This window comes from Kluyvera chengduensis (genome assembly GCF_044197065.1).
Classification (GTDB): Bacteria; Pseudomonadota; Gammaproteobacteria; order Enterobacterales; family Enterobacteriaceae; genus Kluyvera; species Kluyvera ascorbata_C.
Map to the genome: position 1 here is coordinate 113,951 of NZ_JBIQOI010000005.1, position 57,026 is coordinate 170,976.

The 57,026-nt window shown below is 57.0% G+C and carries 53 protein-coding genes, 3 tRNA genes and 1 riboswitch (2 of these 57 running past the window's edge); of the genes, 39 read left to right on the top strand and 17 right to left on the bottom strand.

Annotated elements, in window-relative coordinates; translation table 11 throughout:
* On the top strand, positions 1-752 hold the 3' portion of the coding sequence (recD, locus tag ACH1XZ_RS14665) for an exodeoxyribonuclease V subunit alpha (protein WP_395596139.1). 1,087 nt of this gene lie to the left of the window's left edge; 752 of the gene's 1,839 nt are visible here — the last part of the coding sequence; its start codon lies beyond the left edge, outside the window; its stop codon occupies positions 750-752.
* 186 nt (positions 753-938) lie between these two features.
* Here the strand turns inward: recD and argA are convergent, their stop codons facing one another.
* Positions 939-2,270, bottom strand: a complete 1,332-nt coding sequence (gene argA, locus ACH1XZ_RS14670; RefSeq protein WP_395596140.1) for an amino-acid N-acetyltransferase — start codon at positions 2,268-2,270, stop codon at positions 939-941.
* Positions 2,271-2,498: 228 nt separating this feature from the next.
* Between argA and amiC the strand changes: the two genes are divergently transcribed.
* Together amiC and cobD are read left to right on the top strand one after the other, a co-directional pair.
* Entirely contained in the window at positions 2,499-3,749 is a 1,251-nt protein-coding gene (gene amiC / locus ACH1XZ_RS14675; protein WP_035895349.1) for an N-acetylmuramoyl-L-alanine amidase AmiC, read from the top strand.
* 6 nt (positions 3,750-3,755) lie between these two features.
* Positions 3,756-4,832 (top strand): threonine-phosphate decarboxylase CobD, encoded by a 1,077-nt coding sequence (gene cobD / locus ACH1XZ_RS14680; protein WP_395596141.1) that lies wholly within the window; start codon positions 3,756-3,758, stop codon positions 4,830-4,832.
* Here cobD and ACH1XZ_RS14685 read toward each other — a convergent pair.
* Positions 4,817-5,686: an L-threonine kinase gene (locus tag ACH1XZ_RS14685; protein ID WP_395596142.1), complete on the bottom strand. Its 870-nt coding sequence runs from the start codon at positions 5,684-5,686 to the stop codon at positions 4,817-4,819. The genes cobD and ACH1XZ_RS14685 overlap by 16 nt on opposite strands.
* Before the next feature lie 133 nt (positions 5,687-5,819).
* A riboswitch (cobalamin riboswitch) is annotated at positions 5,820-5,997 on the top strand.
* Between the two features lie 96 nt (positions 5,998-6,093).
* On the opposite strand from ACH1XZ_RS14685, the gene ACH1XZ_RS14690 reads away from it, so the two are divergent.
* The 17 genes from ACH1XZ_RS14690 to ACH1XZ_RS14770 are packed head-to-tail and all read left to right on the top strand — an operon-like array spanning position 6,094 to position 20,183.
* A complete protein-coding gene (locus ACH1XZ_RS14690) occupies positions 6,094-7,467 on the top strand; it encodes a cobyrinate a,c-diamide synthase (RefSeq protein WP_395596143.1) in 1,374 nt (457 codons plus the stop codon).
* Entirely contained in the window at positions 7,464-8,423 is a 960-nt protein-coding gene (gene cbiB / locus ACH1XZ_RS14695; RefSeq protein WP_395596144.1) for an adenosylcobinamide-phosphate synthase CbiB, read from the top strand. Before ACH1XZ_RS14690 ends, cbiB begins: the two co-directional genes overlap by 4 nt.
* A gap of 10 nt (positions 8,424-8,433) precedes the next feature.
* Entirely contained in the window at positions 8,434-9,069 is a 636-nt protein-coding gene (locus ACH1XZ_RS14700; protein WP_395596145.1) for a cobalt-precorrin-8 methylmutase, read from the top strand.
* Complete coding sequence (gene cbiD, locus ACH1XZ_RS14705; RefSeq protein WP_395596146.1) at positions 9,066-10,205, top strand: cobalt-precorrin-5B (C(1))-methyltransferase CbiD; 1,140 nt, start codon at positions 9,066-9,068, stop codon at positions 10,203-10,205. Before ACH1XZ_RS14700 ends, cbiD begins: the two co-directional genes overlap by 4 nt.
* Entirely contained in the window at positions 10,199-10,804 is a 606-nt protein-coding gene (locus ACH1XZ_RS14710; protein ID WP_395596147.1) for a cobalt-precorrin-7 (C(5))-methyltransferase, read from the top strand. The genes cbiD and ACH1XZ_RS14710 overlap by 7 nt, the downstream gene beginning before the upstream one ends.
* Positions 10,794-11,363, top strand: coding sequence for a decarboxylating cobalt-precorrin-6B (C(15))-methyltransferase (locus ACH1XZ_RS14715; protein ID WP_395596148.1), 570 nt, complete (start codon positions 10,794-10,796; stop codon positions 11,361-11,363). The genes ACH1XZ_RS14710 and ACH1XZ_RS14715 overlap by 11 nt, the downstream gene beginning before the upstream one ends.
* On the top strand, positions 11,356-12,129 hold the full coding sequence (locus ACH1XZ_RS14720; protein WP_395596149.1) for a cobalt-precorrin-4 methyltransferase: 774 nt from the start codon (positions 11,356-11,358) through the stop codon (positions 12,127-12,129). The genes ACH1XZ_RS14715 and ACH1XZ_RS14720 overlap by 8 nt, the downstream gene beginning before the upstream one ends.
* Entirely contained in the window at positions 12,110-13,171 is a 1,062-nt protein-coding gene (cbiG, locus tag ACH1XZ_RS14725; protein WP_395596150.1) for a cobalt-precorrin 5A hydrolase, read from the top strand. The genes ACH1XZ_RS14720 and cbiG overlap by 20 nt, the downstream gene beginning before the upstream one ends.
* Positions 13,165-13,890, top strand: a complete 726-nt coding sequence (locus ACH1XZ_RS14730) for a precorrin-3B C(17)-methyltransferase (RefSeq protein WP_065358106.1) — start codon at positions 13,165-13,167, stop codon at positions 13,888-13,890. Before cbiG ends, ACH1XZ_RS14730 begins: the two co-directional genes overlap by 7 nt.
* Positions 13,887-14,687 carry a cobalt-precorrin-6A reductase gene (locus ACH1XZ_RS14735; protein WP_395596151.1) on the top strand — a complete coding sequence of 267 codons (801 nt, stop codon included), beginning with the start codon at positions 13,887-13,889 and terminating at the stop codon, positions 14,685-14,687. Before ACH1XZ_RS14730 ends, ACH1XZ_RS14735 begins: the two co-directional genes overlap by 4 nt.
* On the top strand, positions 14,684-15,463 hold the full coding sequence (gene cbiK / locus ACH1XZ_RS14740) for a sirohydrochlorin cobaltochelatase (protein WP_395596152.1): 780 nt from the start codon (positions 14,684-14,686) through the stop codon (positions 15,461-15,463). Before ACH1XZ_RS14735 ends, cbiK begins: the two co-directional genes overlap by 4 nt.
* On the top strand, positions 15,460-16,173 hold the full coding sequence (locus ACH1XZ_RS14745) for a cobalt-factor II C(20)-methyltransferase (RefSeq protein ID WP_395596153.1): 714 nt from the start codon (positions 15,460-15,462) through the stop codon (positions 16,171-16,173). Before cbiK ends, ACH1XZ_RS14745 begins: the two co-directional genes overlap by 4 nt.
* Positions 16,170-16,907 (top strand): cobalt ECF transporter S component CbiM, encoded by a 738-nt coding sequence (gene cbiM / locus ACH1XZ_RS14750; protein WP_395596154.1) that lies wholly within the window; start codon positions 16,170-16,172, stop codon positions 16,905-16,907. Before ACH1XZ_RS14745 ends, cbiM begins: the two co-directional genes overlap by 4 nt.
* Before the next feature lies 1 nt (position 16,908).
* Entirely contained in the window at positions 16,909-17,190 is a 282-nt protein-coding gene (locus tag ACH1XZ_RS14755) for an energy-coupling factor ABC transporter substrate-binding protein (protein WP_395596155.1), read from the top strand.
* Positions 17,177-17,854, top strand: coding sequence for an energy-coupling factor ABC transporter transmembrane protein (locus ACH1XZ_RS14760; protein ID WP_395596284.1), 678 nt, complete (start codon positions 17,177-17,179; stop codon positions 17,852-17,854). The genes ACH1XZ_RS14755 and ACH1XZ_RS14760 overlap by 14 nt, the downstream gene beginning before the upstream one ends.
* Before the next feature lie 8 nt (positions 17,855-17,862).
* A complete protein-coding gene (locus tag ACH1XZ_RS14765; protein ID WP_395596156.1) occupies positions 17,863-18,669 on the top strand; it encodes an energy-coupling factor ABC transporter ATP-binding protein in 807 nt (268 codons plus the stop codon).
* Positions 18,666-20,183, top strand: a complete 1,518-nt coding sequence (locus ACH1XZ_RS14770; RefSeq protein WP_395596157.1) for a cobyric acid synthase — start codon at positions 18,666-18,668, stop codon at positions 20,181-20,183. The genes ACH1XZ_RS14765 and ACH1XZ_RS14770 overlap by 4 nt, the downstream gene beginning before the upstream one ends.
* Positions 20,184-20,279: 96 nt before the next feature.
* Here the strand turns inward: ACH1XZ_RS14770 and ACH1XZ_RS14775 are convergent.
* From ACH1XZ_RS14775 to ACH1XZ_RS14785, 3 genes are all read right to left on the bottom strand, one after another.
* Positions 20,280-20,356: transfer RNA gene (locus tag ACH1XZ_RS14775), tRNA-Met, on the bottom strand.
* A gap of 44 nt (positions 20,357-20,400) precedes the next feature.
* Positions 20,401-20,477: transfer RNA gene (locus tag ACH1XZ_RS14780), tRNA-Met, on the bottom strand.
* Positions 20,478-20,525: 48 nt separating this feature from the next.
* Positions 20,526-20,602, bottom strand: a tRNA-Met gene (locus ACH1XZ_RS14785).
* Positions 20,603-20,809: 207 nt separating this feature from the next.
* Here ACH1XZ_RS14785 and mltA point away from each other — a divergent pair.
* Positions 20,810-21,907 carry a murein transglycosylase A gene (gene mltA / locus ACH1XZ_RS14790; protein WP_395596158.1) on the top strand — a complete coding sequence of 366 codons (1,098 nt, stop codon included), beginning with the start codon at positions 20,810-20,812 and terminating at the stop codon, positions 21,905-21,907.
* 108 nt (positions 21,908-22,015) lie between these two features.
* On the top strand, positions 22,016-22,828 hold the full coding sequence (gene tcdA, locus ACH1XZ_RS14795) for a tRNA cyclic N6-threonylcarbamoyladenosine(37) synthase TcdA (protein WP_395596159.1): 813 nt from the start codon (positions 22,016-22,018) through the stop codon (positions 22,826-22,828).
* On the opposite strand, the gene csdE is transcribed toward tcdA, so the two are convergent.
* Positions 22,813-23,262: a cysteine desulfurase sulfur acceptor subunit CsdE gene (gene csdE / locus ACH1XZ_RS14800; protein ID WP_395596160.1), complete on the bottom strand. Its 450-nt coding sequence runs from the start codon at positions 23,260-23,262 to the stop codon at positions 22,813-22,815. The two genes, tcdA and csdE, sit on opposite strands and share 16 nt — an antisense overlap.
* Complete coding sequence (csdA, locus tag ACH1XZ_RS14805) at positions 23,262-24,467, bottom strand: cysteine desulfurase CsdA (RefSeq protein WP_395596161.1); 1,206 nt, start codon at positions 24,465-24,467, stop codon at positions 23,262-23,264. The genes csdE and csdA overlap by 1 nt, the downstream gene beginning before the upstream one ends.
* Before the next feature lie 192 nt (positions 24,468-24,659).
* Here csdA and ACH1XZ_RS14810 point away from each other — a divergent pair, with 192 nt between their 5' ends.
* The 4 genes from ACH1XZ_RS14810 (at position 24,660) to rlmM (ending at position 27,666) form a co-directional block, all read left to right on the top strand.
* Complete coding sequence (locus ACH1XZ_RS14810) at positions 24,660-24,887, top strand: YgdI/YgdR family lipoprotein (RefSeq protein ID WP_395596162.1); 228 nt, start codon at positions 24,660-24,662, stop codon at positions 24,885-24,887.
* Between the two features lie 353 nt (positions 24,888-25,240).
* Positions 25,241-26,158, top strand: a complete 918-nt coding sequence (gene gcvA, locus ACH1XZ_RS14815; RefSeq protein ID WP_395596163.1) for a glycine cleavage system transcriptional regulator GcvA — start codon at positions 25,241-25,243, stop codon at positions 26,156-26,158.
* Positions 26,159-26,177: 19 nt separating this feature from the next.
* Positions 26,178-26,573 carry a DUF423 domain-containing protein gene (locus tag ACH1XZ_RS14820; RefSeq protein ID WP_123650616.1) on the top strand — a complete coding sequence of 132 codons (396 nt, stop codon included), beginning with the start codon at positions 26,178-26,180 and terminating at the stop codon, positions 26,571-26,573.
* Entirely contained in the window at positions 26,566-27,666 is a 1,101-nt protein-coding gene (gene rlmM / locus ACH1XZ_RS14825) for a 23S rRNA (cytidine(2498)-2'-O)-methyltransferase RlmM (protein ID WP_395596164.1), read from the top strand. The genes ACH1XZ_RS14820 and rlmM overlap by 8 nt, the downstream gene beginning before the upstream one ends.
* A 72-nt stretch (positions 27,667-27,738) precedes the next feature.
* On the opposite strand, the gene xni is transcribed toward rlmM, so the two are convergent.
* The 5 genes from xni to queF all read right to left on the bottom strand — a co-directional run bounded on the left by xni (position 27,739) and on the right by queF (position 34,152).
* Entirely contained in the window at positions 27,739-28,494 is a 756-nt protein-coding gene (gene xni, locus ACH1XZ_RS14830) for a flap endonuclease Xni (protein ID WP_395596165.1), read from the bottom strand.
* Between the two features lie 120 nt (positions 28,495-28,614).
* Positions 28,615-29,982 carry an L-serine ammonia-lyase gene (locus ACH1XZ_RS14835; protein WP_395596166.1) on the bottom strand — a complete coding sequence of 456 codons (1,368 nt, stop codon included), beginning with the start codon at positions 29,980-29,982 and terminating at the stop codon, positions 28,615-28,617.
* A 53-nt stretch (positions 29,983-30,035) separates the two neighbouring features.
* The gene (locus ACH1XZ_RS14840; protein ID WP_035892829.1) at positions 30,036-31,325 is read right to left on the bottom strand and encodes an HAAAP family serine/threonine permease; all 1,290 of its coding nucleotides are present in this window, start codon (positions 31,323-31,325) and stop codon (positions 30,036-30,038) included.
* Between the two features lie 501 nt (positions 31,326-31,826).
* Positions 31,827-33,191, bottom strand: a complete 1,365-nt coding sequence (ppnN, locus tag ACH1XZ_RS14845) for a nucleotide 5'-monophosphate nucleosidase PpnN (protein WP_035892831.1) — start codon at positions 33,189-33,191, stop codon at positions 31,827-31,829.
* Between the two features lie 115 nt (positions 33,192-33,306).
* The gene (queF, locus tag ACH1XZ_RS14850; protein ID WP_395596167.1) at positions 33,307-34,152 is read right to left on the bottom strand and encodes an NADPH-dependent 7-cyano-7-deazaguanine reductase QueF; all 846 of its coding nucleotides are present in this window, start codon (positions 34,150-34,152) and stop codon (positions 33,307-33,309) included.
* A gap of 69 nt (positions 34,153-34,221) precedes the next feature.
* On the opposite strand from queF, the gene syd reads away from it, so the two are divergent.
* From syd to ACH1XZ_RS14880, 6 genes are all read left to right on the top strand, one after another.
* Complete coding sequence (gene syd, locus ACH1XZ_RS14855) at positions 34,222-34,767, top strand: SecY-interacting protein (RefSeq protein ID WP_202217270.1); 546 nt, start codon at positions 34,222-34,224, stop codon at positions 34,765-34,767.
* A 633-nt stretch (positions 34,768-35,400) separates the two neighbouring features.
* Positions 35,401-35,730 (top strand): YqcC family protein, encoded by a 330-nt coding sequence (locus ACH1XZ_RS14860; RefSeq protein WP_395596168.1) that lies wholly within the window; start codon positions 35,401-35,403, stop codon positions 35,728-35,730.
* On the top strand, positions 35,730-36,512 hold the full coding sequence (gene truC / locus ACH1XZ_RS14865) for a tRNA pseudouridine(65) synthase TruC (protein WP_395596169.1): 783 nt from the start codon (positions 35,730-35,732) through the stop codon (positions 36,510-36,512). The genes ACH1XZ_RS14860 and truC overlap by 1 nt, the downstream gene beginning before the upstream one ends.
* 15 nt (positions 36,513-36,527) lie before the next feature.
* Positions 36,528-36,971: a flavodoxin gene (locus ACH1XZ_RS14870; RefSeq protein WP_395596170.1), complete on the top strand. Its 444-nt coding sequence runs from the start codon at positions 36,528-36,530 to the stop codon at positions 36,969-36,971.
* 222 nt (positions 36,972-37,193) lie between these two features.
* Positions 37,194-38,534: a glucarate dehydratase gene (gudD, locus tag ACH1XZ_RS14875; protein WP_395596171.1), complete on the top strand. Its 1,341-nt coding sequence runs from the start codon at positions 37,194-37,196 to the stop codon at positions 38,532-38,534.
* Positions 38,535-38,620: 86 nt separating this feature from the next.
* A complete protein-coding gene (locus ACH1XZ_RS14880; protein WP_395596172.1) occupies positions 38,621-39,760 on the top strand; it encodes a glycerate kinase in 1,140 nt (379 codons plus the stop codon).
* 78 nt (positions 39,761-39,838) lie between these two features.
* On the opposite strand, the gene barA is transcribed toward ACH1XZ_RS14880, so the two are convergent.
* Entirely contained in the window at positions 39,839-42,592 is a 2,754-nt protein-coding gene (gene barA / locus ACH1XZ_RS14885) for a two-component sensor histidine kinase BarA (RefSeq protein ID WP_395596173.1), read from the bottom strand.
* A 56-nt stretch (positions 42,593-42,648) separates the two neighbouring features.
* Between barA and rlmD the strand changes: the two genes are divergently transcribed.
* The 5 genes from rlmD (at position 42,649) to eno (ending at position 50,336) form a co-directional block, all read left to right on the top strand.
* Entirely contained in the window at positions 42,649-43,947 is a 1,299-nt protein-coding gene (gene rlmD / locus ACH1XZ_RS14890; protein WP_395596174.1) for a 23S rRNA (uracil(1939)-C(5))-methyltransferase RlmD, read from the top strand.
* A gap of 50 nt (positions 43,948-43,997) precedes the next feature.
* A complete protein-coding gene (gene relA / locus ACH1XZ_RS14895) occupies positions 43,998-46,235 on the top strand; it encodes a GTP diphosphokinase (protein WP_395596175.1) in 2,238 nt (745 codons plus the stop codon).
* Positions 46,236-46,308: 73 nt separating this feature from the next.
* Entirely contained in the window at positions 46,309-47,100 is a 792-nt protein-coding gene (gene mazG, locus ACH1XZ_RS14900) for a nucleoside triphosphate pyrophosphohydrolase (RefSeq protein WP_395596176.1), read from the top strand.
* Between the two features lie 223 nt (positions 47,101-47,323).
* Positions 47,324-48,958 carry a glutamine hydrolyzing CTP synthase gene (gene pyrG / locus ACH1XZ_RS14905; RefSeq protein WP_035892851.1) on the top strand — a complete coding sequence of 545 codons (1,635 nt, stop codon included), beginning with the start codon at positions 47,324-47,326 and terminating at the stop codon, positions 48,956-48,958.
* A 79-nt stretch (positions 48,959-49,037) separates the two neighbouring features.
* Positions 49,038-50,336, top strand: a complete 1,299-nt coding sequence (gene eno, locus ACH1XZ_RS14910; RefSeq protein ID WP_035892853.1) for a phosphopyruvate hydratase — start codon at positions 49,038-49,040, stop codon at positions 50,334-50,336.
* Positions 50,337-50,386: 50 nt separating this feature from the next.
* Here eno and ACH1XZ_RS14915 read toward each other — a convergent pair whose 3' ends face one another.
* Positions 50,387-51,496, bottom strand: a complete 1,110-nt coding sequence (locus ACH1XZ_RS14915) for an SDR family oxidoreductase (RefSeq protein ID WP_395596177.1) — start codon at positions 51,494-51,496, stop codon at positions 50,387-50,389.
* A gap of 330 nt (positions 51,497-51,826) precedes the next feature.
* The gene (locus ACH1XZ_RS14920; RefSeq protein ID WP_395596178.1) at positions 51,827-53,164 is read right to left on the bottom strand and encodes a gluconate:H+ symporter; all 1,338 of its coding nucleotides are present in this window, start codon (positions 53,162-53,164) and stop codon (positions 51,827-51,829) included.
* Positions 53,165-53,456: 292 nt separating this feature from the next.
* Between ACH1XZ_RS14920 and queE the strand changes: the two genes are divergently transcribed.
* Entirely contained in the window at positions 53,457-54,128 is a 672-nt protein-coding gene (gene queE / locus ACH1XZ_RS14925; RefSeq protein ID WP_395596285.1) for a 7-carboxy-7-deazaguanine synthase QueE, read from the top strand.
* Between the two features lie 162 nt (positions 54,129-54,290).
* On the opposite strand, the gene agp is transcribed toward queE, so the two are convergent.
* Together agp and queD are read right to left on the bottom strand one after the other, a co-directional pair.
* On the bottom strand, positions 54,291-55,532 hold the full coding sequence (agp, locus tag ACH1XZ_RS14930; protein WP_395596179.1) for a bifunctional glucose-1-phosphatase/inositol phosphatase: 1,242 nt from the start codon (positions 55,530-55,532) through the stop codon (positions 54,291-54,293).
* A gap of 166 nt (positions 55,533-55,698) precedes the next feature.
* Positions 55,699-56,064 carry a 6-carboxytetrahydropterin synthase QueD gene (gene queD / locus ACH1XZ_RS14935; RefSeq protein ID WP_163446301.1) on the bottom strand — a complete coding sequence of 122 codons (366 nt, stop codon included), beginning with the start codon at positions 56,062-56,064 and terminating at the stop codon, positions 55,699-55,701.
* Positions 56,065-56,368: 304 nt separating this feature from the next.
* Between queD and cysJ the strand changes: the two genes are divergently transcribed.
* Positions 56,369-57,026, top strand: the beginning of a protein-coding gene (gene cysJ / locus ACH1XZ_RS14940) for an NADPH-dependent assimilatory sulfite reductase flavoprotein subunit (RefSeq protein WP_395596180.1). The gene runs 1,145 nt beyond the window's last position; the window shows 658 of its 1,803 coding nt (coding positions 1-658); the start codon lies at positions 56,369-56,371; its stop codon lies off the right edge, out of view.

The following is a 57,026-nucleotide window of genomic DNA, read 5'->3' on the forward strand; positions in this document are numbered from 1 at the left end:
ACCGCTTTGGTAGCGACTCCGGTATCGGCCAACTCGCCAGCGCGGTGAACCGAGGCGATAAAAAAGAGATCGACGCCGTATTTGCCCGCGGCTTTAGCGATATCGAACTGAAATCGCAGCACACGACGGACGACTACGCCGCCATGCTCGATGACGCGCGAGCGGGCTATGGCCCTTATCTGCAACTTTTACGTGAACAGGCTGAACCTGAAGTCGTGCTGGCGGCATTTGGTGAATATCAGCTGCTGTGCGCACTGCGCGAAGGGCCGTGGGGCGTGAGCGGGCTGAACCAACAGTTTGAACAGTTGCTCACGCGCCACCGACAGATTGTACCGCAGCGCCACTCGCGCTGGTATGAAGGCCGCCCGGTGATGATTGCTCGCAACGACAGCGCGCTGGGGCTGTTTAACGGTGATATTGGCGTCGCGCTGGATCGCGGCGAAGGGATGCGCGTCTGGTTCCCAATGCCGGACGGCACGATTAAATCCGTGCAGCCAAGCCGCTTGCCTGAGCACGATACCGCGTGGGCAATGACGGTGCATAAATCGCAGGGCTCCGAGTTCACCCACGCTGCGCTGGTGCTGCCAACGCAGATTGTCCCGGTGGTGAGCCGCGAATTGGTCTATACGGCGATAACCCGCGCCAAAGCGCGGCTGTCGATGTACGCCGATAAAAACCTGCTCGCACAGGCGATTTCCACGCGCACCGAACGACGCAGTGGGTTGTCGGCGATTTTTGCAGAGATGGAATAGGGTCTTAAAGATTTGCTCGAACTGCCCCCTCTCCCTTTTTAAGGGAGAGGGCTGGGGTGAGGGTTTAACGCCGAGCCCACAATCCCCTCACCCTAACCCTCTCCCCAGAGGGGCGAGGGGACCGATCGGCGCGAAGTTAGGCTTTTGTAGGCCTGATAAGCGCAGCGCCATCAGGCATTTTCTCTCTTACACCAAATCCGTCATCAACACCTTCGACCGGCGCTGATAGTTATAAAGCTGCTTCTTACTCTCCGGCAGCAGCTCCACGTCCACCGGCTTAAAGCCGCGCTCCTGGAACCAATGAATACTGCGCGTCGTCAGCACAAACAGATGATTAAGCCCCATCTGCTTCGCCTGAGAGGCAATCCGTTGCAACAGCATTTCACCGCGTGAGGAGCTTCGGTAATCCGGGTGCACTGCTACGCAGGCCATCTCACCAATTTTCTCCTCCGGGAAAGGATAAAGTGCGGCGCAGGCAATCGTGGTGTTATCACGCTGAATAATGGTGAATTTATCGATCTCCATCTCCAACTGTTCGCGGGAGCGGCGCACCAGAATACCCTGCTGCTCCAGCGGCGCGATCAGATCCAGAATGCCGCCGATATCGTTGATGGTGGCCCGGCGAATTTGCTCGGAGCTCTCCATCACAATCTGCGTACCGATACCGTCACGGGAGAACAGTTCCTGTAACAGTGTCCCGTCTTCCTGATAGCTGATCAGGTGGCAGCGGCGTACCCCGCTGCGGCAGGCTTTTACCGCGCCGCGCAGGAAACGCGCGGTGCCGGAAAGGTAGTCGCCTTCTTTTTCCAGCTCTTCAATGCGCGCCTGAGCTTCGTTCGGGAACAGCTCAGAGACAATATCGCCCGCTTCGTTAAACACCCCCTGTGAGGAGCAGAAGCCGATCATCTTCTCGGCCTTCAGCTTGATTGCCAGTTGGGTGGCAATCTCTTCCGAGGTCAGGTTAAAGCTCTCACCGGTCACCGAAACGGCGACCGGGCCCATCAGCACGATAGCGCCGCTGTCGAGCTGGCGGTGAATGGCTTCTTCATCGATACGGCGAATGCGTCCGCTGTGGCAGTAGTCGATACCGTCGTCCACACCGAGCGGCTGAGCGATGATAAAGTTACCGCTGACCACGTTGATGTGCGCACCCTGCAGCGGGGTATTGTTGAGGCTCATCGACAGGCGGGCGGTAATATCCAGCTGCAGCAGCCCCGCGGCCTGTTTCACCAGCTCAAGGGTTTTGGTATCGGTGACGCGGATATGTTTGTGATAGGTTGGCTCATGGTGATGCTCGGCCAGATTGGCGTCGATTTGCGGACGCGCGCCATAGACCAGCACCAGGCGAATGCCCAGGCTGTGCAGCAGGCCAATATCGTTGACGATGCTGGAAAAGTTTTCATGCTCAATGGCTTCGCCGCCAAGCATGATGACAAACGTCTTCCCCCGGTGGGCGTTAATATAGGGGACGGTATGACGAAACCCCTCTACCAGTTCGGTTCTACGTTCCTTCACCACGGCACAACCCTCAATGCATGATTATTCGTAATTAATGTATTTTTATTCTGTTTTTGCCGGAAACGCAAGCCACAATTTGCTTAAACATTGGAAAATCTCCGGCCAAATTTCGCTGATTCAACGAATGTTTACCCTTTTATAGATGACAGTTTATGCGGCTTTAGTTACAGTTTCCGGTCAATCGTATTATGCGAATTCTTTGATCACTTTTTTTGCCTGGGATGGAGCATGTCGGGAAGTCAGTCTTTGAGCCGTCGTCGCCTGCTACAAGGTGCCGGCGCCATGTGGTTGTTAAGCGTAAGTCAGGTCGGGTTAGCTGCCGTCAGTCAGGTGGTGGCGGTGCGCATATGGCCTGCGTCCAGCTACACGCGCGTAACGGTGGAGTCCAGCCGTGAGCTCAAGTATCGACAGTTTGCGTTGAGCAATCCTGACCGTCTGGTGGTCGACCTCGAAGGGGTTAACCTGAACTCGGTGCTGAAAGGCATGGGAGCGCAGATCCGCAGCGACGATCCGTTTATTAAATCTGCGCGCGTCGGGCAGTTTGATCCGCAAACGGTGCGCATGGTGTTTGAACTCAAGCAGGACGTGAAGCCGCAGCTCTTCGCCCTCGCGCCCGTGGCAGAATTTAAAGAACGTCTGGTGATGGATCTCTACCCGGCGAGCAGCAAAGAACAGCAGGACCCGCTGCTGGCGCTGCTGGAAGACTACAACAAGGGCGACCTTGAAAAGCAGGTGCCGCCATCGCAAAGCGGCCCTCAACCTGGCAAAGCCGGGCGCGACCGTCCGATTGTTATTATGCTTGACCCCGGCCACGGCGGCGAAGACTCCGGCGCGGTGGGTAAATACAAAACGCGGGAGAAAGACGTGGTGCTGCAAATTGCCCGTCGCCTGCGCGCGCTGATTGAAAAAGAAGGCAACATGAAAGCCTACATGACGCGCAACGAAGATATCTTTATTCCGCTGAAGGTGCGGGTGGCGAAAGCGCAGAAGCAGCGCGCCGACCTGTTCGTCTCCATTCATGCGGATGCGTTCACCAGCCGCCAGCCGAGCGGCTCATCGGTCTTTGCCCTGTCGACCAAAGGGGCCACCAGTACCGCGGCGAAATACCTCGCCCAAACCCAGAACGCCTCGGATTTAATCGGTGGTGTCAGCAAGAGCGGCGACCGCTACGTCGACCACACCATGTTCGATATGGTGCAGTCGCTGACCATCGCCGACAGCCTGAAGTTTGGTAAAGCGGTGCTGAAAAAGCTGGGGCAGGTGAACGACCTGCATAAAAACCAGGTGGAGCAGGCCGGCTTTGCGGTACTGAAAGCGCCGGATATTCCATCGATCCTCGTCGAAACGGCGTTTATCAGTAACGTTGAAGAGGAGCGTAAGCTCAAAACCGCCACCTTCCAGCAGGAAGTGGCCGAATCAATTCTCGCCGGGATTAAAGCCTACTTTGCCGACGGCGCGACGCTGGCACGGCGCGGGTAATCGGCCATGTCACGGCTGAAAAGCGCCCACGGCGGCAACACGCGCGAAGCGGCGGCGCTGATCGGCCTGACCGCCGAGCAGTTACTGGACTTCAGCGCCAACATCAATCCGCTGGGCATGCCCGAAAGCCTGAAGCAGGCGATCGTTGCCCAGCTCTCCTGCGCCGAACGCTACCCGGACGTTGACTACCAGCAGCTACATCAGGCGCTGGCGGCGCATCACGGCGTGCCTGCGGCGTGGTGCCTGGCGGGCAATGGCGAAACCGAGTCGATTTTCACCCTCGTCCACGGCCTGAAGCCACGGCGGGCAATGGTGGTCGCGCCGGGCTTTGCCGAATATCGCCGGGCGCTGGAAACCCTCGACTGCGAGATTGAAACCTTCGCACTGCGCGAAGCGGACGGCTGGCAGCTAACCTCTCGTCTGCTCGATGCGTTAACCTCCGAACTGGACTGCCTGTTTATCTGCACCCCGAATAACCCGACCGGGCTGCTGCCGGAGCGTGCGCTGCTGCTGGCGGTGGCCGAACGCTGCAACGCGCTGAATATTCAGCTTATCCTCGACGAAGCCTTTATCGATTTTATTCCCGGCGAGCAGGGTTTTATTCCGCTGCTGGCGCAAAACCCGCATATCTGGGTGCTGCGTTCGCTGACCAAGTTTTACGCCATTCCCGGCCTGCGTCTGGGCTATTTACTCAATAGCGACGAGCAGGCGGTAGCGCGGCTGCGTCGGCATCAGATGCCGTGGTCTATCAACGCCTTCGCGGCGCTGGCCGGGGAAATCGTGCTGAATGACCATGAGTACCAACAGCGCACATGGCGATGGCTTAATGAGGAAGGGGCGCGGTTTTATCGGGCGCTGGAGAAAATGTCGGGGCTGAAGGTCTATCCGGGCAGGGCTAACTACCTGTTTCTGCGCTGTGAACGCGCGGAGATTGAACTGCAATATGCACTATTGCAACGGCGAATTTTAATCCGCAGCTGCGCCAACTATCCGGGGCTGGACGCGCGTTATTTCCGAGTGGCAATTCGCAGCGAGGCGGAAAATCAGCAACTGCTGGACGCGCTGCATCAGGTGCTAGGCTGAACCCCGCCTGGCACCGCTTTTAGCAGGTGCTGCTGTGGCCAGACGTCGGCGAGCCCGCTTTGCGCCAGCGACCATTTCACATACTCCACATCATGACGACAGCGGTCGAGCAGCAGCCCGACCACGCTGCCGCTGTGTGCGACGTTCAGACCGTATAACCCGCAGGACTCAACCAGCGCCAGCAGCGTGTCAAAGCCCGGCTTGGGCAGCAGCGTCTGGCTGGCGATGGCGCTGAGCGTAGCGGCCTCTCCCAGCAGGCTGGCACAGTTACTTTCGCAGGCCGTCTGGATGTTTTCCCATGCCTGTGCCAACGTACTGGCGTGAGCCTTGAGCACGGCTTCGCGCGGCTGGCGATGATAGTCGGCGGTCCGCAGAACGCGCGGGCTTTCCAGCACCAGCAAATCAAACTCGGGGGCGGGCTTGCAGGCAATCTGCGTGCGGGCATGAAGGTGGTCGAACAGCGTCAGCGAGCGAAACAGGGTGCTGTCCGTTGGCTCAAGCGAGACGCAAAGCGCGGCGAGATCGGATTCACTGAGTGAATGGCCCAAATGCATCGCGGTGGCGACCGCCGTAGCGGCGAGGTCGGCGGTGCTGCTCGCCATCCCTTTGGCAATCGGCAGCGTAGAGTCCACTTCAATGCGCAGCGTCTGGCTCATGCTGAGGGGATAATCCCAGCGAGCCAGCAGCGTATTGACCATGCGGCGCGTGAGCGGGCGCTCATCAGGGCGCGGCGTTCCCCGGCAGACTTCCACCGTGCTGTACCAGTCTATTGGGCAGGAGATCAGCTTTTCACTGCCCAGAATCCAGCCCTGAATCAGCTCTCCGCAGGAGCCCGGACAGCGCGCAACGCTCATGATTTCCCTTGCCTTGTGGTTCTAAATATAACTACCGTAAATAAATATACCGGTATTGTCGCAGCGCAACGAAATCATTTTACCGGGGCGCTAGAGTAACCTGCTTTTATTTTATGTGGGCCATCGTGTCGGCATAAATCTGCAATCAACAGGTTTGGCATCGATAATATGCCAGGGAAGGAGGTGTAAATCCTCCGCAGCCCCCGCTGCTGTAATGCTGACGACCCCGTAATGACCACTGATCGACCGATCGGGAAGGCCGGGTGAGGATGACGCTGAGCCAGAAGACCTGCCTGTTGGTTTATTTCAACAGCTTCGGTGGGAAGCGGGTTGCTTTGCGTCGCACGGTCGTCAGGCCGGGCGCGCGCGCGGCTATACCCAAAATCCACCCTCAATAGGGTTAGGGTATGGCAGCCAGACAGCATGCATTCGTTCTCGCCGGCACCGGTAGCGGCTGTGGGAAAACCACGGTGACGCTCGGCCTGCTGACGCTGCTCCAGCAGCGCGGCCTGCGGGTACAGCCCTATAAAGTGGGGCCGGACTACCTCGATACCGGTTGGCATACCGCGCTGTGCGGCGTTGCCTCGCGCAACCTCGACGCGTTCATGCTACCCACCTCCATCCTCAATGCGCTGTTCAGCGAACATATGCAGCAGGCCGATATCGCCGTGATTGAAGGCGTGATGGGGCTGTACGACGGCTACGGCACCGACCCTCACTATTGCAGTAGCGCGGCGATGGCCAAACAGCTAGGCTGCCCGGTGATTTTGCTGGTCGACGGCAAAGCGGTCTCCACCTCCATTGCCGCCACGGTGATGGGCTTCCAGCACTTCGACCCGAGCCTCAACATCGCGGGCGTTATCGTTAACCGCGTCAACAGCGAGAGCCATTTTCAGCTGCTGAAAAGCGCCATCGAACGTTACTGCGCGCTGCCGGTACTGGGCTACGTGCCGCGCGCGGAAGGCGTGGCGCTGCCCGAACGCCATCTGGGGCTGGTGACCGCCCGTGAATCCGCGATTGAGAAGCAACCGTGGCAGGATTTCGCCGCGACGCTCTCGCGTACGCTGGATATCGACAGGCTGCTGGAACTCACGGAACTGCACGTGCTGCCCGCCGGTCAGTGGCCGCAGGAACCGCTCTGCGGAGAGGGGCTGACCCTGGCGCTTGCCGATGATGAAGCCTTCAACTTCTACTACCCGGACAATCTGGCGCTGCTGGCGCGCGCTGGCGTGAAGATTGTGCGCTTTAGCCCGCTGCATAACGATCATCTTCCCGATTGCCAGATGATCTGGCTCGGCGGCGGCTACCCGGAACTGCACGCCCAGGCGCTCGCAGGTAACAAGTCGATGCTGGCCCAACTGCGCGCGGCGCACGAGCGCGGCGTGGCGATTTACGCCGAGTGTGGCGGCCTGATGTACCTCGGCACCACGCTGGAAGATAAAAACGGTGATATCCATGCGATGGCCGATATTCTGCCCGGCCACAGCAAAATGGGCGCCCGGCTGACCCGCTTTGGCTACTGCGAAGCGCAGGCGCAGCAGCAGACGCTGCTCGCCGCCCCCGGCGACATACTGCGCGGCCACGAATTCCACTACTCTGATTTTACCGCCCAGACCCCCGCGGTGATGGCGTGTCGCAAAACCCGCGACGGCGCGGTGCTCCAGCAGTGGTCCGGCGGCTGGCAGCGCGGGAACACCTTTGCCAGCTATCTGCACCTCCATTTCGCCCAGAACCCGTCGATGCTCAACCGCTGGTTTGCCGCCGCCAGGAGCGCCCAATGACGCTGCTGGCCTGGTGTCTGGCGTGGGTGCTCGATTTCATCATCGGCGACCCGCAAAACTGGCCGCATCCGGTGCGCTGGATAGGCAACCTGATTAACGCCGTGCAGCGCACGGTGCGTCGGGTTTGTCATTCCGACCTTGCGCTGCGTATCGGCGGCGGGATGATGTGGCTGGTGGTGGTGGGGCTGACCTACGCCGTTGCCTGGGGCGTGCTGCACCTCGCCGCGAGCGTGCATCCGTGGCTGGGCTTTGGCGTTGAGGTATGGATGATTTTCACCGTACTGGCCGGGCGCTGCCTGGCGCAGTCGGCGCTGGCGGTTGAACGCCCCTTACGGGCAGGCGACCTTGCCGAGAGCCGCATCAAGCTGTCGTGGATTGTCGGGCGCGATACGTCACAGCTTCAGCCCGAGCAGATTAACCGCGCGGTGGTGGAGACGGTGGCGGAAAACACCGTCGACGGCATTATCGCGCCGCTGTTCTTCTTGCTGCTCGGCGGCGCGCCGCTGGCGATGGCCTACAAAGCGGTCAACACCCTCGACTCAATGGTGGGCTACAAGCACGAAAAATACCGGGCGATCGGCATGGTGAGCGCGCGCCTCGACGATGTAGCGAACTTTATTCCCGCGCGGCTGAGCTGGCTGTTGATTGGCCTTGCCGCCTTTGTCTGCCGCGATAACGGCGCGCGTGCGCTGCGTATCGGCTGGCGCGACCGTAAAAACCACAGCAGCCCCAACTGCGCCTGGTCGGAAGCGGCCGTCGCCGGGGCGCTGGGCATTCGCCTTGGCGGCCCGAACGACTATTTTGGCGAGCGGGTGAACAAGCCGTGGATTGGCGACGCGCATCGCCCGATTGCCATTGATGATATTTCCCGAACGATTCGACTGATGTGGGTAGCGTCAACGCTGGCCCTGCTGCTGTTTATGGCGGTCAGGTTCTGGCTTATTGGCGCGGCCTGAGGAGCACTGCATGAACTATATCCAGCAACCGCAAGCGATTGAGAGCAAAAGCTTCGAGATAATCAGCGAGATTATCGCTGAAACGCGCCCGACGTATCGTTTTGCCAGCCCGCTGCACGAAGCGATTATCAAACGGGTGATCCACACCACCGCCGACTTCGAGTGGCTGGATATTCTGTGGTTTTCTCCGGATGCATTAACCCGCCTGTGCGACGCGCTGAGCCGCCCATGCACGCTCTACACCGACACCACCATGGCGCTCTCCGGCATCAATAAAAACCTGCTGGCGACCTTCGGCGGCGAGTGCCGCTGCTACATCAGCGACCCGCGCGTGGTGCGCGAGGCCAAAGCGCAGGGCATTACCCGCTCGATGGCGGCGGTGGACATTGCGGCGAAAGAAGAGGGCGACAAGGTGTTCGTCTTTGGCAATGCGCCAACCGCGCTGTTTCGCCTGATGGAGCATAAAGATCTGCAAGTTGGCGGGGTGATTGGCGTGCCGGTCGGCTTCGTTGGTGCGGCAGAATCCAAAGAGGCGCTGAGCAAAAGCGGCCTGCCGGGCATTGCCGCGCTGGGGCGTAAAGGCGGCAGCAACGTCGCGGCGGCGATCGTCAACGCTATTCTCTACCACCTGCAGGGGGCGCGATGAGCGAACCCGCCTTCGACGCCCCGGTGTGGCATAACGGCAAAGCGCTGCGCAAAGGCTACACCACCGGCTCCAGCGCTACGGCGGCGGCGAAAGTCGCCGCGCTGATGGTGATGCGCCAGCACCTGATTCACCAGGTCTCGATTGTCACGCCGTCGGGCGTGACGCTGAACCTGAACGTTGAATCCCCGCACGTCGAAGGCCAGCAGGGGATCGCCGCCATCCGTAAAGACGGCGGCGATGACATCGATGCCACCCACGGAATGCTGATTTTTGCCCGCGTCACCGTCAACGACAGCGGCGAGATTACCCTGCGCGGCGGCGAGGGCGTTGGCACCGTTACCCGCAAAGGCATCGGGCTGCCCATCGGCAGCGCGGCGATCAACCGCACCCCGCGTCACACCATTGAAACCGCCGTTCGTGAGGCCATCGGTCCGGCGCGCGGCGCAGAGGTGGAAATTTTTGCCCCAGAGGGCGAAGCGCGGGCGAAGAAAACCTATAACTCGCGGCTGGGCATTCTGGGCGGCATTTCGATTATTGGCACCACCGGCATCGTGACGCCGATGTCGGAAGAGAGCTGGAAGCGCTCGCTGGCGCTGGAGCTGGAAATGAAGCGTGCCGCCGGGCTCGAGCGCGTGGTGCTGGTGCCGGGCAACCACGGCGAGCGCTTCGTGCGCGAGCAGATGGGCATTGACTCGCAGGTGGTGGTCACCATGAGCAACTTCGTCGGCTACATGATTGAAGAGTCGGTGCGCCTTGGCTTCCGCCAGGTTGTGCTGATCGGCCACCCCGGCAAGCTGGTCAAAATCGCCGCCGGAATTTTCCATACCCACAGCCATATCGCAGACGGGCGCATGGAGACGCTGGTGGCTCATCTGGCGCTGCTCGGTGCGCCGCTTGAGTTACTGACCCTGGTAAGCGAGTGCGACACCACCGAAGCCGCCATGGAGCACATCGACGCTTACGGCTTCCAGAAAATCTACAACCACCTGGCCGAACGCATCTGTCAGCGCGTGCTGGAGCGGCTGCGCTTCACGCAAAACCCGCCCCTCTGCGATGCCATCCTGTTCGCCTTTGATAACCAGACTCTCGGCAGCAACCGCCCGGTCAGTGAGATCGTAAGGGACATGCAATGTTAACCGTCGTCGGAATGGGCCCGGCGGGCGTACAGCTGATGACGCCGCTGGCCGCAGACGCAGTAAAGCAGGCCGATGCGCTGGTTGGCGGCGTGCGCCATCTGGCGCAGTTTCCGGCGTTTGGTGGCGAACGCTGCGCGCTGGGCGCCAATATTGCCCAGGTGCTGGCGTGGATTGAGGCGCGGCAGGCGCAAAACGTGGTGGTGCTGGCCTCCGGCGACCCGCTGTTTTACGGCATCGGTACGCGGCTTATCGCCCATTTTGGCCGTGAAAACGTGCGGGTGATCCCCGGCGTCAGCGCCGTGCAGTACCTGTGCGCGCAGGCGGGCATTGATATGAACGACATGTGGCTGACCAGCAGCCACGGGCGCGAGGTGGATTTCGACCTGCTGGCGAGCCACCGCAAGGTGGCGATGGTGACCGACAAACGCTGCGGCCCGAAAGCCATCGCTGCGGCGCTGGTGGCGCGCGGCAAAGGGCATCGCTGGATGGTCATTGGCGAGAACCTGGCGCAGGACAACGAACGTATCCACTGGCTGCCGGTCAGCGCGGTGGAGAGCGACTATGAGATGAACACGGTGGTGATCCTCGATGAAAGATGAGCTGTTTTTACGCGGCGAAAAAGTGCCGATGACCAAAGAGGCGGTACGCGCGCTGGCGCTGGCGAAGCTGGAGCTGCACCGGGCATGCCACCTGATTGATATCGGGGCCGGAACCGGCAGCGTCTGTATTGAGGCGGCGCTGCAAAACCCGGCGCTTACCGTTACCGCCGTTGAGCGCAACCCGGCGGCGCTGCGCCTGCTGGCGGAGAACTGCCAGCGCTTTGCCTGCGACAATATCAATGTTGTCGCGGCCGAAGCGCCGGACGTTATCGTCGAGCCCGCCGACGCCATCTTTATGGGCGGCAGCGGCGGCCATCTGCGCGCGCTGATTGACTGGTCGTTGCATCATCTTCGCCCCGGCGGACGGCTGGTGATGACCTTTATTTTGCAGGAGAACCTGCATGAGGCGCTGGACCATCTGCGCCTGGCAAACGTTGCGGCGCTGGACTGCCAGCAGTTGAGCGTTTCCGCGATGACTGCACTCGGCAGCGGTCACTACTTCAAACCGAATAATCCCGTTTTTGTTATCGCCTGTCAGAAGGAAGAACATCATGGCTGAAGCCTTTGACCCCCGCAGCGTCTGGTTTGTGGGCGCTGGCCCCGGCGACCGCGAGCTGATTACCCTGAAAGGCTACCGCCTGCTGCAACAGGCGCAGGTGGTGATTTACGCCGGTTCGCTGATTAACCCCGAACTGCTGAGCTACTGCCCGGCTGAGGCCGAGTGCCACGACAGCGCCGAGCTGCACCTTGAGCAAATCCTCGACCTGATGGAAGCGGGGGTGAAGGCCGGAAAAACGGTGGTGCGCCTGCAAACCGGCGACGTGTCGCTGTACGGCTCGGTACGCGAGCAGGGCGAAGAGCTGACCCGTCGCGGCATTAACTGGCAGGTGGTGCCGGGCGTGAGCGCGTTTCTCGGCGCGGCGGCGGAGCTGGGCGTCGAGTACACGGTGCCGGAAGTGTCGCAGAGCCTCATCATCACTCGTCTGGAAGGCCGCACCCCGGTGCCGGAGCGCGAGCAGCTGGAGTCCTTTGCCCAGCACCGTACCTCAATGGCGATTTACCTCTCCGTGCAGCGCATCAATAAAGTCGCCGAGCGACTGATTGACGGCGGCTACCCGGCGACGACGCCGGTGGCGGTGATTTACAAGGCCACTTGGCCTGAGAGCCAGACCGTACGCGGCACGCTGACGGATATCGCCGACAAGGTCCGCGACGCCGATATCCGTAAAACCGCGCTGATTCTGGTCGGTGATTTCCTCGGCGAGGAGTACCACTACTCGCGACTCTACGCGGCAGATTTTAGCCATGAATACCGCAAAGCCTGAGCGCATTGCGCTGTTCTGCCTGACCCCCGGCGGCGTGGCGCTGGCAAAACGGCTTCGCGCCGCGCTGCCAATGATCTGCTATACCCGCGAAGCGCTAGTGGAGCCGGGGTTTGAAGCGTTTGACGGCAGCTTTGCCGCCAGCGTTGGCCAGGCGTTTCACCGCGATACGGCGCTGATTTTTATCGGCGCGACCGGCATTACGGTGCGCGTTATTGCGCCGTTACTGGTGGATAAGTTCCACGACCCGGCGGTGGTGGTGATTGACGAGCGCGGTCAGCACGTGATCAGCCTGCTCTCCGGGCATATCGGCGGGGCGAATGATCTCGCCCGGCATCTGGCGGGCATTCTCGGCGTTGACCCGGTTATCACCACCGCGACAGACGTCAATGACGTGGCGGCGCTGGATACGCTGGCCTGCCAGCTCAACGCGCGGATGCACGACTTCCGTTCAGCGGTGAAAACCGTCAACCAGATGCTGGTTAGCCAGCAGCGCGTGGGGCTGTGGTGGGAGGAGTCGCTCACCCACGAGGTCAGCCGCTGCGACCAGCGCGGATTTATCACCGTGACCGACCTCAACGCGCTCCCGGCGCTGGATGCGCTGGTGTGCATCACCCTGCGCGATGCGCTGCCGGAACTGCCGTTGCCGCACTGGAAGCTGGTGCCACGGCGCATCGTGGCGGGCATCGGCTGTCGACGCGGCACGCCCTGCGCCCTGATAAGCGAGCTGCTCCATCGTCAACTTGCCGCGCATCACCTCGACCCGCTGGCGCTGAAAGCCATCGGCAGCATCGTGGTGAAGCAGGATGAGCTGGGGCTGATTCAGCTCGCCAGCAACCTTGATGTGCCGTTTGAAATCTTTAGCGTGGCCGCCCTGTGCGAACACGAACACCGTTTTCCCTCCTCGCTGTTTGTGAAGCAGACGGTCGGAGTAGGCAGCGTTTCTGGTCCGTCGGCGTGGCGGATGAGCAACGGAAATGTAGTAGGCGAGACCCTGCGTGAACAGGGCGTCACCATCACTTTGGGAGTCACTGACAGATGTTAAGCGTAATTGGAATCGGCCCTGGCTCGCAGGCCATGATGACCATGGAAGCCGTCGAGGCGCTGCAGGCGGCGGAAATCGTCGTCGGCTACAAAACCTATACCCACCTGGTGAAGGCCTTTACCGGCGACAAGCAGGTGATCAAAACCGGGATGTGCAAAGAGATTGAACGCTGCCAGGCGGCGATTGAGTTAGCGCAGGCCGGGCACAACGTGGCGCTTATCAGCAGCGGCGATGCGGGCATCTACGGCATGGCGGGGCTGGTGCTGGAGCTGGTTAGCAAACAGAAGCTGGACGTGGAAGTGCGCCTGATCCCGGGCATGACCGCCAGCATCGCGGCGGCTTCGCTGCTGGGCGCGCCGCTGATGCACGATTTCTGCCATATCAGCCTGAGCGATCTGCTCACCCCGTGGCCGGTCATTGAGAAACGCATTATCGCCGCCGGGGAAGCTGACTTTGTTATCTGCTTCTACAACCCGCGCAGCCGGGGCCGCGAAGGGCATCTGGCCCGCGCGTTTGAACTGCTTTCTGCCGTCAAAAGCGCCGATACGCCAGTGGGCGTGGTGAAATCCGCCGGGCGTAAAAAACAGGAAAAATGGCTGACTACGCTTGGCGCGATGGACTTTGAACCGGTGGATATGACCAGCCTGGTGATCGTCGGCAACAAAACCACCTACGTGCAGGACGGCCTGATGATTACGCCGCGAGGCTACGTGCTGTGAGTTTCGGCGACGTACTGGTGGTGGGCGGCACCAGCGATGCGCGTGCGCTGTGCCTGCTGCTGGATGCCGCGCAGGTGCGCTACACCGTCTCGGTGGCCACACCCACCGGCGAAGCGCTGGCGGGCGATATTCAGGGGCAGGTGCGCTGTGGCCGTCTGGAAAAATCGGAGATGGTGACCTGGCTTCGCGAACATGGCACGCGCTGGGTAATTGATGCGTCGCATCCGTATGCCGAAGCGGTCAGCCGCAACGTGCTGGATGCCTGTACGGAAGCGAGCGTGCTGCTGAGCCGCTACCAGCGCCCGGATCAACGGGATGCACTGACGCACCCTCTGCTGCACTACGTCACCAGCATTGATGAAGCCTGTGAGCGGATTAAACCGCTGGGCCAGCGCGTGCTGCTGACTACCGGCAGCAAAGACCTGGCGCTATGGCGTGCCGGGCTGGCGGAAAAAACGCTGCTGGCCCGCGTGCTGCCGGTGCCGAACGTGGTGCAGCAGTGCGCCGACCTCGGTTTTGGCGTGGGCGAGATTTTTGCTATCTGCGCGCCGTTCAGCGCCGAGTTTAACGCCGCGTTTTACCGCCATTGCCGCGCCGATGTGGTGGTGACCAAAGCCTCCGGCGCGGAAGGCGGCTATCTGGAAAAGGTGCAGCCCTGCCTGGATGCCGGGCTTCCCTGCATCGTGATTACCCGCCCGGCACCGCTGGTGTCCGGCGACGAACTACTGGAAAGTCAGTCCGCCTTTGCCGAGCGCTTAGCGCGCTGGCTGGCCGACGACAAAAGGAATCAAGCATGAAAAAAGCCCTACTGGTGGTGAGCTTCGGCACCAGCTACCACGACACCTGCGAGAAGAATATTGTCGCCTGCGAACGCGAACTGGCGGCAAGCTGCCCCGACCGTGACCTGTTTCGCGCGTTTACCTCGGGGATGATCATCCGCAAGCTCAAAGCCCGCGACGGTATTGAAACCGATACCCCGCTTGAGGCACTGCAAAAGCTCGCGGACCTCGGATACGAAGACGTAGCGGTACAGTCGCTGCATATCATCAACGGCGACGAATACGAAAAAATCGCCCGTGAAGTGCAGAGCCTGCGCCCGCTGTTCAAACGCCTGACCCTCGGCACGCCGCTGCTGAGCGGCCACGATGACTACGTGCGCCTGATGGACGCGCTCACCCAGCAGATGCCCGCGCTGAACGCCAACGAAAAGGTGGTGTTTATGGGCCACGGCGCCAGCCACCACGCCTTTGCCGCCTACGCCTGCCTCGACCATATGATGACCGCCCAGCGCTTCCCGGCGCGGGTCGGCGCGGTGGAGAGCTACCCGGAAGTGGAGGTGCTGATTGAGAGCATGAGCAAAGAGGGCGTCAGCGCCGTACACCTGATGCCGCTGATGCTGGTGGCGGGCGACCACGCTATTAACGATATGGCCTCTGACGAAGAGGACTCATGGAAAACGCTGTTTAACGCGGCGGGTATTCCGGCTACGCCGTGGCTGTGCGGGCTGGGCGAAAACCCGGTGGTGCGCGCCATGTTCGTTGAACATCTGCAACAGTCTTTGGAGGCAGCATGAGCGGCAAACTGTATGCACTGAGCACCGGGCCGGGCGCGTCTGACCTGATAACCGTGCGCGCGGCGCGCATTCTGGGCTCGCTGGATATTCTCTACGCCCCGGCAGGGCGCAAGTGCGGTGACAGCCTGGCGCTCTCCATCGTGCGTGAATACCTCGGCGAACAAACCGAAGTGCGCTGTTGTCACTTCCCGATGAGCGCCGACAGCGCTGAAAAAGAGGCGGTCTGGGACGATGTATCAGCGGCGTTGGTTCGCGAAGTGCAAGCCGGGAAGAATGTCGGCTTTATCACCCTCGGCGATGCAATGTTGTTCAGCACCTGGGTCTTTTTACTCCAGCGCATCGGCAGCCCGGAGTGGCTGGAGATTGTTCCCGGCGTGACCTCGTTTGCCGCCATTGCCGCGCGCAGCAAAACGCCGCTGGCGATGGAGCAACAGTCGCTGGCGGTGGTCGCCTGTACCGCACCGGAAGACGAGATTGAACGCGCGCTGGCGCAGCACGACAGCCTGGTATTGATGAAAGTCTACGGTCGCTTCCCGCGCATCAAAGCGCTGCTGGCAAAAGCAGGTTTATTGGATAACGCGCTGTTGATGGCCGAGGCGACGCTGCCCGGCGAGCAGTGCTGGCGGCATTTGGGCGAAGTCGCTGACGACCTGCCGTTGCCGTATTTCTCCACCATTCTGGTGAATAAACAGTGGGAGCAAGGAAAATGAAACGGGAACAACAGCTGAAGCGACTGTCGCTCAGCGGATTGGCGGCGGCGATACTGCTGCTGGTGGTGCCGCAGGAAGCCTTTGCGATGCACATCATGGAAGGATTCCTGCCGCCAATGTGGGCGCTGGCCTGGTGGCTGCTGTTTCTGCCGTGCCTGTGGTACGGGCTGGTACGCCTGCGCCGAATTGTGCAGGAGGACAGTAACCAGAAGGTGCTGCTGGCGCTGTGCGGGGCGTTTATCTTTGTGCTCTCGGCGCTAAAGATCCCGTCGGTCACCGGTAGCTGCTCGCACCCAACCGGTGTGGGGCTAGCGGTTATCCTGTTTGGGCCGGGCGTGGTGGCTATTCTCGGCGCTATCGTGCTGCTGTTCCAGGCGCTGCTGCTGGCCCACGGCGGCCTGACGACGCTCGGCGCTAACGGTATGTCGATGGCGGTAATTGGGCCTATCGTCGGCTATCTGGTGTGGAAAATGGCCTGTAAGGCTGGGTTTCGTCGCGATGTGTCGGTGTTCCTGTGTGCGATGCTGGCGGATCTGGCAACCTACTTTGTCACCTCTCTCCAGTTAGGCGTGGCTTTTCCTGACCCGCAGGCGGGCTTTGTGGGATCGAGCCTGAAATTTATGGGGATCTTCTGCCTGACGCAGGTGCCAATCGCCATTGCCGAAGGCTTGCTTACGGTGATGATCTACGACCAGTTAACCAAGCGACAGCTGATCGCCACTGAGGGACGCTAAGATGAAAAAGACATTAATCCTGCTGGCGATGGTGATTGCGCTGGTTATCCTGCCGTTCTTTATCAACCACGGCGGCGAATACGGCGGCTCTGACGATCAGGCTGAAGGGGTGATTACCGCCGTTGATCCGGGCTATGAACCGTGGTTCCACCCGCTGTATGAACCGGCGAGCGGCGAAATTGAGAGCCTGCTGTTTACCCTGCAGGGCTCTATTGGCGCAGCGGTGATCTTCTATATTCTTGGCTACTACAAGGGCCGCCAGCGCCATGATGACCGGGCTTGATAGACTGAGCTATCAGAGCCGCTGGTTTCACGTCGCGCCAGAGCGCAAGTTTCTGCTCTGGCTGCTGATGATGGTACTGGCTTTTAGCCTGCCGCCGTTGGGGCAGGCGCTGCTGATGGCGCTGACGGCAGGTTTTACCTGCTGGCTGCTGCGCATCTCGCTGTGGCGCTGGCTCCGCTGGATGGCGCTGCCGCTGGGCTTTCTGTTGGTGGGCGTGCTGACGATTATCTTTAGCATTAGCCGCGACCCGGATGCGCTGTTGGTGAGCATGCCGCTGGGGCCGTTCTCGCTCGGCATCACCGCCGCCGGGCTTGAGATGGCTAATCAGACCTTCTGGCGCAGTCTGGCGGCATTGTCCGCGACCTTCTGGCTGGTGCTGAATCTGCCGTTTCCGCAGCTTATCGTGCTGCTCAAGCGCGGGCGGGTGCCGCGTCTGTTGATCGAGCAGATCCTGCTGACCTGGCGCTTTATCTTTATCCTGCTGGATGAGGCGATGGCGATTCACCGGGCGCAGACGCTGCGCTTTGGTTATCGTAACGTTCGTCTGGGCTATCGCTCGCTGGCGATGCTGGTCAGTCTACTGTTTACGCGCGTGTTAATCCGCTATCAGCAGATGAGTACCGTACTGGATATCAAACTGTATCAGGGTGATTTTCACCTCTAAGGAACGCCATGCTGGCTACCACTGACCTCTGGTTTCGCTACCAGGATGCGCCGATCCTGAAAGGGCTGACGCTGGACTTCTCGCGCCACGCCGTCACCGGGCTGGTGGGGGCCAACGGCTGCGGGAAATCGACGCTGTTTATGAACCTCAGCGGGCTGCTGCGTCCGCAGCAGGGGGCAGTGCTGTGGCAGGGCAAGCCACTGGACTACAGCAAGCGCGGGCTGCTGGCGCTGCGCCAGCAGGTAGCGACCGTCTTTCAGGACCCGGACCAGCAGATTTTCTACACCGATATTGATAGCGATATTGCCTTCAGCCTGCGTAATCTCGGCGTGGCGGAGGATGAGATTGCTCACCGGGTAGACGATGCGCTGACGCTGGTCGATGCCCAGCATTTTCGCCAGCAGCCGATTCAGTGCCTGAGTCACGGGCAGAAAAAACGGGTGGCGATTGCCAGCGCGCTGGTCTTGCAGGCGCGCTACCTGCTGCTGGACGAACCCACTGCCGGGCTGGACCCTTCCGGGCGCGCGCAGATGATTGATATCATCAGGCGCATCGTGGCGCAGGGCAATCATGTGGTGATTTCCAGCCACGATATTGATTTAATTTATGAAGTTAGCGACGCGGTGTACGTGCTGCGCCACGGCGAAGTGCTGGCCGAGGGTGAGCCGGGCGACGTGTTTGCCCGTACCGCGTTGATTGAACAAGCGGGGCTGAGCCAGCCGTGGCTGGTGAAGCTGCATGCCGAGCTGGGGCTGCCGCTGTGTAAAACCGAGGCGGAGTTTTTCCGTCAAATGCGTGAACGAGGAAATCGATGACCCAGGCCATTATGCTGCAAGGCACCGCCTCTGATGTTGGCAAAAGTATGCTGGTGGCGGGGCTGTGCCGCATTTTTTATCAGGATGGCCTGCACACCGCGCCGTTTAAATCGCAGAATATGGCGCTTAACTCCGGCATTACCCCGGACGGCAAGGAGATGGGCCGCGCGCAGATTTTTCAGGCCGAAGCGGCGGGCATTGCGCCGGACGTGCGGATGAACCCGATTCTGCTCAAGCCAACCAGCGACCGCAAAGCGCAGATTGTGCTGATGGGCGAGGTGGCAACCAGCATGGATGCCGTCAGCTATCACGACTACAAGCCGCGGCTGCGCGAGCAGATTATGACGGTGTACCAGAGCCTGGCGAACGAGTTTGACGTGCTGGTGCTGGAAGGGGCGGGCAGCCCAGCGGAAATTAACCTGCGCGACCGCGATATCGTCAATATGGGCATGGCCGAGATGGCGCAGTGCCCGGTGATTCTGGTGGCCGATATCGATCGCGGCGGCGTGTTTGCTTCTATCTACGGCACGCTGGCGTTGTTGCACGAGCACGAACGGGCGCGGGTGAAAGGGGTGATTATCAATAAGTTTCGCGGCGATGTCTCGCTGCTGCACTCCGGCATTGAACAGATTGAAGCGCTGACTCACGTGCCGGTGCTGGGCGTGATGCCGTGGTTGGAGGTTGACCTGGAAGATGAGGACGGCGTGGCGCTGCAAAAGGGCAAATACCGCCACGCGGGGGCCTATGAGATTGACGTGGCGGTGGTGCAATTGCCGCATATCTCCAACTTCACCGACTTTAACGCGCTGGCGGCCCAGCCGGACGTGCGGGTGCGCTACGTGCGCCATGCGCAAGACTTGTCCGGCGCGGATCTGATTATTCTGCCGGGCAGCAAAAACACGCTGGGCGATCTGCTGTGGTTACAGGATAGCGGGCTGGCGCATGGGATTTTACTGGCACAGCGTCAGGGCGTGCCGGTGCTGGGTATCTGCGGCGGCTATCAGATGCTGGGCGATACGCTGATCGATGACGTTGAGTCAGGGTTGGGGACGCTGCCCGGTTTAGGGCTGCTGAACGTGGTGACGCGCTTTGCGCCGACGAAAACCACCACGCAAGCCACCGCCACGCTCGGCGATGCACTGCCGGGCTGGCTGGCGTCGGTTTCCGCTCTGCCGCTGCGCGGCTATGAAATTCATATGGGCGAGACGGCTCAGCAGGGCGACTGCCGTGCGCTGATGCAGCTGTGCAAAAACGGCCAGTACAGCGCGGATGGCGCGGTCAGTGAGGACGGGTTGGTCTTTGGCACCTATCTTCACGGGCTGTTTGATAGCGATGAATTTACCCGTACGCTGGTCAATGGCCTACGTGAGCGTAAAGGACTGGCGGCGCTGGATAATGATTTTCACTATGCGCGCTATAAGACGCAGCAGTTTGATATTCTGGCGGCATCAATGCGCCAGCATATTGATATTGAAAAGATTTATACGATTATGCGCGAGCATAAAGAAGCGTAATTTGTGGGAGTGCGCCATTCGAAATGGGTGGCGTAGATTAGCGGCGAGGGCTGAACGACAGGCAAAAAAAAACACCCATATGGGTGTCATTTTAATTGGTTGCGGGGGCCGGATTTGAACCGACGACCTTCGGGTTATGAGCCCGACGAGCTACCAGGCTGCTCCACCCCGCGTCCGTCTTTACTCTTCATCGAGTAAACTTGCATCAGATTTTAATTGGTTGCGGGGGCCGGATTTGAACCGACGACCTTCGGGTTATGAGCCCGACGAGCTACCAGGCTGCTCCACCCCGCGTCCGTCATTACTCTTCCATCGAGTAACGTTACTGCTTCTGATTTTAATTGGTTGCGGGGGCCAGATTTGAACTGACGACCTTCGGGTTATGAGCCCGACGAGCTACCAGGCTGCTCCACCCCGCGTCCGTGGATGCGCACTATACTCTGCTCAGCATTTGTTGCAACCATTTTTGTGGCAAATCACTCATTTTTTTATAACTTGTGCGTATATGGCGCAATTTGCGTTTTTTTTGTGCGAATTGGTAACTGGGCTTCGCGTTCGCATTTCAATACCCCTGGGGGTTTGTTATCTTCACCGGGCACTTTCGAAAATGCGGAATACAAAACACTATGAAAGGACGTTGGGCCAAATATGTGGCAACGGGCGCACTGCTGGCAATGCTGGCCGCCTGTTCGTCAAAACCGACCGATCGCGGTCAACAGTATAAAGACGGGAAACTCACCCAGCCTTTCTCACTCGTGAATCAACCTGATGCCGTCGGCGCGCCAATCAATGCGGGCGACTTTGCGCAGCAGTTAAATGAGATTCGTAACGCCTCTCCGCGCCTGTACGGCAACCAGAGCAACCTTTATAGCGCCGTGCAGCAGTGGCTGATGGCCGGTGGCGACACCCGCACCATGCGCCAGTACGGCATTGATGCCTGGCAGATGGAAGGGACCGACAACTACGGTAACGTGCAGTTTACCGGTTACTACACGCCGGTTGTGCAGGCACGCCATACGCGCCAGGGCGAATTCCAGTACCCTATCTACCGTATGCCGCCTAAACGCGGCAAGCTGCCGTCCCGCGCCAGTATTTATGCCGGTGGGCTGAGCGATAACTACATACTGGCCTACAGTAATTCGCTGATGGATAACTTCATCATGGACGTGCAGGGCAGCGGCTATATTGATTTCGGTGATGGTTCTCCGCTGAACTTCTTTAGCTACGCCGGCAAAAACGGCTGGGCGTATAAAAGCATCGGCAAGGTGCTTATCGATCGCGGCGAAGTGAAGCGCGAAGATATGTCGATGCAGGCGATCCGCCACTGGGGCGAAACCCACAGCGAAGCGGAAGTCCGCGAGCTGCTGGAGCAGAACCCGTCATTCGTCTTCTTTAAACCGCAGTCGTTTGCGCCGGTAAAAGGCGCTAGCGCCGTGCCGCTGATTGGCCGCGCTTCTGTGGCGTCTGACCGCAGCATCATTCCGCCGGGCACCACGCTGCTGGCTGAAGTGCCGCAGCTCGATAACAACGGTAAGTTTAACGGCCAGTACGAGCTGCGCCTGATGGTGGCGCTGGACGTCGGCGGCGCGATTAAAGGCCAGCACTTCGACATCTATCAGGGCATTGGCCCGGATGCCGGGCATCGTGCGGGCTGGTATAATCACTACGGCCGCGTATGGGTGCTGAAGACTGCATCCAACGGCGGGAATGTGTTTAGCGGCTAGTTGCCGGATGGCGCTTCGCTTATCCGGCCTACATGATTGAGTAGGCCTGATAAGGCGTAGCCGCCATCAGGCAGTCATATCGCGCGATCTTTATGAATTTGAGGTTTTATGTCTGTGGTTATCAGTGACGCCTGGCGCCAGCGTTTTGGCGGCACGGCACGTTTGTACGGTGAAAAAGCGCTGCAGGTCTTTGCTGACGCGCACGTGTGCGTGGTTGGTATTGGCGGCGTAGGCAGTTGGGCGGCGGAAGCGCTGGCGCGTACCGGCATCGGTGCGATTACGCTTATCGACATGGATGACGTGTGCGTCACCAACACCAACCGTCAGATCCACGCGCTTGGCGGCAACGTCGGGCTGGCGAAAGCGGAAGTGATGGCCGAGCGTATCCGTCAGATAAACCCCGAGTGCCGCGTCACCGTGGTGGACGATTTCGTCACGCCGGATAACGTCGCCGAGTACATGGGCGCAGGTTACAGTTATGTGGTGGATGCTATCGACAGCATTCGCCCGAAAGCTGCGCTGATTGCCTACTGCCGTCGCTATAAAGTCCCGCTGATTACCACCGGCGGCGCGGGCGGGCAGATTGACCCAACGCAAATTCAGGTAAGCGATCTGGCGAAAACCATTCAGGACCCGCTAGCGGCGAAGCTGCGCGAGCGGCTGAAAAGCGATTTTGGCGTGGTGAAGAACAGCAAAGGTAAGCTCGGCGTTGACTGCGTGTTCTCAACCGAGGCGCTGGTGTATCCGCAGGCGGACGGTTCGGTCTGTGCCATGAAAAGCACGGCGGAAGGGCCGAAGCGCATGGACTGTGCCGCTGGATTCGGCGCGGCGACCATGGTCACCGCCACCTTTGGCTTCGTGGCGGTTTCCCATGCGCTGAAGAAAATGCTCGCAAAAGCGGAGCGTCAGGCCAGCGTCTGACGCGCGGCTTCCCTCATCGCCTCGCCGAGGGCCGTCAGGCCCTGGCTGCGCGAGGCGCTCAGTTGACCGCGCAGCCCCAGTTCATCGAACAGGTTGAGCGGATCGTCTGCCAGAATCTCTGCCGGCTGTTTACCTTCCGCAGCCGTCAGCAGCACGGCCAGCAGGCCGCGTACAATCCTTCCTTCGCTATCGCCAAAGAAGTGCAGCGCCCCGTCAGGAGTCTGGGTATAGCCCAGCCAGACGCGGTTTTCGCAGCCGGGAATTTCGCGCGCCTGCGCTTTAAGTTCGTCCGACAGTGCCGGAAGCTGTTTTCCTAATAGGATCAACTGGCGGTATTTCTCTTCCCACTGCGAAAGCGCCGCAAATTGTTTTCGTAACGTTTCAGGCGTTACGGTGGTGCCGAACGGGTGTCCGGCGAGTGAAGGCGTCGTCATTAATCCACCAGAAGTTCGAGCGCACGATCGACCGCGCTGACCAGCGCGTGTACATCGTCCTGAGTGTTATAAGGAGCAAACGAGGCGCGTAGCGTACCGCTTACGCCCATCGCCGCCAGCAGTGGCTGAGCGCAGTGTTGACCGGCACGCAGCGCAATGCCGTATTCCGCCAGCAGCGTCACCATATCGCTGTGGTGAACACCTTTAAAATCAAAAGCTAATAGACTGGAATCCTGGCAGCGGAAGGAGCGGAAGCCAGGTCGTTTTGCCAGCTCTTCTTCGGCAAGCGTCGCCAGACCCCGGCTCCAGGATTCAGCCTGTACCATGTCGATATCGGACAGCCACTCCAGCGCCGCGCTAAGGCCAATCACCCCGGCAACGTTTGGCGTACCGGCCTCCAGGCGATAGGGAACCGGCTGAGTGGTGAAACCATCGAAGGTCACTTCGCTAATCATCTTGCCGCCGCCGAGCCACGGCGTCATGGCGTCGAGCAGCTCGCTTTTGCCGTACAGCGCGCCGATGCCGGTTGGCCCGTAAAGCTTATGGCCGGAGAAGGCGTAAAAGTCGATATCCAGCGCCTGCACGTCCGCCGGGAAGTGGACGGCGCCCTGTGCGCCATCGACCATCACCACCATATCCGCCTGATGGGCGAGGGTGATTGCGCGGGACAGATTCGGGCAGCCGCCGGTGACGTTGGACATTTGCCCCAGCGCCAGAATGCGGCTGCGTGGGGTAATCAACTCCGTAAGTTGTTCAACATCGGGCAGGCGGTCAGCGCCCAGCGGTAGCCGAACAATCTTCGCGCCGGTCTGTTCGGCCACCATCAGCCACGGCACCAGGTTGGCGTGGTGCTCGGCGACGCTGACGATGATTTCATCGCCCGGCTGCAGGCGCGGGCGCGCATAGCACTGAGCTACCATGTTGATGGCTTCGGTGGTGCCGCGCGTCCAGACGATATCCTTGCCGCTCGGCGCATTGAGCCAACCGGCGACCTGGTCGCGGGCGGCTTCATAGCGCGCGGTCAGGCGCTGCGCTTCGGCAAACTGGCTGCGGTGGACGTTACCCGCGCTCAGCGAGTAGAAATTTGTGGTCGCCTCAATAACCGCCTGCGGCTTTAACGCGGTGGCGGCGCTATCAAGGTACACCCCGGCATCATGCAGGGCAGGAAACTGGGTGCGAAACTGCGCGGGAGAGAAGACGTTCATGGGATTCCTCATATCAATAAGGAGATCGTCGCGCAAAATGTGCGTTGTGACAAGGCTTGTGCTCAAGGTGGGAAAGTTCTGGAAATTCAGACGAAGCGACGACAGTGTCTTATGCTGTTAAGTGTTGGGGAGAAATTAATCCCTGTTGTTAATCTTGTACTGAATAGCATAAGTCGCTTTAAGGAGAAGAAGATGAAAAAGACTGCCGCCATTATCTCTGCTTGTATGTTCACTTTCGCGTTAAGCGCCTGCGCTGGACCTAACTACGTGATACACACCAATGATGGCCGGAGCATCGTTTCTGAGGGTAAACCGCAGACGGATAACGATACCGGATTGATTTCGTATAAAGATGCGAACGGTGTGAAACAGCAGATTAACCACAGCGAAGTGAAAGAGATGGTTGCGCTGGAGAAATAAAGTCGCGATCGTCCAGACAAAAAAAAGCACCGCAATAAGGCGGTGCTACATTAATCACTATGGACAGACAGGGTAAATGTACAGGAAGTGAAAAAGGGTAGCCTTGCTACCGTGATCTGAATTGCAGACCAATTGCAAACACAACAACACAACATCACAACCGTAAGCCAAAAGCCCTTCAGAACACGCATTCCAAAAAAAGCTTCTCGTTCCGGCTCAGGAAGTGCCGCCATGATAGGTATTTGCTGGTAGAAGCTCAACGGACAAATTATAATGGCTCAGATAAAAAAAACTAATAGGTTAACCATTGTTTCCTATTTGTTAAAATCAATTAACAATTGAGTTCTGGGACCATGTCAAAGCGTTTGCCACCTCTTAATGCATTACGTGTATTTGATGCAGCTGCACGCCATTTAAGCTTCACTCGTGCGGCCGACGAGCTTTTTGTGACGCAGGCCGCAGTAAGCCACCAAATCAAGTCTCTTGAGGATTTTCTGGGGTTGAAGCTGTTCCGGCGGCGCAACCGTTCTCTGCTTTTGACCGAAGAAGGGCAGAGCTATTTTCAGGATATCAAAGAGATCTTTTCGCAATTAACGGAGGCAACGCGTAAACTACAGGCACGGAGCGCGAAAGGGGCGTTAACCGTCAGTTTATTGCCCAGTTTTGCCATTCAGTGGCTGGTGCCGCGTCTCTCAAGCTTTAACTCAGCTTATCCGGGAATTGATGTCAGAATCCAGGCCGTAGACCGTCAGGAAGATAAGCTGGCGGACGATGTCGACGTGGCGATTTTTTATGGCCGCGGCAACTGGCCGGGGCTGCGTGTGGAAAAACTGTACGCCGAGTATCTGCTCCCCGTCTGTTCCCCGCTGCTGCTGACCGGTGATAAAGCGTTAAAAACGCCCGCTGACCTGGCAAAACACACGCTGCTGCACGATGCTTCCCGCCGCGACTGGCAAACGTATACGCGCCAGCTGGGGCTCACTCACATCAACGTACAACAGGGACCGATCTTCAGCCATAGCGCCATGGTGCTACAGGCTGCCATCCACGGACAGGGGGTTGCGCTCGCGAATAACGTGATGGCGCAGTCGGAAATTGAGGCAGGCCGTCTGGTGTGCCCGTTTAATGATGTTCTGGTCAGTAAGAATGCGTTTTATCTGGTTTGTCATGACAGTCAGGCTGAACTGGGTAAAATAGCGGCCTTTCGTCAGTGGATTCTGGCGAAAGCGGCGAATGAACAAGAGACGTTCCGTTTCCGTTACGAACAATAAATGAATTTAGGGTAATACCATGACCAGCCGTTTTATGCTGATTTTTGCCGCAATCAGTGGCTTTATCTTTGTCGCACTGGGCGCGTTTGGCGCGCACGTGCTGAGTAAATCGTTGGGCGTTGTCGAAATGGGTTGGATCCAGACCGGTCTGGAATATCAGGCATTTCACACGTTGGCGATTTTCGGACTGGCGGTCGCGATGCAGCGCCGCATTAGTATCTGGTTCTACTGGAGCAGCGTATTTCTGGCGCTGGGTACCGTGATGTTCAGCGGTAGCCTGTACTGCCTGGCGCTCTCTCATTTACGCCTGTGGGCGTATGTTACCCCGGTGGGCGGCGTCAGCTTCCTTGCCGGTTGGGTTTTGATGTTGATTGGTGCCATTCGACTTAAGCGTAAGGGTGTTGTTCATGAATAAGGTTGTGCTGTATTGCCGCCCTGGGTTTGAGAAAGAGTGTGCTGCGGAAATTACCGATAAAGCCGGTCGCCGCGAAGTGTTTGGCTTTGCGCGCGTCAAAGATGACTCGGGCTATGTGATTTTTGAATGCTATCAGGACGGCGATGCCGATAAGCTTGCCCGTGAACTGCCATTCAGTTCATTAGTGTTTGCCCGTCAGATGATTGTGGTCGGAGAGCTGTTAAAACATTTACCGGCAGAAGATCGCGTGACGCCCGTTGTTGGGATGTTACAAGGCGTCGTGGAAAAGGGCGGCGATCTGCGTGTGGAAGTGGCGGACACCAACGAAAGCAAAGAGCTGCTGAAGTTCTGCCGTAAGTTCACCGTGCCGCTGCGCGCTGCGCTGCGTGAAGCTAACGTGCTGGCGTCGTACGAGACCACCAAGCGTCCGGTGGTGCACGTGTTCTTTATCGCGCCGGGCTGCTGCTATACCGGGTACTCCTATAGCAACAACAACTCGCCGTTCTACATGGGGATTCCGCGCCTGAAGTTCCCGGCAGATGCCCCAAGCCGCTCAACGCTGAAGCTGGAAGAGGCGTTCCACGTCTTTATTCCTGCCGACGAGTGGGACGAGCGTCTGGCTAACGGTATGTATGCGGTCGATCTGGGCGCGTGCCCTGGCGGCTGGACCTATCAGCTGGTGAAACGCAACATGTGGGTTTCCTCCGTGGATAACGGCCCGATGGCGCAAAGCCTGATGGACACCGGCCAGGTAACCTGGCTGCGTGAAGATGGTTTCCGCTATCGCCCAACCCGCAACAACATCTCGTGGATGGTGTGCGATATGGTGGAGCGTCCGGCGAAGGTTGCCGCGCTGATGGCTGAATGGTTGGTTAACGGCTGGTGCCGTGAGACTATTTTTAACCTGAAGCTGCCAATGAAAAAGCGTTATGAAGAGCTGTCGAATAACCTCGCGTATATCCAGGAAAAATTGGATGAGCACGGGATTAATGCGCAGATTCAGGCGCGTCAACTGTACCACGACCGTGAAGAAGTAACCGTTCACATTCGCCGTCTGTGGGCTGCCGTTGGTGGTCGTCTCGACGAGCGTTAATAACGCATAACCCGGTCAAATGTGATTTGTAGGCCGGATAAGGCTTTGCCTTATCCGGCCTACGTCATTACGCTATCGATTAAGCCTGAGCTGCTGTAAATTCCCATCGATATGCAAATCCGTATCCAGCCGCGCGATATCCCTGCATAAAAACGCCATCTCTCGGTGCTCGACCAGCTTCTTGCGCCACTTCTCTGGTACATCATCCAGATGTTCATACAGCGCTTCCAGCGTCGGGAACTGCGTTAACAGCTGCGTGGCGCTCTTCGGGCCAATACCCGCAACGCCCGGCACCTTCGAGCTGCTGATCCCTGCAAGCCCCCAGTAGTCCGGTAGCTGATGCGGCTGGACGCCGAACTCTTTTTCGATAAACGGCACGTCGAGCCAGCGCTTCTGGAAATAGTCACGAATGCGCAGGTTGGGCGAGAGCAGCTGGCAGTAGCCTTTGTCGGTGGAGACGATGGTGGCCTGATGGCCTGCGCCAGCGACTTTCACTGCCAGCGTTGCCGCCAAATCATCGGCTTCGTTACCGCTGGATACCCAGCAGCGAACGCCGCGCAGTTCGAAAGCGGCGCGCAGCGCGGGCATCTCGGCGTGCAGGTCGTCCGGCATCGGTGGGCGGCCCGCTTTGTAGTCAGGAAGGCGCTGGTGACGCCAGCCGCTATTGCGCGCCTCATCGTCAAACACCGCCACCGCGTGAGTCGGCTGGCTATGGGCAATCAGCAGATCCAGCGCGTGCTGGCAGGTTTCCACACAAGGGGAGCCCTGAACGGCATGAATACGGCGTATCAGGTTGAGTGCATCAACAATCAGCAAATGGACGGCCACAGGTGTTCTCCCTAACGATTTGAGCGACAAGGGTAACATTCACGGCAGAGTGAGGCTATTGGCGGGGGATAAAACGGGAAGAAGCCTCGCAAAACTGCACGAGGCCTCTGGGGGATAACGTTAGTCGCAGGCGACCACTTTCATCGCCAGGCCGCCGCGAGAGGTTTCGCGATACTTGGCGTTCATGTCTTTACCGGTTTCGTACATGGTCTCGATAACCTTATCGAGGCAGACGCGCGGTTCGCTGGTACGGCGCAGCGCCATACGGGCGGCGTTTACCGCTTTGACTGAAGCAATGGCGTTACGCTCGATGCACGGTACCTGTACCTGGCCGGCAACCGGGTCGCAGGTCAGACCGAGGTTATGTTCCATACCGATTTCCGCAGCGATGCATACCTGCGCAGGGCTTGCGCCCAGCAGTTCAGCCAGACCGGCTGCTGCCATCGAGCAGGCCACGCCGACTTCCCCCTGGCAGCCGACTTCGGCACCGGAGATAGAGGCGTTCATCTTGTACAGTGAGCCAATCGCGCTTGCGACCAGCATGTAGCGCGCCAGCGAGTTGGCGTTCACTTCGCGGATAAACTTGTCGTAGTACGCCAGCACCGCAGGAACAATACCGCAGGCGCCGTTGGTCGGTGCCGTTACCACGCGGCCACCGGCGGCGTTTTCTTCGTTAACGGCCAGCGCGAACATGTTGATCCAGTCAACCACCGCCATCGGGTCGCTGCTGATTTTATCCTGGCTCACCAGCATACGGCGCAGCGCCGCGGCACGGCGCGGAACGCGCAGTTTGCCCGGCAGGACGCCTTCAGTGGTGGTGCCGTGTTCGATACCGCCCTTCATCACTGCCCAAACGTCAGCGAAGTGCTTTTCCAGCGCTTCTTTGCTGTGCAGCGCGAGTTCGTTTTGCATCATCAGGCCGGAGAGCGACAGCCCGGTTTCGTTGCAGTGACGCTGTAAATCGGCGGCGTTTTTGTACGGGTAAGGTACAGCCACCGGCGCGTCAGTCTGCTGACCGAAGTGCTCTTCATCGACGATAAAGCCACCGCCGATGGAATAATAGGTTTTGCTGTAAACGGCTTTGTCGCCCGCCAATGCGGTAATGCGCATACCGTTTTCATGCAGAGAGAGGTTGTCGGCATGGAAGTTCATGCACTGGTCAACCGGGAACTCCACTTCGTGCTGACCGTTGGCAAGCATCAGGCGACCGTGGGTGTTCACATCCTGGATAAACGCCGGGATAGATTCGATATCGACCGTATCAGGCAGATTTCCTGCCAGACCCATAATGATGGCGATATCGGTATGGTGACCTTTACCGGTCAGAGAGAGTGAGCCGTAAACATCGACGACTACGCGAGTAATATCATTGAGGATCCCACGCGCAATCAAGTCGTCCGTGAACTGTTTGCCTGCTTTCATTGGCCCCACGGTGTGTGAGCTGGAAGGACCAATGCCGATTTTGAAAATATCGAATACGCTAATCATGAGGCGTCCCTATGGTATTGAAGTGCGTCGCCCTGAGGGGCGGCGCAGGGTGATTAACTAAACAGAGAGTAGGAGATAGCGGAGATAGCGATGAGACCCATCAGGACAACGAAGACGTTGCTGATGTGACCGCTGTACTTACGCATTGCCGGTACTTTCTGAATGGCATACATCGGCATCAGGAACAGAATCATCGCGATGATTGGGCCGCCCAGGGTTTCAATCATGCCCAGGATGCTTGGGTTCAGGGTTGCCACGATCCAGGTGGTAATCAGCATGAACAGCGCAGTGATTTTGTTCAGTTTGTTGATTTCGATGGTTTTGCCTTTGCTACGCAGAGACTTAATAACCATACCGTTAAAGCCTTCACGTGCGCCCAGGTAGTGGCCCAGGAAGGATTTGGTGATAGCGATAATCGCGATAATCGGTGCCATCCAGGCGATAACCGGCGCGTTAAAGTGGTTCGCCAGGTAAGACAAGATGGAGATGTTCTGCTCTTTTGCCGCTGCCAGGTCCGCTGGGGACAGGCTCAGTACGCAGCTGAAGACGAAGAACATAACGGTCAGCACCATCATCACGTGGGCACGTGCCAGGATAGAGGAGCATTTTTTCTCTGCGCCCTGGCCGTATTCTTCACGCTTCGCTACCGCGAAGGAGGAGATGATTGGTGAGTGGTTGAAGGAGAACACCATTACCGGGATTGCCAGCCACAGGGTCATCCACAGGCCGTTGCCGGTAGAGGCTGCGCTGCTGAAGGACAGGGTTTCCAGCGCTGCGCCGCTCCACTGTGGGATCAGGTACAGAGCCAGCACCATCAGGGCTGCGACAAACGGGAACACCAGGATGCTCATCGCTTTAACAATCATCTGCTCACCGAAGCGAACGATGGTCATCATGCCGACGATCAGAATCAGCGACAGCAGCGCGCGCGGTGGCGGCGTGATGTGCAACTGGTGAGCCAGGAAGCTTTCAACGGTGTTGGTGATAGCCACGCTGTAAACCAGCAGGATTGGGTATATAGCGAAGAAGTAGAGCAGGGTAATCAGTTTACCTGCGCCGATACCGAAGTGTTCTTCAACCACTTCAGTGATGTCTTCGCCCGGGTTTTTACCGGACAGCACGAAGCGGGTCAGGCCGCGGTGTGCGAAGAAGGTCATTGGGAAAGCAAGGATAGCCATGATGATAAGCGGGATCATGCCGCCAACGCCGGCATTGATTGGCAGGAACAGTACGCCCGCGCCAATTGCGGTGCCGTAAAGACCCAGCATCCACATTGTATCTGTTTTGCGCCATCCGCTAGCAGATTCTGCTGTGACGATAGTGCTGGTTTGAGTGTTTTCCATCTGTATCTCCTGGAGGAAGGAAAATGCTAATTTTTTAGTCAAATAAAATAAAAAGAACGATAAAACCAATATTAAATTTTATAAGTACCGGCTTTTTTGTGATTTTTACCCGATACCGTTTTAGACGAGCGCAAATGTACATTTAACTGGTAAATGTATCAGTGATCATGATCGCAAATGTAATAATCCACTTTCAGTGTGGGTTATTGCAGGTAATTTTCCTGTAATTGCAATGTATGCAGAAATTAATGGTCGCGAAGGCTACCATTCGCAGTATGTGTGGTAAATGGTGGAGGGGGTAAATACGATGTTTTCGCTGATAAAAATGATGAAAATGGCGTTTTTTAGCGCTTTATCATAACTATGGCTAATAATATGTGGTCGGATAACATACGCAAACGATTGGCTATGAATGAATAGACCGGGTTAAGCGGGTTATTTCGGAGAGAATTCCGGCGGAAAAGACCGCCGGAAGGGGAGTGAATTACGCTGAGGTCAGACTCAGGCGCAGATTTCGTAGCAGGGAATATAGGCAGAGCCAGGCAGTTTCATACGATGCTGGGCGACGAAGCCCTGCAGCAGTTCATCCATACGGCGCATCATTTCTTTATCACCGTGGATCTTATACGGCCCAAACTCTTCGATGGCGCGAATGCCTACTTCCTTCACGTTACCCGCCACGATGCCGGAGAAGGCGCGACGCAGGTCGGCGGCCAGCACTTCAACCGGCTGATCTGGATAGAGCTTCAGGCTAGCCATGTTTTCGTGCGATGGCTCGAACGGCATTTGCAGGTCTGGCGCAATGCGAATCGACCAGTTAAAGCTGTAGGCATCACCGGTATCACGACGGTTCTCTTTCACCAGCGGCATCGCTTTCTTCATCTGACGCGCCACTTCCACTTCATCATCAATGATGATTTTGTAATGACGGCGTGCGCCTTCGCCCAGCGTATGTACGACAAAATCGTCCAGCACGCGGAAGTAGTCGGCGCTCTCTTTCGGGCCGGTGAGGATAAGCGGCAGCACCTGGTCTTTGTTCGCCGGGTTCATCAGAATACCCAGCAGATACAGCAGCTCTTCCGCGGTACCGACGCCGCCTGGGAAGATGATTATCCCGTGGGCGATACGGACAAAGGCTTCCAGACGCTTTTCGATATCCGGCATGATGATCAGTTCGTTCACCAGCGGGTTAGGCGGCTCAGCGGCAATAATGGACGGCTCGGTCATACCGATAAAACGGCCTTCTTTGTAGCGCTGCTGCGCATGACCCACCGCGGCGCCTTTCATCGGCGCTTCCATTGCACCTGGACCACAGCCGGTACAGATGTTCAGCTCGCGTAGGCCAAGCTGGTTACCAACGCGGCGCGCGTACAGGTATTCGTTTTCATTAATGGAGTGACCGCCCCAGCACACCACCATGCTCGGTGCTTCGCCAACGTGCAGCGCGCGGGCGTTACGCAGAATCGAGAACACCAGGTTGGTAATGTGGGTTGAGCTTTCCAGATCGAGATTCGGGAAGCGGACGGTGTTATGAATTTGCCCGTAGACGAAAAGGATGTCGCGCAGCACGGCAAACAGGTTGGCCTGCAGCGAGCGGATGATACGCCCGTCAACAAAGGCATCTTCCGGCGGGTTAATCAGTTCCAGCTTCACGCCGCGCTCGCGGCGCAGCACGTTAATGTCGAAGCTTTCAAAACGGGACAGCAGCTCTTTGCTGTTATCGGTCAGGCTGCCTGAGTTCAGTACGGCCAAAGAACAGTTGCGGAACAATTGATACAGGTCGCTGCTGGCCGTGCGTTTAAGCATGTCAACTTCCAGCTGCGACAACATATCCATTGAGCCAAGCGGGCTAATATGTGTAATCAAGTGAACTCCTTACGGGACGAAAATCGTCTTCCTTGCTGATTACAATAGCCTCGCTGGCCCGTTTACTACAACCTCAGCGCAGAACAAAGCGCGCAAAATTGAGATTTTGTTAAGCTTACTGGCGTACGAGTCGGCCAATCGCGGGAACGAACTCGTCGTTTGAGCGCCACGGGTTGATATCCAGACCGCCGCGGCGGGTGTAGCGGGCGTATACGCTCAGGCTTTCCGGCGCGCAGAAACGCAGGATGTCATTGAAGATGCGCTCGACGCACTGCTCGTGGAATTCGTTGTGATGACGGAATGACACCAGATAGCGCAGCAACTTCTCGCGGTCGATTTGCGGACCACGGTATTGAATCTGGACTGAGCCCCAGTCAGGCTGGTGGGTGATGAGGCAGTTTGATTTCAGCAAATGGCTGACCAGTGTTTCCTGCACCACTTTCTGACCGGCTGCACCGTCGAGATAGTCGGCGTTAAACTCGTAGCTCTCAATCTCGATATCCTGATTATCAATGCAGCTACCGTGGAAGTGAGCAATAGGCTGACCTTCCAGCTCGTCAATACGATACAGCGCAACGGTCACGTCACCTTCGGCGCAGGCACACAGATCGCGTTCCAGCGTCTGCTGCACCGCTTCCCAGCTATCAAAGCGCGTCTGGTTGAAGCTGTTGAGGTACAGCTTGAAGCTTTTGGACTCCACCAGATTGACCGTCGCGTGGCTCAGCTCAACGTGACCAACGGCCACCTGCGGCAGCCCTTTAGCATTCAGCCAGGAGAGTTCATACAGCGTCCAGATATCTGCGCCGTGGAATGGCAGGGTATCGGCATGCAACCCGAGGGGGTCACGGTTTAAGCTGCGCGGTACGCCCTGTAGCAGGGAGGCGTCGTAGGTATCGCGATAATCTGTGGTTTTACCCAGGGTCAGGCCAGACAGCGCCTGATGGTTCTCATAAGAAGACATGTTTCACCGTTACAAAGCAGGTACACTATTGTTTCTAGTGTATCCTGGCTAACCTGAAGAGAGAAATTCGTGGATCAGCAGACCGCAGAAGCATTACACGCTTTTACCCAACGCTATTGCGATGCCTGGCAACGTGAGCACAACAGCCTGCCGCGCAGCGAGGAGCTATACGGCATTCCATCCCCGTGCCAGGTTTCGACGACCGATGATGAGGTGCTCTGGCAGCCGCAGCCGTTCGATGGCGAGCAAAATGTAAATGGCGTTGAACGCGCAATGGACATTGTGGTACAACAACCCATTCACACCTATTATACCACCCAGTACGCGGGTGATATGCGCGCAATGTTTATGGGAGAAACCCTGATGTTGCTGCAGGCGTGGAGCCCTGACGATTTTCGTCGCGTGCAGGAAAACCTGATTGGTCACCTGGTCACGCAAAAGCGCCTGAAGCTTTCGCCAACGCTCTTTATCGCGACGCTCGACAGCGAGCTAGACGTGATTTCCGTCTGCAATGTGACCGGCGAAGTCATCAAAGAGACGCTCGGCACCCGCAATCGCCTGCCTTTAGCGTCGTCCCTTGCGAGTTTCCTGACTCAACTTGAGCCTATCCTGTAAGACAGTTTGCCCATCACCTTGTGAGAGATCTCTTACACGCCTTGTGAGAGATCGCCAGAATGTAAGTAAGACACTCATCCTACTTGTTTATTCATTTCGTTTTATATCAATAAGATAAGTAAATCCTACATGCTTAATCCCTCATGTAAGCCTTAAGTGTTTGTCTCACAGGCACTTGTAAGACGGGGCGGAATAGCGGATTCTATCTACGTCGACAGGGAGTCGCACAATGAAGTGAACATTAGGATGATGGCACTTCATAGGACACACCGGGAAGGTGATTCAAGGAAAGGCTTCAGGACGAAGCAAAAGGACAACGCAGGAACGCGTTAAAGGACACCTCCAGGACGGAGAACGAGAGCCAGACAGGATATCTGGTGGATCAGGAAGATCAGGACACACTCAAGGATTGGGTGAAATCACATCGGGGTGGTGTGATGCAGGAAGCAACCGTTTATGGACGAACATGGTCAGGAGACCACAGGAAAAGTTGTCACGGACGAGCAGGGAGCACCAAAAGTAGCTGGATTGCTGCGAAACGAACCGGGAGCACTGTTTTTACAGTGCTCCCTTTTTTTGTTTCCCGCCAACTAGTGATATCCTGCGCCCGATTTTGTTTCCTCTGAGGTTTCCATGACACGCCACGACAACTTACGCTGCCAATTACTGCTTATTGAAAATCTGCTGCGCCAGCATGAACACTGGCAGGAGACGGCACCGCATGAGAGCGCATTTGCCAGCGACCAGCCGTTCTGTATGGATACGCTGGAGCCGCTAGAGTGGCTGCAATGGGTGTTGATTCCGCGCATGAACCAACTTCTCGACAGCGGTATGCCGCTGCCAACCGGTTTTGCTATCGCGCCATACTATGAAATGGCGCTGGATGCCGCACACCCGCTGCGCGCGATTATTCTGCCGCCGCTGGAACAGCTGGATGCCTTCTTCGTAAGTGAAACCCACTGATGCTGGAAATTATTTACCAGGATGAGTGGCTGGTGGCGGTCAACAAACCGTCCGGCTGGCTGGTACATCGCAGCTGGCTCGACCGTGATGAAAAAGTGGTGGTAATGCAAACGGTGCGCGACCAGATTGGCCAGCACGTTTTCACCGCCCATCGCCTTGACCGCCCAACCTCCGGCGTCCTGCTGATGGGGCTGTCCAGCGAAGCGGGCCGCCTGCTATCGCAGCAGTTTGAACAGCATCAGATGCAGAAGCGCTATCACGCCATTGTGCGTGGTTGGCTGACGGACGAGGCCGTTCTCGACTATCCGCTGGTGGAAGAGCTCGACAAAATTGCCGATAAGTTTGCCCGTGAAAATAAAGACCCGCAGCCAGCGGTGACCCATTATCGGGGTCTGGCGACGGTGGAAATGCCGGTGCCGACGGGCCGCTATCCGACCACCCGCTACGGGCTGGTAGAGCTGGAGCCGAAAACGGGCCGTAAGCACCAGCTACGCCGCCATTTGGCGCATCTTCGTCACCCGATTATCGGCGACAGCAAGCACGGCGACCTGCGCCAGAATCGCAGCGGTGCTGAGCATTTTGGCTGTAATCGTTTAATGCTTCACGCCAGCCAACTTTCGTTAACCCACCCGTTTACCGGCGAACCGCTGACGATTCGCGCCGGGCTGGACGATGTCTGGATGCAGGCTTTATCACATTTCGGCTGGCGCGGGCTTCTCCCTGAGAATGAAAGGGTTGAGTTTGCGACCGACTGCGGTCAGGATGAAGCTATCCAGAAGTAAACAGGGAGTTAAAGCATGGCTGAAGTAGGGATTTTTGTCGGCACCATGTACGGCAATTCGCTGTTGGTGGCGGAAGAAGCAGAAACCATTCTGAGCGGTCTTGGTCATAAAGCGACGGTGTTTGAAGACCCGATGGTCTCTGATTGGGAAAGCTACACCGGGAAGTACGTGCTGGTGGTGACTTCCACAACCGGGCAAGGCGATTTACCTGACAGTATCGTACCGTTGTTTAACGATCTGCAGGATATGTATCAGCCGCATCTGCGCTACGGCATTATTGCGCTGGGTGATAGTACCTATGCCAATTTCTGCGGCGGCGGTAAGCGGTTCGACGCGTTGCTGCAAGAACAAGGCGCGCAGCGCATTGGCGAGATGCTGATGATTGATGCGTCTGAAGACCCCGAGCCGGAGAGCATCTCGAATCCGTGGGTTGAGCAGTGGGCAACGCTGCTGAAATAAACGCGCTTCTAAAAGCACCGGTACGATATTGTCGTACCGGTCGCTATTTGTACATTCGCAATATCATCTAATAATATCCCCCTTTAAAATTGTGCATTTGCACGATGAGCTGCTGCTCGCCGCTTTCTATACTGCATTGAGTCATCCCATCTTATTGATAGTGAGATGCGTAATGTTTTGCGCGCCGTTCTCGCTATCGCCACTGTAAACAAGGATTGAACCATGTCGATTCACGCTTCCACGCCCGTAGTGACGTCCATGCAGGTTATCCCGGTTGCTGGCCACGACAGCATGCTGATGAATCTGAGCGGAGCGCATGCGCCGTTTTTTACCCGCAATATTGTGGTGATTCAGGATAACGCAGGGCACACGGGGGTTGGAGAGATCCCCGGCGGCGAGAAAATCCGTCTGACCCTCGAAGACGCCATTCCGCTGGTGGTGGGGAAAACCCTCGGCGAGTACAAAAACGTGCTGAACACCGTGCGCAACACCTTTGCCGACCGCGATGCGACTGGTCGTGGCCTGCAAACCTTTGACCTGCGTACCACGATTCACGTAGTGACCGGTATCGAAGCGGCGATGCTCGATCTGTTAGGTCAGCACCTGGGTGTCAACGTAGCGTCTCTGCTGGGCGATGGCCAGCAGCGTAGCGAAGTCGAGATGCTGGGCTACCTGTTCTTCATCGGCAACCGTAAAGCCACGCCGTTGCCGTATCAGAGCCAGCCGGATGAGAAATGCGACTGGTATCGTCTGCGTCATAATGAAGCCATGACCCCGGATGCGGTGGTGCGCCTGGCGGAAGCGGCGTATGAAAAGTACGGCTTCAACGACTTTAAGCTGAAGGGCGGCGTCCTGGCAGGGGAAGAAGAGGCGGAGTCTATTGTGGCGCTGGCTAAACGCTTCCCACAGGCGCGCGTGACGCTGGACCCCAACGGCGCGTGGTCGCTGAACGAAGCGATCCAGATCGGTAAATATCTGAAGGGATCGCTCGCCTACGCCGAAGATCCGTGTGGCGCTGAGCAGGGCTTCTCCGGTCGTGAAGTGATGGCGGAATTCCGCCGCGCTACCGGGCTGCCAACCGCTACCAATATGATTGCCACCGACTGGCGTCAGATGGGCCATACGCTGTCTCTGCAATCCGTTGATATCCCGCTGGCGGACCCGCACTTCTGGACCATGCAGGGCTCGGTGCGCGTGGCGCAGATGTGTCATGAGTTCGGCCTGACCTGGGGCTCTCATTCTAACAACCACTTCGATATTTCGCTGGCAATGTTCACCCACGTGGCCGCCGCCGCGCCGGGGAAAATTACCGCGATTGATACCCACTGGATTTGGCAGGAAGGTAATCAGCGCCTGACCAAAGAACCGTTTGAAATCAAAGGCGGTATGGTGCAGGTGCCAAACAAACCGGGTCTGGGCGTTGAGCTGGATATGGACCAGGTGATGAAGGCCAACGAACGGTACAAAAAGCACGGCCTTGGCGCGCGCGATGATGCAATGGGAATGCAGTATCTGATCCCAAACTGGACATTTGATAACAAACGTCCGTGCATGGTGCGCTAAGCTTACTGCCGACTTCGTTGGAGTCGGCAGTGTTCTGCGTATTTCGGTGCGCAGAACACTGCCGCAAACTCGCATAAGGACAGCCCATGAAGATTGTGATTGCCCCTGACTCATACAAGGAAAGCCTGAGCGCGCTGGAGGTTGCCTGTGCGATAGAGAACGGTTTTCGCGAGATTTTCCCTGATGCGCAGTACGTTAAGCTGCCGGTTGCCGACGGTGGCGAAGGCACCGTCGAAGCCATGGTCGCGGCAACGCAGGGGCGGGTTGTCGACGTAGAGGTCACAGGGCCTTTGGGCTCTCCGGTGCGGGGTTTCTACGGTATTTCCGGTGATAACCAATGCGCGTTTATTGAAATGGCGGCGGCAAGCGGTCTGGAGAGCGTACCTGCGGCTCAGCGTAATCCGCTGCAAACCACCTCGTGGGGGACCGGAGAGCTTATTCGTCACGCGCTGGAGTGCGGCGTGAGCCGTATCATCATTGGCCTTGGCGGTAGTGCGACCAACGACGGCGGTGCCGGTATGGTGCAGGCGCTAGGAGCCCGACTGCTGACGGCGAGCGGTGAGCCTATTGCGCCGGGCGGTGCGGGGCTGGCGACGCTGGCAACCATTGATATCAGCGAATTGGATAGCCGACTGTCGCGCTGCCAGATTGATGTCGCCTGCGATGTCACCAACCCTTTGACCGGCGAAGAGGGAGCCTCAGCGGTGTTTGGCCCGCAAAAGGGGGCGACGCCGGAGATGGTCGCGCTTCTGGACAGCGCACTGGCGCACTATGCGGCGTGTATTCAACGAGATTTAGGCCACGACGTGCTGACGCTTGAGGGCGGCGGCGCGGCGGGGGGAATGGGTGCTGCGTTGTATGCGTTCTGCGGCGCAGCGCTGCGTCCGGGAATTGAGATTGTCACCGAGGCGCTGCACCTTGATGCGCTGGTGGCGGATGCCCGTCTGGTGATTACCGGCGAAGGGCGCATGGATAGCCAGACGATTCATGGCAAAGTGCCGGTCGGCGTGGCGAAGGTGGCTAAGCGCTACTGTATTCCGGTGATTGGGATTGCGGGAAGCCTGACGCCGGACGTCGGCGTGGTACACCAGCACGGCATTGATGCGGTGTTCAGCGTGATGTATCGCATTTGCACGCTGGAAGAGGCGCTGTCGGAAGCGGGTGAGAACGTGAGGATGGCGGCGCGGAATATTGCCGCCGCCATTAAAATAGGGCAAGAACTGTAGGCCTGATGGCGGCATAAATGCCTTATCAGGCCTACGCGATCGTAGCCCGGCCAAGCGAAGCGCCGCCGGGACCTGCATCTACCCCAGCATCTTCCGGGTTTCCCGGGTCACATTATCCATCTCATCCAGCAGTTCCAGCAGCTCCGGCTCCAGCTCTTCAGCCGGCGTGCCGCCGCGCAGCTGGCTTTCAATCAACTGACAGAGATGCTTGAGACGTGGAACGCCGCTATAGCCGCAGCTACCGTGCAGTTTATGGATGGCATCGACCAGATTCTCCGGCTCCTCGCCCACCAGTTGCTCTTCCACTTTATTGCGCACCTCTGGCAGGAAGGCGACCAGCATCTGTAGCATTTCCCGCGCCAGGTCGGGTTTATAGGCCGCCTGACGCAGCGCCAGTTGCCAGTCTAACGTGGCATTCAGATCGACCGGCTGCTCAATCGGATCGGCGTTCACCGGGCGAGGCACTACATTGACGCCTGGCTTGTAGCGCAGCAGTAAATCATGCAGCCGGTTCTCTTCAATCGGCTTCGCCAGATAGTCGTTCATACCGGCGGTCAGCAGCTTTTCACGTTGCCCGGCAAGGGCGTGGGCGGTGACGGCAATCACTGGCGTTTGCTGCTGGTGCGGCAGTTGACGAATCAGCTCACAGGCGCGAATGCCGTCGATATCCGGCATCTGGATATCCATCAGAATCAGGTCAAACTTCATCTGCTTAGCGCACTCAACGGCCTGATGGCCGCTTTCGCACAGCTCAACGTGCTGAACCTGATCGTCAAGCAGCGCGCCAATCAGCTTCAGGTTGGCCGGGTTATCGTCCACCGCCATGACCGTCATCGGCAGGCGATGTTCGGTGTGCGGAACGGCAATCTGAGAAGAGGTGTTGAGGCTAAACTCCAGCAGCACCGGCATCAACCGGGTAATTGTCAGCGGCTTCAACAGGCAGGCCGATGCGCCGTCTTTCTTCAGCGCTTCGGCGTCTACCTGCGCGTGGCACGGCAACGCCAGCACCAGATGATCGGTCATATCCAGCGCGATGCCCAGTTTCTCGCGGTGAATGCTCAGATCGCGAACGGAAACCGGTACGGCAACCAGCAGAATATCGTAGAACTCAGCGGGCAACGCGGCGATGCTGACGGCGTAGACCACCTCCAGCGGCGTAGAGGCGAGCATATCCAGCGTGGCCTGTGCCGCAGCGGCGTTGGCTTCTACGTAGGCAATTCGCTTACCCTTCAGACTACTGGTATCCGGGCCATCGGCAATCACGTTCGGGTTCAGGTCGAGGTTGATGTTAAACCAGAAAGTGGACCCACGATTTGGCTGGCTGTGGAAGGAGATATCGCCGCCCATCTCGCGCACCAGTTTTTGTGTGATAACCAGCCCCAGCCCGGTCCCTCCGTGGCGGCGGGAGATGCTGGCATCCGCCTGACGGAAGGCCTGGAACAGACGTGACTGATCGCGCTCCGGAATACCAATCCCGGTATCGCGGATCTGCACTTCAATCTGCACCTTGTTATTGCTGACCGCGCGCTGCTCGACCAGCACGTCAATGTTACCGTTCTCGGTGAACTTGATGGCGTTACCCACCAGGTTGGTGATCACCTGCTGCAGACGCAGCGGGTCGCCGATAACGTTATCCGGCACGTCATTTTTAATATTGAGCGTCAACTCCAGCCCTTTATCGTGGGCCGAATGTGCCAACAGGGTGACCACTTCATCCAGCGAATTGCGCAGTGGGAAAGGAATGCTCTCCAGCAGCAGTTTGCCGGCTTCCAGCTTCGAGAAGTCGAGCACGTCGTTGATAATGGCCAGCAGGTTGTTGGCCGAACGCTCGATGGTATTGAGGTGGTCGCGCTGGGTCGGGTTGAGCTCGGTTTTGAGCGTCAGACGAGTAAAGCCAATCACGCCGTTAAGCGGCGTACGCAGCTCGTGCGACATGTTGGCGAGGAATTCAGACTTGATGCGCGCGGCTTCCTGCGCGCGCTTTTTCGCCAGATCCAGTTCAACGTTCTGGATTTCCATCTGCTCAAGCGTTTCGCGTAAATCCGAGGTCGCCTGGTCGACGTTGTGCTGCATCTCCTCGTGATAGGCGGCAAGCGACATCGCCATCGAGTTAATGCCGTTTTTCAGCATGTCCAGCTCGCCGAGCATAAAGCCTTCAACGCGGCTATCAAGCTGCCCTCGTCGGATACGGTCGACGGTATTGACCATGTTGCGAATCGGCCCCGTGACGTCCTGCATCAGCCGCCAGCCGAAGATGAGCGCAATGCCAATACAGAACAGCATCATCACGCTGGAGATAAAAATCTCTTTGTACTGCTGGAGCCGGACGGATTTGAGATCCAGCTCCAGCGCCACGTAGCCCAGCATGTTAATCGGCGTCTTGGCATCCGACTGCGGTGATTCATCCGGCGAATAGTGCTCGGAGATAATCGGCGTGCGCAAAATCATGATATCGCCATGCCGCGTGACGCTTAGCCTTCGGGGAAACGCCGTGCCGCGCGGGAGCTGCAGCTCGCTTGGGTCCAGCTGATAGTTGGAGGTGACGAACAGCTTGTTGTGTTCATCATAAACCGAAATGGCGCGCACAATATCGGAATGGCGGCGGTGCAGCACGCTAATCAATTGACCGATGGATTCGCGATTTTGCAAATTCATACCATATTCACTGGAGACGGCGAGCGGTTCAATAATGCTGGCACCGGCGTCTTCCAGTTGACGCTGCAGGTCGTTATAGCGGTGTACGACGAAGAAGATACTGAGCAGTAAACCGATAAGTACGGTCGGTGCCAGGATCAAAATCATCATTCTTGCACGCAGGCTGTAGTTGGTCATGGAGGTCCGTTGTGGGAGAATCAGAGCAATATATTTGATTGAGAAAAATCTCTACGATGGCGCAATTCTACTCTGCAAAACGGCGCGTGACGACGCGCCAGATCATAACCGTGACAGTCAGCAGTCTTGATCCCTTTGGGCAAGGTGTGGCGCGCCACAACGGTAAAGCATTATTCATCAATGGCTTATTGCCAGATGAAAGCGCGGAAGTGACCCTGGCGGAAGATAAAAAACAGTACGCGCGCGGGCAGGTAAAACGCCGTCTGACCACCAGTTCCGAGCGTGAAACGCCGCGTTGCCCACATTTTGGCGTCTGCGGCGGCTGCCAGCAGCAGCACGCGTCTGTTGCACTACAACAGCGCAGCAAGCGCGAGGCGCTTAGTCGGTTAATGAAGCACGATGTGGATGAGGTTATCTCGGGTGACGCCTGGGGATACCGCCGTCGCGCGCGGCTGAGCGTGAATTACCAGCCCAAAACCCAAAAGCTACAGATGGGTTTTCGTAAAGCGAATTCGAACGATATTGTCGAAGTGGTGCAATGCCCTGTTTTGGTGCCCAATCTTGAGGCGCTTCTGCCCGCTGTGCGGGAATGCCTGGCAAGCCTGAAGGGAAAACGCCAGCTCGGGCACGTTGAACTCGTTAGTGCCGACAACGGTCCACTGATGGTGCTGCGTCACACGGCGGCGCTCTCTGACGAAGATAAAGAAAAACTGGAACGCTTTTCGCATTCTTCCGGCGTAGCGCTTTATCTGGCGCCAGAAAGCGAGATACTTGAACGCGTTACCGGTGAAGAGCCCTGGTATTCGTCAGACGGGCTACGCTTAACCTTCAGCCCGCGCGATTTTATTCAGGTGAACGACGGCGTGAATCAGCAGATGGTTGCAACGGCGTTGTCGTGGCTTGATGTACAGTCAACCGACCGGGTGCTGGACCTGTTCTGCGGAATGGGGAACTTCACCCTGCCGCTGGCTGCCCGCGCACAAAGCGTTGTTGGCGTTGAAGGCGTCCCGGCGCTGGTGGCGAAAGGGCGCGAAAACGCCGCGCTAAATCAGCTGGAGAATGTCACCTTCTTCCACGAGAATCTGGAAGATGATGTAACACTTCAGGCATGGGCGAAACACGGTTTTGACAAAGTTTTACTCGATCCTGCCCGTGCTGGCGCACCGGGCGTGATGCAGCATGTTATAAAATTGGCGCCGACGCGGGTGGTGTATGTGTCCTGCAATCCGGCGACGCTGGCGCGCGATAGCGAGGCGTTGCTGAACGCGGGGTACCAAATTCAGCGTATGGCAATGCTTGATATGTTCCCGCACACTGGGCACCAGGAATCTATGGTGCTGTTTGAGCGTAGGTAATAACGGTGGCTTGTCGACTTCGACAGGCCGGTCCCTGAAAGGAGAGGACAATGGTTGCGGTAAGAAGTGCACATCTCAATAAAGCTGGTGAATTTGACCCACAGAAATGGATCGCAAGTCTGGGAATTTCCAGCCAGCAGTCGTGTGAACGCTTAGCCGAGACCTGGGATTATTGTCGCCGCCAAACCGTGGGACATGATGACGCCGAACTGATGCTGTGGCGCGGCGTGGAGATGGTCGAAATCCTCTCCACGCTGAGCATGGATAACGACACGCTGAGAGCCGCGCTGCTGTTTCCGTTAGTAGACGCTAACGTTGTCAGCGAAGAAGTGCTGAGCGAAAGCGCCGGTCAATCGGTCGTCACCCTGATTCACGGCGTGCGCGATATGGCGGCCATTCGCCAACTGAAAGCCACCCATACCGACGCGGTCTCATCCGAGCAGGTCGATAACGTCCGCCGCATGCTGCTAGCGATGGTGGATGACTTCCGCTGTGTGGTCATCAAGCTTGCCGAACGTATTGCTCACCTGCGCGAAGTGAAGGACGCGCCGGAAGACGAACGCGTGCTGGCAGCCAAAGAATGTACCAACATCTACGCGCCGCTCGCCAACCGCTTAGGTATCGGTCAGCTCAAATGGGAGCTGGAAGATTACTGCTTCCGCTATCTGCACCCGGCTGAATACAAGCGCATCGCGAAGCTGCTGCACGAGCGTCGTATTGACCGCGAACACTATATCTCTGATTTTGTTGGCCATCTGCGCAGCGAAATGAAGACCGAAGGCGTGAAGGCCGAAGTGTACGGTCGACCGAAACACATCTACAGCATCTGGCGCAAAATGCAGAAAAAACACCTCGCCTTTGACGAGCTGTTTGACGTGCGCGCCGTGCGTATCGTCGCGGAGCGTTTGCAGGATTGCTACGCCGCGCTGGGGATAGTGCACACTCACTATCGTCACCTGCCAGATGAGTTCGACGACTACGTCGCAAACCCGAAACCAAACGGCTACCAGTCCATCCATACGGTGGTATTAGGCCCGGGCGGCAAAACGGTTGAAATCCAGATTCGTACCAAGCAGATGCACGAAGACGCCGAGCTGGGCGTTGCCGCGCACTGGAAATACAAAGAAGGCCCAGGTGCGGCCAGCGGCCCACGCTCTGGCCACGAAGATCGCATCGCCTGGCTGCGTAAACTGATTGCGTGGCAGGAAGAGATGGCCGACTCCGGCGAAATGCTCGACGAAGTGCGCAGCCAGGTCTTCGACGACCGCGTGTATGTGTTTACGCCAAAAGGCGACGTGGTGGACCTCCCGGCAGGCTCCACGCCGCTGGACTTTGCCTATCACATTCACAGCGACGTCGGCCACCGCTGCATCGGCGCCAAGATTGGCGGGCGCATCGTGCCGTTCACCTATCAACTGCAGATGGGCGACCAGATTGAAATCATCACTCAGAAGCAGCCGAACCCGAGCCGCGACTGGCTGAACCCGAACCTCGGTTACGTGACAACCAGCCGTGGACGTTCGAAAATCCACGCCTGGTTCCGTAAACAGGACAAAGACAAGAACGTGCTGGCCGGCCGACAGATCCTCGACGACGAGCTGGAGCATCTGGGCATCAGCCTCAAGGAAGCCGAGAAGCACCTGCTGCCGCGCTACAACTTTAACGACGTGGAAGAGCTGCTGGCGGCCATTGGCGGCGGCGATATTCGCCTCAACCAGATGGTGAATTTCCTGCAGGCGCAGTTCAATAAGCCAAGCGCCGCCGAGCAGGACGCCGCCGCGCTGAAACAGCTTCAGCAGAAGACGTATACGCCGCAGAACCGCAGCAAAGACAACGGCCGGGTGGTGGTTGAAGGCGTCGGTAATCTGATGCATCACATCGCGCGCTGCTGCCAGCCTATCCCTGGCGACGAGATTGTCGGCTTTATCACCCAGGGGCGCGGGATTTCCGTGCACCGGGCGGACTGCGAACAGCTGGCGGAGCTGCAGTCGCATGCGCCGGAGCGTATCGTTGACGCCGTCTGGGGCGAAAGCTACTCGGCGGGCTACTCGCTGGTAGTACGCGTTCAGGCCAACGATCGCAGTGGTCTGCTGCGCGATATCACCACCATCCTCGCCAACGAGAAGGTGAACGTGCTGGGCGTGGCCAGCCGTAGCGACACCAAGCAGCAGATGGCGACTATCGACATGACCATCGAAATCTACAACCTGCAGGTGCTGGGCCGCGTGCTTGGCAAGCTGAACCAGGTACCGGATGTGATCGACGCTCGTCGACTGCACGGCGGTTAATTCGCTTGTAGGCCGGATGGCGGCATAAACGCCTTATCCGGCCTACCTATTTTTAAATTTCCAGGATCTCCACATGACTCAAATCGACCGACTGCTCGGCATCATGCAGCGCCTGCGCGACCCGGAAAACGGCTGTCCGTGGGATAAAGAGCAGACGTTTAGCTCCATTGCGCCCTACACGCTGGAAGAGACGTACGAAGTGCTCGACGCCATTGCGCGCGAAGACTTTGACGACCTGCGCGGCGAGCTGGGCGACCTGCTGTTCCAGGTGGTGTTTTACGCCCAGATGGCCCAGGAAGAGGGGCGCTTTGATTTCAACGATATTTGCGCCGCTATCAGCGACAAGCTGGAGCGCCGCCACCCGCACATTTTTGGCGACGCCAGTGCGGAAAACAGCCAGGAAGTGCTGACCCGCTGGGAGAAAATCAAAACTGCTGAACGGGCAGAGAAAGCGCAGCACTCGGCGCTGGACGATATTCCGCGCGCTTTCCCGGCGCTGATGCGGGCGCACAAAATCCAGAAACGCTGCTCGGCGGTAGGTTTTGACTGGACCACCCTTGGCCCGGTGCTGGACAAAGTCTATGAAGAGATCGACGAAGTCATGGATGAAGCCAGGCAGGCGGTGGTTGACGACGCTAAACTGGAAGAAGAGGTGGGCGACCTGTTGTTTGCCACCGTTAACCTGTCTCGCCATTTAGGGGTAAAAGCAGAGACCGCATTGCAGAAGGCGAACGAAAAATTTGAGCGCCGTTTCCGCGAAGTTGAGCGGATTGTCGCCGCGCGTGGCCTGGAAATGACCGGTGTGGATCTGGATGTGATGGAAGAAGTTTGGCAGCAGGTAAAACGGCAGGAATCTGATCTCTAAAGAATTTTTGTGGGAAAGGGCGAAAAGTGCGAAATCTTAAATGACAAGCGCTTGATTTGCGTCAAAAACTTTTACCCCAAAGGGGCTATTTTCTCACTCCCCATGTTTGTTTCTGCGGCGATTGAGGAGCGAGAATGAAAGTTTGTGGCGCTCGCCATGTTCGGGTATACTACTTTCCCGTCTTGGTTATTCCATCGTTTCACCCTAACTTCTCAGGTCCAGCATGACAACGAACTATATTTTTGTGACCGGCGGGGTCGTATCCTCTCTGGGTAAAGGCATTGCCGCAGCATCCCTGGCAGCCATTCTTGAAGCCCGTGGCCTCAACGTGACCATGATGAAACTGGATCCGTATATTAACGTCGATCCTGGCACCATGAGCCCGATCCAACACGGGGAAGTGTTCGTTACCGAAGACGGCGCTGAAACCGACCTGGACCTGGGTCACTATGAGCGCTTCATTCGTACCAAAATGACTCGCCGCAATAACTTCACTACCGGCCGTATCTACTCAGATGTCCTGCGCAAAGAGCGTCGTGGCGACTATCTGGGCGCAACCGTGCAGGTTATCCCACACATCACTAACGCTATCAAAGAGCGCGTCCTCGCCGGTGGCGAAGGTCACGATGTGGTGCTGGTTGAAATCGGCGGTACCGTCGGTGATATCGAATCCCTGCCATTCCTGGAAGCGATTCGTCAGCTGGCCGTGGATATCGGTCGTGAAAACGCGCTGTTCATGCACCTGACTCTGGTGCCATATATGGCAGCGGCGGGCGAAGTCAAAACCAAACCGACTCAGCACTCCGTGAAAGAGCTGCTGTCCATCGGTATTCAGCCAGATATCCTGATCTGCCGCTCCGATCGCGCGGTTCCGGCCAACGAACGTGCAAAAATTGCATTGTTCTGTAACGTGCCTGAAAAAGCCGTTATTTCAATGAAAGATGTCGATTCCATTTATAAAATTCCAGGCTTGTTGAAATCTCAGGGGCTGGACGATTATATTTGTAAACGATTCAGCTTGAACTGCCCGGAAGCAAACCTGGCCGAATGGGAACAGGTTATCTTCGAAGAAGCGAACCCGGCAGGCGAAGTCACGATTGGTATGGTCGGCAAGTACATTGAACTGCCAGATGCCTATAAATCGGTGATTGAAGCGCTGAAACACGGTGGCCTGAAAAACCGCGTAACCGTCAACATCAAGCTGATTGATTCGCAAGATGTGGAAACGCGCGGCGTCGAAATTCTGAAAGATTTGGATGCTATCCTGATCCCTGGCGGCTTCGGCTACCGCGGTGTTGAAGGTAAAATCGCTACCGCACGCTATGCGCGTGAAAACAAAATTCCTTATCTGGGCATCTGCCTGGGTATGCAGGTTGCGCTGATCGAATTCGCGCGTAACGTTGCAGGTATGGAAAACGCCAACTCTACGGAATTTGTGCCAGACTGTAAGTACCCGGTTGTGGCGCTCATTACCGAATGGCGTGATGAAGATGGCAATGTCGAAGTTCGTACTGAAAAGAGCGATCTCGGCGGCACAATGCGCCTTGGCGCACAGCAGTGCCAGCTTAGCGATGACAGCCTGGTCCGCCAGATGTACGGCGAGCCAACTATCGTTGAGCGTCACCGTCACCGCTATGAAGTCAACAACATGTTGTTGAAACCAATTGAAGCTGCAGGTCTGCGCGTTGCGGGCCGTTCCGGGGATGATCAGTTGGTCGAGATCATCGAAGTGCCGAACCACCCGTGGTTCGTTGCTTGTCAGTTCCATCCGGAGTTTACTTCCACGCCGCGTGATGGGCACCCGCTGTTTGCTGGCTTTGTGAAAGCCGCGAGCGAGTACCAGAAGCGTCAGAAGTAAGAAAAGTTAGAACGGCAACGCCCCACGAGGGGCGTTGTTTGTCTGGAGTTTTAGTTTAACTTGTACTGAGGAAAACCTAATGTCCAAAATCGTTAAAATCATCGGTCGTGAAATCATCGACTCCCGTGGTAACCCGACTGTTGAAGCAGAAGTACACCTGGAAGGTGGTTTCGTCGGTATGGCAGCAGCTCCATCAGGTGCTTCTACTGGTTCCCGCGAAGCACTGGAACTGCGTGATGGCGACAAATCTCGCTTCATGGGTAAAGGCGTACTGAAAGCTGTTGGTGCGGTAAACGGCCCAATCGCTCAGGCTCTGCTGGGTAAAGATGCTAAAGATCAGGCTGGCATCGACAAGATCATGATCGATCTGGACGGTACTGAGAACAAATCCAACTTCGGCGCGAACGCAATCCTGGCCGTATCTCTGGCAAATGCCAAAGCAGCAGCCGCTGCTAAAGGTCTGCCACTGTACGCTCACATCGCTGAACTGAACGGCACCCCAGGCAAATACTCCATGCCAGTTCCGATGATGAACATCATCAACGGCGGCGAGCACGCTGACAACAACGTCGACATTCAGGAATTCATGATTCAGCCAGTTGGCGCGAAATCCCTGAAAGAAGCCGTACGTATGGGTTCCGAAGTGTTCCACAACCTGGCTAAAGTTCTGAAAGCTAAAGGTATGAACACTGCAGTGGGTGACGAAGGCGGCTACGCTCCTAACCTGGGTTCTAACGCTGAAGCTCTGGCTGTTATCGCTGAAGCGGTTAAAGCAGCTGGCTACGAGCTGGGCAAAGACATCACTCTGGCGATGGACTGTGCAGCTTCTGAATTCTACAAAGACGGTAAATACGTTCTGGCTGGCGAAGGCAACAAAGCATTCACCTCTGAAGAATTCACTCACTTCCTGGAAGAACTGACCAAACAGTACCCAATCGTCTCCATCGAAGATGGCCTGGACGAATCTGACTGGGCTGGTTTCGCATACCAGACCAAAGTACTGGGCGACAAAATCCAGCTGGTTGGTGACGATCTGTTCGTAACCAACACCAAGATCCTGAAAGAAGGCATCGAAAAAGGCATCGTTAACTCCATCCTGATCAAATTCAACCAGATCGGTTCCCTGACCGAAACTCTGGCTGCGATCAAAATGGCGAAAGACGCTGGCTACACCGCTGTCATCTCTCACCGTTCTGGCGAAACTGAAGACGCTACCATCGCTGACCTGGCTGTTGGTACCGCTGCTGGCCAGATCAAAACGGGTTCTATGAGCCGTTCTGACCGCGTTGCTAAGTACAACCAGCTGATTCGTATCGAAGAAGCTCTGGGTGAACAAGCGCCGTACAACGGTCGTAAAGAGATCAAAGGTCAGGCATAAGCCCGATTTTCTCTGAGATAAAAATGCCAGCCCTCGGGCTGGCATTTTTTTTACTTAAAATCGACCGCCATTTGCTGTGGGATGGTCAGGCCTCGAGTGGTCTGCACGCAGCGGTCAATGTAGTCGGTGAAGCGGGGCGGCTTTGGCATCCCCATGCTCAGCAGCTTGTCGTTACTAAAGCGCACGTTCAGCGTTGCAAAGGCACCGTACAGGCGCATAGCCTTCAGCATCAGGCGCTCATTGCACGGGCCGAAAATGGTTTTCAGCTCGCGGCGCATTTTAACCAGCGTTTCATAGCTGACCTGAGCGTACCTGTCACCCACCGGCGCTTGCTCAAGCGCAGAGGCCATCGCGTTATCGATATCGGCAAAGCGGACGCTGTTCTCTTCGCCCGCTGAAATATGCACCACCTCCCCCTGCGCGACCGGTGCGGTTAGCAACATCAGCAGCGCGCTGGCGCAGTAGTCCACCGGAATCACATCAACACGGTCTTCCAAAGAACACATGAATTTTTGCAGCATCAGCCCCATGCTGAAGACCCAGAAAATACTGCTGGAAGGCTGGCAGCCGTGATGCGTATGCCCTACCACAATGGAAGGGCGAGCAACGACCAGCGGCAGCATCGGAAGTTGCTGCTGCATCAGCTGTTCGATGGTGGATTTTGAATGCGTGTACTCCACGAGGTGCTCCGCGCGCTCGCGAAACTCAGCGCTTTCAGCGACCAGAGAATCCGGCTCTGGCGAGCAGGACATTGCCGTACCGACGTGCAGGAAGCGCTGTAAGCCTTCTACCTGAGCCATGCGGCGCGCAAACTGCAATGTACCCTCTACGTTCACCTTCCAGATAAGCGGGTTACTGCCAAAAGAAGCCACGGCGGCACAGTTCAGCACGTGGGTCACGCTATCCAGGCGCGCATCAGCAAGGAAACCCTCCGGTGAAGCGAGATCGCCGAGCAGGATATTCTGTGAGGTAATCTGCGCGAGCTTCTTCTCTTCAATATTGAATTTACGTAAGTTATCCTTAACCCTGGCGACAGCGGCTTCACCGTTATTCGCGCGAACTAAAAGCAGTAAATTAACGCCGCTGTGGCTATTGAGGATTGCTTCTAGTGCCGCCCCGCCCAGAAAACCGGTAACGCCCGTGATTAATAATGTATTCATGAATACTGTCTCGTCATGTTTGGTTTGCGGATTCTAGGATCGGAAAAGTAAACGGCGATTAAATAAATAATGGGGGAGTAAAGGACGGTCTTAAGCTTATTTTAAGCTAACAGGCTAGCGCGAATTAGATTGGACATTTTGATATTGATAAAGATTCAATAAATTTAAAAAATGAATTTATATCATTGTTTTTAATGGTTTTAGTGAAGTGGTCAATTATTTCTTAACTGTAAAATAAAACATTTTTTGTTACATCATAAATAGTTTGTTGAAAGCAGTATAAATAACCCATAGCGGGCTAAGCTATGGGCTATTTATTAGATAAGCTTTTTAGATAATCAAATCGAGTAATAATACAATTAACAGACCGACAACGGAGTTAGTTAATTCTAAAAGACCCCAGGTTTTAAAGGTGTCTTTAATCGACAGTCCAAAATACTCTTTGAATAACCAGAAGGCGGCATCGTTGACGTGGGTCAGCGTGTTGCTCCCTGAAGCGGTCGCCAACACCATCAGCGCCGGGTCAACATTAAAAGTAGTAATCATTGGCCCGACAATGCCCGCCGCGGTAATGGCCGAGACGGTGCCCGCGCCGGTTGCCAGACGCAACAGTACGGTGATAAACCACGCCATAATCAACGGGGAGACCGAAGAAGTGCGCATCATATCGGCGATGTAATCACCCACGCCGGTATCCATGATGATTTGCTTGAATGCACCGCCAGCGCCGATGATAAAGACGACCAGCGCCACTTTTTCTATCGCCGTCGAATAGGAACTCATCACCTCGGTCATTGATTTACCGCGTGCGGTACCAAAAGCGTAGAGTGCGACCAGAACCGCTATCAACATGCTGACCTGTGCGCTGCCGATAAAATTCAGGAACGAGGTGATTCCGGTGTTGGCCGGAATAAACAGCTTAATGATGGTGACGCCGGTAATGATAATCGCCGGGATCAGTGGAACCAGCAGGCTGGTCGTAAACGACGGCATTTCGTCATCGCGAAAAACTTTTTGTGATTCCAGCAACTGCGGGATAGGGCGTTCAAGGTTGCCCAGCAGCTTTGGCAGCAGAATACCGGAGCAAATCACCGTTGGAATTGCGACGATAATCCCATAGATATAGACCATCCCCATATCGGCGTGGAACGCGGCGACCAATGCCGTTGGCCCCGGCTGTGGCGGGAACAGGCTGTGCGCGGTGGTGGCTGCCGCGACCATGGTGATGCCGAGCTTCAGGAACGGGATTTTTGCTTCGCGTGCGATACTGATAACCAGCGGTGCCAGGATCAGGAAGGCGACTTCATAGAACATGGCCAGGCCGAAGATAAGCCCGATAACCATAATGGCCCACTGGACTTTCTTCGGTCCAAAACTAGTGAGCAGCGTCGAAGAGACGCGCTGCGCGGCACCGGAATCCACCATCAGCTTACCGAGGATCGCCCCGAACAGAATGATCAGCGCCAGATGCCCCAGAGTGCTCCCCACGCCTGCCTCGATCGACTTGCCGATCGCTTCCAGCGGTAGACCTTCGCAGACCCCGACGAAAATAGCCGCCAGCAGCAGAGCCAGCATGCCATTGATCTTAAATTTCATATTGAGAATAAGTAGCAGTACAACGCCCAGGGCGACCCAGATCACCGGCAAGGCTTCAGCAAACGCGTTCATCCATTTTCCTTGTCAAAATTTATAATTGGTATGATATGTAGCCAGCGCAGGATAGTACCTATACAAATGTGTCATACCAATTTGATTGACGTAGCAACATGCTAAACGGTGAACCGAGACAAAATATCGGTGTAATCAAATTGTTAATTTCATAAAAATAGGCTGACTCATCACAGAAAATAGTGCGGCAGCCTTCAGATAAGATGCCCTGAGACGGTTGCGCAAGAAGTGCGAGGGATAGTTGACGCGAAGTATGCAATAATAACGGTTTACCACTACTGAAGAGTTGATGATGCAGTACCCGATTAATGAGATGTTCCAGACCCTGCAGGGTGAAGGTTATTTTACTGGCGTCCCCGCCATTTTTATTCGTTTACAGGGATGCCCGGTAGGCTGTGCCTGGTGTGATACCAAACATACCTGGGAAAAGCTTAGCGATCGGGAAGTTTCTCTGTTCAGTATCCTGGCCAAAACCAAAGAGAGCGACAAATGGGGCGCGGCGGGCAGTGAAGACCTGCTGGCGATTATTGGCCGTCAGGGTTGGACCGCGCGTCACGTGGTGATCACCGGCGGTGAGCCCTGCATCCACGATTTAACGCCGCTTACGGCACTGCTCGAGCAAAACGGCTACAGCTGCCAGATTGAAACCAGCGGCACACATGAAGTGCGCTGTACGCCGGGTACCTGGGTGACGGTGTCGCCGAAGGTGAATATGCGCGGCGGCTATGACGTGCTGTCGCAGGCGCTGGAACGTGCTGATGAAATCAAGCACCCGGTAGGCCGCGTGCGTGATATCGAAGCCCTGGACGAACTGCTGGAAACGCTGAGCGATGATAAACCGCGCATCATTGCGTTGCAGCCAATCAGCCAGAAAGATGATGCCACCCGTCTGTGCATTGAAACCTGCATCGCGCGCAACTGGCGCCTGTCGATGCAGACGCACAAGTATCTGAATATCGCCTGATTACCTTCGTAGGCCTGATAAGCGCAGCGCCATCAGGCAAACCCAGTGTACACCGCCGGATGGCGGCGTTGCCTTATCCGGCCTACAACCGATGATGATATTCGTCGCGCCGACTCCGGGGAACTCCCGGCGTCGCTTCGCTCGGCCGGGCTACGTGACGCGTTATTTCGCTGCGTCGTTCATTACCTTCGAGAAGGTATCCATCGGGCAGAAGCCGTTGGCGTCAACCGGGCAGCCTTTCAGCGACAGCGTGACGCGCTGCGGCGGCGTTTTCAGCGTTAGCGTATCGGCGTTACGCAGCTGTTCGGCGCTCTGATAGACATACTCAATCTTCATCAACTCCCGATTTTCTTTCGTATCATGCCAGCGCTGGAAAACAATTTTTCCGCCAATCGGCGTGCGCTCGTACTGTCCCGGCAGCGTGTAGGCGTCGAAATCAAGCGCCGTCAGCAGCGAGGCAATATTCGAGTCATGCCCGACCAGCACCGTGATTTTTGGCGTTTTCGCCGCTTCGGTGACCAGTGCATTATCGATATATTTCACCAGCGGTTTTGCGACGTTGCGCGCCACTTCCGGCGAGGTGAACAGGCTGTCCTGATAGCCGTTTTTGAGCTGTGAAAGCAGACGCCATTGCTTGTCGGTTTTGATTTCCCCCCATGCCACCTGGTCTAGCGGGAACCCTTCGTAATATTGCAGCGTAAACGCATCGACCAGCGAGTTACCCATCGCCAGCGGTCCTTTCACGCTAGGCTCTTTCTGGTAGTTAGCGCTAAAGCTGTCTTTTGCCTCGGTTAGCGAACACTGCTGTTTCTCTTTGCAGGAAGGAGAATCTTGATAGCGGGCAATCTGCGCTAGCAGCTTATAGCTCTCGTCGAGCTGTCTGGACTGCCGCGCTTTCTCCATCGCCTGAACCGCTTTTTCACGGAATGCTTCAGAGTCGTCGGTAATCACCGGGTTGAACGTGGGGTCCATGGTGCCCATTTTTTCCTGGTGGTGAACCACGACGTCGCAGCCGGGGAAGGCGCCGTTAATAAAGAACTGCGCGGTCGCGACGGTACGCTGCAGGCTATTGGCATAGGCGTATACCGTGTCTGGCGCCGGGCATTCACCGCTGGTGACCATGCCCTGCTGCGCCAGCCATTCACGCATATAGTGGCCCATATAGACTTCGAGCACGCCGCCTTTGGTCGTCAGTTGGCCGCCGGGGACGTCCCACTCAGGCCAGGCGTTCGGCGTTGACTGTTCGAGCACGCTACCGTTAGTGGCTAATGGTGCACGTAGATTATGGCGGCTCATCATCAGCACCTGCTGAAGCTGATAGCCTTCGGGTGGGGTTTCCGCCTGGCTCATTCCTGAGAACAATAACAGTGCCGGCATCGTTGCGGCGAGAAGCGTTTTCTTCATCCCTTATTCCTCACAATGTATTAACCAACCCAATGATTGTGACAGAACTTCGTCATTTTTCCTGGGCAGATAGCGCATTCTGAAAGATCAGGGAAATTAATGTGATAGGGGTAGCAGAAGAGGAAAACGGGGGAGGCGTGAGTCGACTCCCCGCTTGCAGGCGAATTTACTCGCCGCGATACACGCAGCCCGCCGTGCAGGTTTCTTTAACCATAACCGCGCTAAGCAGTGGAACAACCGGTTTTACCTGTTCCCAGATCCAGCGGGACAGCACTTCGCTGGTTGGGTTTTCGAGGCCCGGAATATCGTTCAGGTAGTAGTGATCCAGACGATCGTAGGTTGGCTTGAATGCCGCTTTCAGTTCGGCAAAATCCATGATCCAACCGGTGTGCGGATCGACTTCACCGGTTATCTCAAGACGCACCATAAATGAGTGGCCGTGCAGACGACCGCATTTGTGTCCTTCTGGCACGTGCGGCAGATGGTGGGCGGCTTCGAAGGTGAAATCTTTAAACAGTGTGGTGGACATCATGAACTCTCAGTCTTGCGGAAAAAAACGCCGCATAGTACCCGAATGCACATTTTTCTGCATTAACTAAAACGGCCAAATAAGCGACGAGTACAACTATTAATCTCCGTTATGATTATTCTTTAACTATATCAATGGCTTATTCAACCTGTTTTAGTGCTATTAACTACCAGGAAAACAGGTTAGTCCATTTGGTTATTTGATATTTCTATCACTTCTTTAATTGTTATTATCGACGTCGTTAACCTTACATTCAGTTCTGTTTTTCCTGATTAGAAACAGCTTTGCTACTGGAACATAACGACGCATGACAACACAGTCCCCCCCTTCAGCGTTGCTCCCGCTAAACCCGGAGCAGATGGCACGCCTTCAGGCGGCCACGACCGATTTATCACCAACCCAGCTCGCCTGGGTTTCCGGCTATTTCTGGGGCGTGCTTAATCAGCAGCCTGGCGCGGGCGCAGTGGCTGCCGCACCGGTCGCCGCAGAAGTCCCAAGCATTACGCTTATCTCTGCCTCGCAGACGGGCAACGCTCGCCGCGTGGCGGAAGCGCTGCGTGATGACCTGCTGGCCGCCAAACTGAACGTGAACCTGGTCAACGCCGGGGATTATAAATTCAAACAAATCGCGTCAGAAAAGCTGCTGGTCATTGTCGCTTCCACACAGGGTGAAGGGGAAGCGCCGGAAGAAGCCGTGGCGCTGCATAAGTTCCTGTTCTCGAAAAAAGCGCCGAAGCTCACCGATACCGCCTTTGCGGTGCTGGGCCTCGGCGACACGTCCTATGAATTCTTCTGCCAGGCCGGTAAAGACTTCGACAGCAAGCTGGCCGAGCTTGGCGGTGAGCGCCTGCTCGACCGCGTGGATGCCGACGTGGAATACCAGGCTGCCGCCGCCGAATGGCGCGCGCGTCTGGTTGATGTGCTGAAGGCGCGTGCGCCTGCTGCGCCATCCGTTCAGGCGGCGG

Excerpts from the sequence above, each read along its gene's own strand:
- amiC (WP_035895349.1), top strand. The coding sequence starts at position 2,499 with ATGTCGGGAAGTCAGTCTTTGAGCCGTCGTCGCCTGCTACAAGGTGCC.
- cobD (WP_395596141.1), top strand. The coding sequence starts at position 3,756 with ATGTCACGGCTGAAAAGCGCCCACGGCGGCAACACGCGCGAAGCGGCG.
- ACH1XZ_RS14685 (WP_395596142.1), bottom strand. The coding sequence starts at position 5,686 with ATGAGCGTTGCGCGCTGTCCGGGCTCCTGCGGAGAGCTGATTCAGGGC.
- ACH1XZ_RS14690 (WP_395596143.1), top strand. The coding sequence starts at position 6,094 with ATGGCAGCCAGACAGCATGCATTCGTTCTCGCCGGCACCGGTAGCGGC.
- cbiB (WP_395596144.1), top strand. The coding sequence starts at position 7,464 with ATGACGCTGCTGGCCTGGTGTCTGGCGTGGGTGCTCGATTTCATCATC.
- ACH1XZ_RS14700 (WP_395596145.1), top strand. The coding sequence starts at position 8,434 with ATGAACTATATCCAGCAACCGCAAGCGATTGAGAGCAAAAGCTTCGAG.
- cbiD (WP_395596146.1), top strand. The coding sequence starts at position 9,066 with ATGAGCGAACCCGCCTTCGACGCCCCGGTGTGGCATAACGGCAAAGCG.
- ACH1XZ_RS14710 (WP_395596147.1), top strand. The coding sequence starts at position 10,199 with ATGTTAACCGTCGTCGGAATGGGCCCGGCGGGCGTACAGCTGATGACG.
- ACH1XZ_RS14715 (WP_395596148.1), top strand. The coding sequence starts at position 10,794 with ATGAAAGATGAGCTGTTTTTACGCGGCGAAAAAGTGCCGATGACCAAA.
- ACH1XZ_RS14720 (WP_395596149.1), top strand. The coding sequence starts at position 11,356 with ATGGCTGAAGCCTTTGACCCCCGCAGCGTCTGGTTTGTGGGCGCTGGC.
- cbiG (WP_395596150.1), top strand. The coding sequence starts at position 12,110 with ATGAATACCGCAAAGCCTGAGCGCATTGCGCTGTTCTGCCTGACCCCC.
- ACH1XZ_RS14730 (WP_065358106.1), top strand. The coding sequence starts at position 13,165 with ATGTTAAGCGTAATTGGAATCGGCCCTGGCTCGCAGGCCATGATGACC.
- cbiK (WP_395596152.1), top strand. The coding sequence starts at position 14,684 with ATGAAAAAAGCCCTACTGGTGGTGAGCTTCGGCACCAGCTACCACGAC.
- ACH1XZ_RS14745 (WP_395596153.1), top strand. The coding sequence starts at position 15,460 with ATGAGCGGCAAACTGTATGCACTGAGCACCGGGCCGGGCGCGTCTGAC.
- cbiM (WP_395596154.1), top strand. The coding sequence starts at position 16,170 with ATGAAACGGGAACAACAGCTGAAGCGACTGTCGCTCAGCGGATTGGCG.
- ACH1XZ_RS14755 (WP_395596155.1), top strand. The coding sequence starts at position 16,909 with ATGAAAAAGACATTAATCCTGCTGGCGATGGTGATTGCGCTGGTTATC.
- ACH1XZ_RS14760 (WP_395596284.1), top strand. The coding sequence starts at position 17,177 with ATGACCGGGCTTGATAGACTGAGCTATCAGAGCCGCTGGTTTCACGTC.
- ACH1XZ_RS14765 (WP_395596156.1), top strand. The coding sequence starts at position 17,863 with ATGCTGGCTACCACTGACCTCTGGTTTCGCTACCAGGATGCGCCGATC.
- ACH1XZ_RS14770 (WP_395596157.1), top strand. The coding sequence starts at position 18,666 with ATGACCCAGGCCATTATGCTGCAAGGCACCGCCTCTGATGTTGGCAAA.
- mltA (WP_395596158.1), top strand. The coding sequence starts at position 20,810 with ATGAAAGGACGTTGGGCCAAATATGTGGCAACGGGCGCACTGCTGGCA.
- tcdA (WP_395596159.1), top strand. The coding sequence starts at position 22,016 with ATGTCTGTGGTTATCAGTGACGCCTGGCGCCAGCGTTTTGGCGGCACG.
- csdE (WP_395596160.1), bottom strand. The coding sequence starts at position 23,262 with ATGACGACGCCTTCACTCGCCGGACACCCGTTCGGCACCACCGTAACG.
- csdA (WP_395596161.1), bottom strand. The coding sequence starts at position 24,467 with ATGAACGTCTTCTCTCCCGCGCAGTTTCGCACCCAGTTTCCTGCCCTG.
- ACH1XZ_RS14810 (WP_395596162.1), top strand. The coding sequence starts at position 24,660 with ATGAAAAAGACTGCCGCCATTATCTCTGCTTGTATGTTCACTTTCGCG.
- gcvA (WP_395596163.1), top strand. The coding sequence starts at position 25,241 with ATGTCAAAGCGTTTGCCACCTCTTAATGCATTACGTGTATTTGATGCA.
- ACH1XZ_RS14820 (WP_123650616.1), top strand. The coding sequence starts at position 26,178 with ATGACCAGCCGTTTTATGCTGATTTTTGCCGCAATCAGTGGCTTTATC.
- rlmM (WP_395596164.1), top strand. The coding sequence starts at position 26,566 with ATGAATAAGGTTGTGCTGTATTGCCGCCCTGGGTTTGAGAAAGAGTGT.
- ACH1XZ_RS14835 (WP_395596166.1), bottom strand. The coding sequence starts at position 29,982 with ATGATTAGCGTATTCGATATTTTCAAAATCGGCATTGGTCCTTCCAGC.
- ACH1XZ_RS14840 (WP_035892829.1), bottom strand. The coding sequence starts at position 31,325 with ATGGAAAACACTCAAACCAGCACTATCGTCACAGCAGAATCTGCTAGC.
- queF (WP_395596167.1), bottom strand. The coding sequence starts at position 34,152 with ATGTCTTCTTATGAGAACCATCAGGCGCTGTCTGGCCTGACCCTGGGT.
- ACH1XZ_RS14860 (WP_395596168.1), top strand. The coding sequence starts at position 35,401 with ATGACACGCCACGACAACTTACGCTGCCAATTACTGCTTATTGAAAAT.
- truC (WP_395596169.1), top strand. The coding sequence starts at position 35,730 with ATGCTGGAAATTATTTACCAGGATGAGTGGCTGGTGGCGGTCAACAAA.
- ACH1XZ_RS14870 (WP_395596170.1), top strand. The coding sequence starts at position 36,528 with ATGGCTGAAGTAGGGATTTTTGTCGGCACCATGTACGGCAATTCGCTG.
- gudD (WP_395596171.1), top strand. The coding sequence starts at position 37,194 with ATGTCGATTCACGCTTCCACGCCCGTAGTGACGTCCATGCAGGTTATC.
- ACH1XZ_RS14880 (WP_395596172.1), top strand. The coding sequence starts at position 38,621 with ATGAAGATTGTGATTGCCCCTGACTCATACAAGGAAAGCCTGAGCGCG.
- barA (WP_395596173.1), bottom strand. The coding sequence starts at position 42,592 with ATGACCAACTACAGCCTGCGTGCAAGAATGATGATTTTGATCCTGGCA.
- rlmD (WP_395596174.1), top strand. The coding sequence starts at position 42,649 with ATGGCGCAATTCTACTCTGCAAAACGGCGCGTGACGACGCGCCAGATC.
- relA (WP_395596175.1), top strand. The coding sequence starts at position 43,998 with ATGGTTGCGGTAAGAAGTGCACATCTCAATAAAGCTGGTGAATTTGAC.
- mazG (WP_395596176.1), top strand. The coding sequence starts at position 46,309 with ATGACTCAAATCGACCGACTGCTCGGCATCATGCAGCGCCTGCGCGAC.
- pyrG (WP_035892851.1), top strand. The coding sequence starts at position 47,324 with ATGACAACGAACTATATTTTTGTGACCGGCGGGGTCGTATCCTCTCTG.
- eno (WP_035892853.1), top strand. The coding sequence starts at position 49,038 with ATGTCCAAAATCGTTAAAATCATCGGTCGTGAAATCATCGACTCCCGT.
- ACH1XZ_RS14915 (WP_395596177.1), bottom strand. The coding sequence starts at position 51,496 with ATGAATACATTATTAATCACGGGCGTTACCGGTTTTCTGGGCGGGGCG.
- ACH1XZ_RS14920 (WP_395596178.1), bottom strand. The coding sequence starts at position 53,164 with ATGAACGCGTTTGCTGAAGCCTTGCCGGTGATCTGGGTCGCCCTGGGC.
- queE (WP_395596285.1), top strand. The coding sequence starts at position 53,457 with ATGCAGTACCCGATTAATGAGATGTTCCAGACCCTGCAGGGTGAAGGT.
- agp (WP_395596179.1), bottom strand. The coding sequence starts at position 55,532 with ATGAAGAAAACGCTTCTCGCCGCAACGATGCCGGCACTGTTATTGTTC.
- queD (WP_163446301.1), bottom strand. The coding sequence starts at position 56,064 with ATGATGTCCACCACACTGTTTAAAGATTTCACCTTCGAAGCCGCCCAC.